Raw genomic sequence first — 57671 nt, forward strand, 5'->3', positions numbered from 1 at the left:
TCAACTACCCGACCGTGCCGCGCGGCACCGAGCGGCTGCGCATCACGCCGACGCCCTTCCATTCCGATGCGCTGATCGCCGAACTTCAGGACGCGCTGGTCGAGACCTGGGACGCGCTCGGCATCCCCTACGGTTCGGCGGGACGGCCGGCCGTCGCGAAAAGCGACCGGATCATTCCGCTGCTGGTGCAAAAATCCGGCGGCTGAAACCCGCCGCTTGCGCAAACGGTGTTCGTCCCCTTTGCCAGCTGGTGCGCGGCCCCCTCGAACTGGTCGAGGCGGCTGTAGAAAACAATCGGGGCGATGCACTTTTGAACGATTTGATCCTGCTCAATGCTCAAAGCCTTTCGATGCCTGAGAATGGAGTTCAAATCTTCGAGGAGCATCCGCCATGGGTCATATTTCCCACACGTCCTTTGCTGACTTCACGCACGCTGGCCAGCAGGCGCAACAATGGGTCAAGGAGCTCGCCAAGGACCTCTGCTGGAGCGAACCGAGCGCGTGCCGTCTCCTGAGATCCGTTCTACACACGGTGCGGGATTGGCTTTCGCCAGCAGAAATGGCCGATCTCTCGGCGCAACTGCCTGTTTTGGTCCGCGGCATCTATTTCGAAGGCTGGAACCCCGCGGTGCCTGCGCATGAGCGCACCAAGCGCGACTTTATTATCAGCGTCAGAAACAGTTTCGGCTACGATGAGGAGATCGATTTCGATGTCGCGATCAGTGCCGTTTTCAAGCTTCTCGACCGTCACATTTCGCATGGCGAGATCGTACAGGTCAGAAACTCGATGAAGAAGTCGCTGCGAAAACTGTGGCCGGTGGATTGACCGATGTTCCGCGACCGGGAAGAGGCTGGAGTCAAGCTTGGCCTGGAACTGAGCAGGCTTCAATTGCATCACCCGATCGTACTGGCATTACCGCGCGGCGGCGTGCCCGTCGCAGTGGAAGTGGCCAAAGCCCTCCACGCTCCTCTTGATCTGCTTATCATCCGCAAGGTGGGCGCCCCGGGCAATCCCGAGCTGGCTGTTGCCGCAATCGTCGATGGCGACCCTGGGGAGGTCGTGCTGAACCGTGAGATTGTCGAGACCTATGCACTCGACGAAAGCGAGCTACGTGTCTTGATTGCAAATGAGCGGCCAGAACTCGAACGCCGGCGCGCTGCCTATCGCTGGAAGACCAGACCGATCTCGATTGCGGGAAAGACCGCGATCATCGTCGATGACGGGGCCGCGACCGGTACGACCATGAAAATCGCGATCCGCGCCCTCAAGCGCCGGTCACCGAGGGAAATCGTCGTGGCAATTCCTGTTTCACCGCAAGAGACGGTCGTTGAACTGGAACAGGAAGCGGACCGTGTGGTTTGCCTTAGTCAGCCAGGACAGTTCCGGGCCTTGGGCCACCACTATCTGCGGTTCCCGCGGCTCTCTGACAACGACGTTGTCTTCGCTATGGACGAGGCTGCCCAACTGTACAAAACTGGCCAGCGGCACGTTTCCGGCCTAGCCGTAAAGAACAGGAGATCGCACTAATGCAGATCCGCACGCTTTCGGCTTTGGAATGTACCAAATTGCTGACGGCCAATCGTGTTGGCCATCTGGCATGCGCTAAGGATGGGCAGCCCTATGTCGTGCCCTTCCACTACGCCCATTCGGACGCTCATCTTTACGCGTTTTCCATGCCGGGCAAAAAGATCGAATGGATGCGGTCCAATCCGCTGGTGTCCGTCCAGGTGGACGAACATGGCCAGGGCCGAGGATGGAGAAGTGTCATTGTCGATGGCCGATATGAAGAGCTGCCCGACCGAATCGGCCACAAGCTTCAAAGGGACCATGCCTGGTCGGTGTTGAGCAAGCACACCGACTGGTGGGAGCCCGGCGCACTCAAGCCGGTCACTCCTCCCGCGGCCGACAATGCACCGCATGTTTTCTTCCGGATTCTGATCGAGCAGGTGTCCGGTCGAGAGGCGAGCGAGTAAGTCCGCAACCCTTCGCTACAGGAACGAGAGCGGGCCGGCGCAAACTGCGCCGGCCCGCTCTTCCCTGTGAATTGCTATCGCGCCATGAAGACCGGCAACGATTGACCTTCAAGCATCGACTTGGTGACCCCACCGAAAATCCGTTCGCGCAACCGGGAATGACCGTAGGCGCCCATGACCATCAGCTCAGCCGCAACGTCGCCGGCATGCTGGCGAAGCACATCGGCAACCGAATGGTTCGCGCTCGGCAGCCGGTCGACCGTAACCTTCACGCCATGCCGGGCAAGATAGGCCGCGGCATCTGCACCCGGCTCCTCGCCATGATGGAACTCATCTTCAATGGGATCGACGATGACAAGGCGCACATCTTCGGCGCCCTTCAGCATATCGAGGGACTGGCGGACGGCGCGCGATGACTCAAGGCGGGCGTCCCATGCAACGAGGACGCGTTTCGGCTTCAGCGTCGGCCGCGTGCCCTCGGGAACGAGCAGAATAGGCTTTCCCGACGAGAACAGCGTGCCCTCGATGACTTTATCCTTCAGCGTATGGCTTGCCAGCAAATCTGGCCCGAGAATGGTCAGATCGGCGTAGCGGGCACGCCTTCCGATGACGTCGTCCGCCCACCCCGTGTCGGGATAGTCGTCGCTCAGATCGGCCGATACGGCGCTCTGGGAGAGAAAGCCGGCGACATCCGAAATTCTCTTCTCGAGCCTTTTCAGCTCGGCCTGGCGTTCCTCCAGCCAGGCAGGCGAAACGACAGCGGCATACTCGCCGCCTGAGGGCGGCGCGGCAAGCTCGAGAACGAGCACGGAGAGATGGGCGCCGACCTGTTCGCACAGCGAGGCGGCTAGCTTTAGATCACCTTCACCCTGGTTCGGCCCGGTAACCGTAAGCAATGTCCTGAAAGTCACGGCGACAACTCCTGATTTCGATTGAAGGATCAGTCGTGGTTTCAGTCATTAGCGAGGCTGCCCGATGCGTTCATTGCGCTGAATCAAATACCGTGACCGCGGCGGCATTTGATCCGCATCAACGCACTAGCAAACCAGGGCTGTAGGTTTCAGTCGATCAATCGGGGAAACGCAGATGAAATTCCTGATCGCGGCGATTTTGGGGGGATTGGCCCTCAACGCAGCTGGCGCCCAGGAACTCGGCAACGGCAAGGCGGAATACATGAACTCATGCGCCGTCTGCCATGGCCTTGAAGGCAAGGGGGACGGCCCGTTGGGCGACGAGTTGTTGAAGCGGCCAAGCGACCTGACGCGCCTCTCCAGGCGCAATGGCGGCGAATTCCCTTATTGGCGCGTCTTTGCCGTCATCGACGGCCGCGGCATGGTGCCGGCGCATGGCAATCGCGACATGCCGGTCTGGGGTCGGCAATTCCTTCCGGGTGACGTGAAGAAATATGGCCCGAATGCCGGGGAAATCGTCACCAGGGAACGGATCCATGATCTGGCCGGTTATGTCGAGACGTTGCAGCAATGAAAACAGAGGGCGCAAACAGTCTCCGCACGACACAGGCATCGATGAGGCCGGACATGGTCGTTGACGAGCAGCAATCCGCTACGGCGTTCCTGCTTGATCCCGCCTCCTATGGCATGGCCGGACAGGTCGAAGCGATCGAGACTCATATCTCGCGAATTTTCTTGATCGATGGACGTGCCTTTAAGATGAAACGGGCGGTCAAGCTGCCCTATGTCGATTTCTCGACGCCAGCACTAAGGCTGGCCGCTTGCGAAAAAGAGGTGGAACTCAACGCCAGGACCGCACCCGGCCTCTATCTGGGCGTGCGGCGCATTACCCGCGAAGTCGACGGCAAACTCGTTTTCGATGGCGCTGGCCAAATGGTCGATGCGGTGATCGAGATGGTCCGGTTTGATCAGTCGAGGCTCCTTGATCGGATGGCGACCGCGGGAGAACTGACGCCAGCGCTGATGACGGCGGTCGCACGCATGATCGTGGGACATCACCGTGCGGCGCCGAAGATCCACAACGGAACCGGCTCATTCAATTTGATGGGCGTGCTCGACATCAACGAGGCCGGCTTTGGCACCAGTCACGTTTTTACAAAACGGGAGATCGAGACGTTTGCCCGGGCTTTCCGCACCGCACTCGCGCGCCATTCCGGATTGCTGGATCGCCGGGAGGCCGCGGGCAAGATCCGCCAGTGTCATGGCGATCTGCACCTGCGCAACATCTGCCTTTTCGATGGCGAGCCTCGCCTCTTCGATTGCATCGAATTCAATGACCAGATCGCCAGCATCGATGTTCTGTACGACCTTGCCTTCTTGCTGATGGACCTTTGGCATCGCCGTTTCCCAGAGCTCGCCAATCTCGTGATGAACCGCTACCTCGACGAGGCCGATGACGAGGATGGCTTTGTCCTGCTGCCTTTCTTCATGGCGGTGCGGGCGGCTGTGCGCGCGCATGTCACCGCCACCCAAGTCGAGGAAGGCAGCGCCGATTCCGGCAAATTGACTGCCGAGGCCCGATCCTATTTCGAACTGGCCCGAACATTTCTGCAGCAAACGCCGCCCAGGCTCGTTGCCATCGGCGGTCTCAGTGGTTCAGGCAAGACGACCATTGCCGAGGCGCTCGCCGCCCATATCGGGGCGCCGCCCGGTGCGCGCATAATCGAAAGCGACCGCATCCGCAAAGCGATGCACGGCGTGCCCGCCGAGGCCAGGCTGCCGGACAAGGCCTATCGTCCTGATGTGTCCGATCGCGTCTACAACGAAATGGCATGGCGCGCCGGCTTGATTCTCTCCGAGGGTGGCTCGGTTGTAGCTGATGCGGTTTTCGACAGACCGGCCGATCGTGAGCGGATCGAGAAGGCGGCGCGAGACCGGGGTATTCCATTCTTCGGTTTCTGGCTGGAGGCGGATCCACTCGTCCTTTGGCGACGGGTCAGCGAACGCAAGGGCGGTCCCTCGGATGCAACGGTCGATATCCTTTCGCGTCAACTGCAGCGAAAAGCCGGCCAGGCCAGCTGGCGCAGGACCGATTCCGATCGAAAGCCCGTCGACATTGCCGCGGAACTGAGGAGATGTTGGCAGCGCGATGCTTCCGAAACCCTGTGCACGGCCTCCTGACTGTTGCGGATGATTGACCTCAACCGAGTTCGAGCTTGGCCTCGACAAGCCCTGGCTCGTTCGGAAGATGCATCAAGGAGAAGCCGAATTCACGGCACATTGCCAGCATCTTGCTGTTTTCACTGAGCACGATACCTCCGATGCGGCGGATCCCATCGGCCTTTGCATAATCGATGATCTGGCTGAGCAACTCCCAACCTAGGCCATGACCCTGCAAGTCCGTCCGCACCAGCAATGCGTATTCGGCGCTGACGTGGTCGGGATCGCAGGACAACCGGCTGATGCCAGCCAGCGCGCCAGTGCTCTTGTCCAATGCTACGAAAGCCATATTGCGGTCGTAGTCGAGCTGGGTGAGCCGCTTCAACACCTGATCGGAGAAGCTTTTTCGCGGCGAAAGGAAACGCAGGCGCAAATCGTCAGACGAAATTTTGGCCAGGAATTCGGGATAGAGCGCGATGTCGGTCGGCTTGATCGGCCGGACGTGATAATGCGCGCCACCTGCCGACGTTTCCTTCTCCCAACCTGACGGGTAGGGCCGGATGCACAGTGCAGGATTCGGCCCAGGTTCCTCCACCCGCTTCGGTTCGATCTCGATGCGTGCATCGAGCGCGATCACGCCGGCGGTGTCCGCGAGCAACGGATTGATGTCCATTGATACGAGGCACGGAAAGTCGACAACCATCTGCGATAGGCCGTTGAGCGCCGCAACGATCGCCTGCTGATCCGCGGGTTTGCGATCGCGGAATCCGTCGAGCAGCCGACCGATCCGCGTTTGCCCGATCAGGTCACCGGCAAGAACGTCGTCAAGCGGAGGCAACGCGATCGCGGTATCGTCCATCACCTCAACGGCGACGCCACCCGCCCCGAACAGGAGAACCGGACCGAAAATCGAATCATGGCTGACACCAAGGATCAGTTCCTGAGCCTGTTTTCGCACCACCATCGGCTGTACGGCATAACCCTCGATATCGGCCTGAGGATCGTGCTTATGCAACCGGGCCTCGATTGCGCGTGCTGCCTCCTCGGCTGCCGCCGCGGCTGCAATGCCGAGCACCACCCCGCCAACGTCCGACTTGTGCGAGATCGCCTTTGACAGCAGCTTGACGACGACCTGCTCGGATGTCTTGAGAAGTCGGCCGGCCGCCTGCCCCACTTTGGCAGGGGATCTGGCGATGATCGTTTCGGGCACCGGGATGCCGTAGGCGGAAATCGCCGCCTTGGCCTCGGGCTCGGTCAGCATGCGCCGGCCTTCCCTGGCGACCTGCCTGAATAGGGCAAGCACCGCTTCTCGACCGCTCGTGGCGGCCTCGCCGTGGCTCGACGGCGTACGTAGCAGGGCCCGCTGGGCTCGCGACCAGTCGGCGAGGTAGGATACGGCCGTCGCGGCATCGGCGGGTGTCTCGAGGCTGGCAATCCCCGCGTCCTGAAGGATACGTCGCCCTTCGCGCGCCGTGTGTTCGCCAAGCCAGCAGGTCAGGACCGGTTTGCCGCCGATCTTGCCGTCCTGCGCGAGCGTTGCCACCGCGCTTGCCGCGCCGAGCGGCGAGCCGAGCCCGGTCGGGCAGTTCATGACCAGGACAACGTCGGTCCCGGCATCGGCCGCGATGGCCTCGACCGCGACCCGGTAGCGCTCAGGCGGAGCGTCGCCGATGATGTCGACCGGATTGGCATGCGACCATGTGGCCGGCAGGACGGCATCCAGGCGGGCAATCGTTCCCGGCGCGAGTTCGGCCAACTCCCCGTTGCAGTCGATAAGTTGGTCGACGGCAAGCACGCCGGCGCCACCGCCATTGGTGACGATGCCGACGCGGGCTCGCTCCAGCGGAGCAAAGCGGGCGGTCGTTTCAACCGCGTCGAACAACTCGGCCAGGCCTTCGACGCGCAGGATGCCCGCGCGCCGCAATGCGGCATCGACGACACGATCCGCGCCCGACAGCGCGCCGGTATGGGTCGCGGCCGCTTTGGCCGCCTGCTCGTGCCGGCCCGACTTGATGACGATCACCGGCTTGAGGCGCGCGGCGGCGCGCGCCGCCGACATGAACTTGCGCGGATTGGGAATGGTTTCGAGATACATCACGATGGCGTGGGTGTGCATGTCGCCCGCCAGCATGTCGAGGCAGTCCCCCACATCGACATCGGCCATGTCGCCAAGGGAGACGATCTGCGAGAAGCCGACATTGTTGTCGGCCGCCCAGTCGATCAGCGATGTGGCAATGGCGCCGGATTGCGACAGCAGTGCGATGTTGCCGGACTTCGCGGCCATATGCGCAAATCCGGCATTTAGCTTCATCGGCGGGATCATCAGCCCGACCGTGTTCGGCCCGATGATGCGGAAGAGCGTGGGCTTGGCAGCGTCCAGCATCGCCTGACGCAGGCCATTCTCGCGCGTAAGCCCGGCAGTGATCACGACCGCCGTCCGCGTGCCCTTTTCAGCAAGGTCGCGCACGATGCCGGGAACTGTCTCAGGCGGCGTAACGATGACACCAAGGTCTGGGACGTCAGGCAGATCCGCCGCTTCAGCATAGCATTGCCGATCGGCGATCTGCGAATATTTCGGGTTGACCGGCCAGATGTCGCCCTCGAAGCCACCGCTGACGATGTTGTCGAAAACGACATGGCCGACGGAGCCTTCGCGCACCGACGCACCGAAGACAGCAACGGACTTCGGGGCGAACGCATGTTCGAGATTTCGGATCGTCACCCCTTGTGTCTCCTGTTAGCGGCGATAATCGCCGGTCGATCTTGCCCGTTCGTTGCGTTGGATCAAAGCGTTCTGTGGTTCTCGCGACTAGCTGTTGCCCGAGTTCGACGCGCTCGTCAGCGCTGACGAAAATTGGCGAGCATCGATCAGATCGGAAGGCATCGCATGAACGAGTCCATCCTGCGACGCGCATTGCTGGTGATTGCCATCCTGGGTCTCGCCGTTGGGATCGGAGCGTGGCGAACCGGGCTCGGGCCCCTTGAGGCCGACACGATCTGGACGGTGGCGACGTTGCCCGTGGTAGCGGCTCTCGCCATCTCCATCCTGCGCGATTTCTGGATCGGCCGCTTCGGTGTCGATGCTATTGCGCTGGTGTCGATGTCCGCCGCGCTGTTTCTTGGCCAACCCTTGGCGGCAGTGGTGGTCGCGATTATGTATGCCGGCGGCACGGTGCTTGAGGATTTCGCTCGCGGCCGCGCGGAACGGAACCTCAAGGCATTGACCGACCGATCGCCGCGTATCGCCCACCGAACGTCAACGCTGGGGACAGAAACCATCTCCGTCGAGGACGTTGATGTCGGCGACGAGATTCTGGTCCGGGCCGGCGAACTGCTCCCCGTCGATGGCATCCTGCTTGATGCTTCGGCCTCTCTCGACGAGTCCGCAGTGAGCGGAGAACCCCTGCCGGAACGGCGCCGCGCGGGGGATGTGCTGCGCAGCGGCACCGTCAATGCGGGCGAGACCTTCAGCATGCGGGCTTCTGCCCTTGCGGAGCAGAGCACTTATGCCGCGATCGTACGCATGGTCGCTGCAGCGCAGACCGCGAAATCTCCATTCATTCGCATGGCCGACCGGTTTGCCCTGTTCCTTCTGCCAGCCACTCTGCTGGTTTCCGGCGCCGCCTGGTATGTTTCCGGCGACCCAATCAGAGCGCTTGCGGTGCTGGTCGTCGCAACGCCTTGCCCGCTCATCCTTGCTGCCCCCGTTGCATTCATCGGCGGCGTCTCGCGTGCCGCGCGTGCCGGCATCCTTATGAAAGGCAGCACGGCGCTGGAGGCTCTAGCGCAAGTCCGAACCGCGATCTTCGACAAGACGGGGACCTTGACCATCGGTGGCGCCGAGCTCATCGAAATCGAAGCCGCACCCGGCCGTGACGCGAACCATCTGCTGCAGCTGTTGGCATCCCTGGAACAGGCCTCACACCATGTGCTCGCCGACTCGATCATCCGGGAGGCGCGCGGCAGACAGCTGATGCTTTCGCATCCGCGTGATGTCCGCGAGCATCGCGGCGCAGGCCTGAAGGGCCGGGTCGAGAACATTGCGATCGCCTCCGGATCGCGGGCTCTTGTGCTCGCCGACAGTCCCCTGCCCAACTGGGCGAAAGGGGGCGAAGAAAAATACCGGGACGAGGCGGTGCTCAGGGTCTTTGTAGCACTCGGCGGGCAGCTTGCCGGTGTTTTCACGTTCGGCGACGCCCTGCGTGTTGATGCGCATGACGCACTCGGCAAGCTGCGCTCCGCTGGCATTGATCGCATGATCATGCTCACAGGCGACGACGGCGTGGCGGCCAAGCGCATCTCCGCCCGGCTCGACCTCGACGCCCTGGTCGCCGATGCGACCCCTGCCGAAAAAGTCGCGACGGTCACAGCCGAGAAAGCCTTGGCGCCGACGATGATGGTCGGCGACGGCATCAACGATGCACCCGCTCTTGCCGCCGCGACGGTCGGCGTCGCCATGGGCGCGCGTGGGGCGACGGCCTCTTCCGAGGCGGCGGACGTCATCGTGCTGACCGACAGGCTGCTGCCTGTCGCCGATGCCGTCCGGATTGCACGGCGAACGCGATCGATCGCGTTGCAAAGCATCATTGCCGGACTGGCGCTGTCGGGGCTGGCAATGATCGCAGCGGCCATGGGGCAGATCACGCCGGTTGCCGGAGCGCTACTTCAGGAAGGGATTGACGTGGCGGTTATCCTGAACGCTTTGCGGACCCTTGGCGATGGACATCTGTGGCGCGCATAGTGGTCGAGAACAAGTTCGGTGAATGGCCATGGCACAGCAAAATCTGGTGGTTTGCAGCAAATGCGGCGGAGTCAATCGCCTGCCGCCGTCACGAAATGCCAGTGAGGCAAAATGTGGAAAGTGCGGGACCAGACTGTTTTCAGGTCACCCCCCGGACGTCGACGCCAAGACGTTCGATCACCAGATTACGCGAAGCAGTATTCCCGTTGTCGTCGACATCTGGGCACCTTGGTGCGGCCCCTGCAAGATGATGGCGCCGGCCTATGAAGCGGCGGCAATCGAACTGGAGCCACATGTTCGCCTGATCAAACTCAATTCCGAAAATGAGCAATCTGTCGCGGCAAGGCTCGGCATTCGCGGCATCCCGACCATGATTCTGTTCCATGGCGGACGCGAACTCGCGCGCACATCTGGCGCAATGACGGCAGGCCAGATCGTCAGGTGGGTTCGCGACCGCCTGCCGACGGTGACCGCCTGAAGTCGTCGCGCCAATGGATCCGCTCATCGCCCGGCTTGGACTGGCCCTCGCAATAGGTCTCCTTGTAGGCTTGGAGCGTGGTTGGCAAGAGCGGGATGCGCCCGACCGCAGTCGCACAGCTGGCATCCGGACATTCGGCATATCCGGGCTGCTTGGTGGCGTGCTCGCGGCGCTGGCCAGTGCACTAGGCTCCGTATCGGTGCTCGTCGGAGGCTTCATCGCCTTTGCGGCAATCTTTGCCTGGTACAAGGCGCGTGAGGCTGCCCATGACGAGGATTTCAGCGTCACGAGCGTGATCGCAGGCCTGGGCGTTTTCGCCCTTGGCGCGCTTTCCGTAGCCGGCGATTATCGGGCTGCTGCTGCGGGCGGGGCGGCACTGGCGGCAATCCTGGCCAGCCGAGAAGTCCTGCACGGTCTTTTGAAGCGACTGACCTGGGTCGAACTGCGTTCGGCGCTGATCCTGGCAGTGATGACGGCGATCGTCTTACCCCTGTTGCCAAACCGGACGATGGACCCGTGGGGCGGTTTCAATCCTTGGGAAGTTTGGTTCCTGACGGTGCTGATGGCCTCGATATCGTTCGCCGGCTACGTGGCTGTTCGCATTCTGGGAAATACGCGTGGGCTGCTGGTCAGTTCGCTCGTCGGTGCGATCGTCTCTTCCACAGCGGTGACCTTGGCGCTTGCCCGCAATGCCGCGTCGGGCGGCAATCCACTGCCGCTCGCCGGGGCGGCATCCCTGGCTGCAATGGTTTCGGTGCTCCGCGTCTGCGCCGTGATTCTGATCATAGAGCCAGGCGTGTTCGCTTCGGTCGCTATAGCGGCGATGGCAGCCGCGCTCGCCTTCGCTGTCTGCGGCGCATTGCTGATGACTCGCGACAGCGGGAATGAGGAACGCAGCGCTATTGCGCGCAATCCATTCGAGCTGGGTCCGCTGTTGCTGTTCGCGCTGCTCTTCGCGCTTGTCGCGACCGCAAGCGCTGGATTGGCAGCTCAATTCGGCAGCCGCGGCTTGCTGGTTACCTCAGCGCTGGCAGGCACGTTCGATGTCGACGTCTCGGTGCTCAGTGCCTTGCGGCTGGTCAAGTATTCGGTCCCCGTCGAGACTGTCGGTCAGGCTGTGCTGGCGGCACTGGCGGCAAATGCGATCGGCCGCCTGTCACTGGCGGTATTTGCCGGTCCGATCAGGTTCTGGGTGCCGCTGGCCGGCGCAACCCTGACCGCTGCGACCGCCGGCTATGGCGCCATGTTGTCGCCTGGCCCGGGATAGAAGCGCGGTTCTTGAGCCATCTTTGATGCGGATCAAGGGGCAGGCCCAGCTACGGCTCTATGGGACTCCTTAAAAGGAGTTCGCCATGACCAGTTTGAAGGACCTTACCCCGAAATTCCGCCATGTCCGGCTGCTGCTAGCCCGCGAGAAGGATCACCCGGGAGGAGATCGTGAAGAGGGTTACGACGTGCTGGCTCCGCTGAACGGCGAAGGGCGTATCGATGCCGAAGAATGGAAATCGCACAGGGCCTCATGTCGAGTTCGCCGCTTTCGGACTGGCGAGGAGGATCTGATCGGCCGGCTGAGACGCAAGCCCGGCGGGCAGTGGTATTTCGACTACGCCGAAGGCGACCGCGATGACGAAATCGGCTTTCATCTCGGCGACGAACGGTTCGTGACCGGTGAATATGTGTCGATCGAGCGCAACGGCACCATGCACACCTACCAGGTGGCAAGGGTCGAGCGGCCATGACGCGGCAACGCCTGGCTCCCTGGGAGTAGACCATGTCGCGACGCATCCTGATAGTGGTCGGCCATCCAGACCCGTCCCCGGATCGGCTCTGCCGCGGTCTTGCCGACGCCTATGGCGAGGGCGCGGGAAAGGCAGGGCATGGTGTCCGCCGGGTCGATCTGGGGGCAATCGATTTTCCGATGCTTCGGACGATGCAGGAGTTCGAGCATGGTGCGGTTCCCGATGAGTTGAAAGAAGCAGCCGAGGCGATCGTGTGGGCTGAGCATATCGTCTTTGTCTTTCCGCTGTGGCTTGGAACCATGCCGGCCATACTCAAGGCATTTCTGGAACAGGTCATGCGGCCGGGAACGGCCTTTGCCTATCCGGACAAGGGCGGCGGCTTCACCAAGACATTGCTTCGTGGCCGCTCGGCGCGCGTCGTGGTGACGATGGGCATGCCTTCCGTAGTGTATCGGCTATGGTTCCTCGGACACGGCATCGCCGGCCTGAAGCGAAGCATTCTGCAATTTGTCGGCATCAGTCCGGTACGCGAGACCTTGTTCGGCATGGTCGCTGGAGCCAGCGATGCGACCCGTGCGAAGTGGATCCGGCATATGCGCGAACTGGGTGGACGGGCCAGATAACGCTCCCACATAACGCTCGTTGAATGCCGATCACGGCACCAGGACGGCGGCGCCGCTCAATCTGCCTTGCCTCACATCGTCCAATGCCTGATTGGCCTGTTCCAGCGGGTAGACCTTGGTGTACGTGTGCACCCGAGCGCGCCTGGCAATGGGAAAGAACTCTTCGGCGTCGCGGCGCGTCAGGTTTGCAACCGACACCAGTTCACGCTCTTCCCAGAGCAACTCGTAGGCCATCGCCGGAATGTCGCTCATGTGGATGCCGCCGCAAACCACCCGGCCGCCCTTGCGCACGGCACCAAGTGCGATCGGCACCAGGTCACCCACAGGAGCGAAGATGATCGCGGCATCGAGCTGCCTGGGCGGAAGCTCCTCCGACCCGCCCGCCCACGTCGCGCCGAGCGAGCGGGCGAATTCCCGTGCTTCACTGTCGCCGGGCCGGGTGAAAGCGAAGATGTCACGACCCTGCCAGATTGCGATCTGCGCAACGATATGTGCAGCGGCACCGAAGCCGTAGATCCCGAGCCGCTTGCCGTCACCGGCCTTCTTCAGGCATCGCCAGCCGATCAGGCCAGCGCAAAGCAACGGCGCCTGCGATACGGGGTCGGCATCCGTGTCCAGATCGAAGGCGAATTGCGCGTCGGCAATGACATGGCTGGCGAAGCCGCCATCGCGTGTATAACCCGTGAAATCTGGCTGATCGCAGAGATTTTCATTCTCCGCGACACAGTAGGGACAATGCCCGCAAGTGTGCCCAAGCCAAGGCACGCCAACCCTGCGCCCGATCCTGGAACGCGCCACGCCTTTGCCGACGGAATCGATAGTGCCGACGATTTCGTGACCCGGAATGAGCGGCAGTTTTGGATGACGCAGATCGCCATCAATGACATGCAGATCGGTCCGGCAGACAGCGCATGCCTCGATCCTCAACCTGATCTCACCGGGTCTCGCTATGGGATCAGGCCTGTCGACCAGCTTCAATGGCACGCCGATGTTTTCGAGCACCATCGCTCTCATGACGTGCTCCATGTTGCCCCGGAAAAACAAATGCCGTGACTGCCCAGCCTCCGCCGTGGCGCGGCCAAACCGACAAGGCCGGCGATCCCGGCAGGCTTTCGAAAACTGCGGCAGTCACAGGTTCCGGCCAGGCGGCTGCCTGCTTCATTATCTATGGCTCGACGGTGAATTCGGCCCACATGCCGGCTCCATAGTGACCTGGCACGTTGCAGATAAGCAGGTATTTTCCAGCCTTCAGCTCGACGGTCAACGTGCCTGATTTTCCCGGATCAAGCTCCGAAACTTCGCCCTTGTCGCCAGCCTTGTCTTCGTCGACGCGGTTCTCGGCTTCAAGGTAAGGAAGCGGCTTGCCGGGATCGGCAAGGTGCATCACGATCATTTCGTGGACGGTGTCCTTGGAGTCATTCTTCACATTGAATGTGACCTCTCCGGCCTTTGCCACACTTGGCAAAGCCTTGATGCCCATGGTCGCCTTGGCGAGATCGAGGCCCGGCGCTGCATACGCAAGACCCATCGGCATCTCCGTGCTCGCGCCCTTGTCCCAGAGCGAAACCTGGACGAGCGCGTCAGCCTGGGCGGCGCCGGCATGGCTAGCCATGAGCATTGCAGCAGCAAGCCCAAATGTTGCTTTCCTCAATACGGTTTTCATGGCGATCCTCTTTCCGGGTGGGCAGCAGAAGTGCTCTACATCCGGCCGTCATCCTGCTCGCGACGTCACCCGCCGTCCTTGCGCCAGATCAAATTGATCGGCGCGGCCCCGATCGGTGCCGATGATACAATTGTCAGCCAGTTGTCAGCTTGAATTGATTATTTCGCTCCAATGGCGGTGAGAATCGCCGTCTGGACGATCGAAGATCCACCTGCGGGCGCAACATCGGCGCCCAACCTTCCGAATGGAGTCATCATGTATCGCACACTCGTTTTCGCCGCTTTGGCTGGCATGATCGCGGGACCGGCGCTCGCCGCCGGCGGCAGCTGCAGCACCGCCCCAAAATCGCAATTCAAGCCCAAGGCAACACTGGAAGCACAATTGACTGGCGAAGGCCTCACCGTGCGGCAGATCAAGGTCGAGAAGGGCTGCTATGAGGTCTACGCGGTCGACAAGGCGGGCAAAAAGGTCAATCTGGCCTACAATGCCGAGACCCTTGAAAAGCTCGACAATGCCGAAGCCGGCGAAAATTGATCAGAACGTTCCGGCAGCAGCAGGCGCGCACCCATCGCCGCCGATGGTGCGCGTCTGGGATCGGGCCGTGCGGAGTTTCCATTGGGCATTGGTGCTCAGCTTCGTCACGGCCTGGCTCACCTCCCATTCCTCGGAGGGTATCCACCACTGGGCCGGATACGCCGCCGCCGCCCTCATCGGCATAAGGCTTCTGTGGGGTGTTCTTGGTACCCGCTATGCGCGGTTCTCCCAATTCGTGCGTGATCCGGCGACTGTCGCGCGTTATCTCTCGGCAATACTGAGCGGCCGCGAGGCCCGATATATCGGCCACAATCCGGCTGGCGGCGCGATGGTGATCGTCTTGATCGCGGCGATGGCTTCAACCGCTCTTACCGGCTGGCTGATGACGACCGACGCCTATTTCGGTGTGCCCTGGGTCGAAGCCGCACATAGCCTGGCGGCGCACGGCCTGTTGCTCCTCGTCTTGCTTCATATTGGCGGTGTCGCCCTGGCAAGCTTTCGCCACCGCGAAAACCTGGTCCGAGCCATGATCACCGGACGAAAACGCAGCGCCGAACCGGCGGACATCGCTTGACGATCGGCCAATCATCAACCCGGCGCCGTATCGGGCGCAAGCGGTAGCGGTCTCGATCGGGGAAGCAATGAACAGCAACCCGCCGCGCCTTTTGGCGGGCGGGTTGCAGCGTTGGATCACCGTCTACTTGACCAGGATCGTTGCCCACATTCCATTCATGAAATGACCGGGGATATTGCAAAAAACGGCATAGCTGCCCGGCTTGAGGTCCAGGGTCAGCGATCCGGTTTTGCCTGGATCGAGTTCGGAAACCTCGCCGAGATGGCCGGCCGCATCCTCGTTGACGCGATTTTCATTTTTCACATACGGCAATGCGGTCTTTTTCGCATCCGCGGCCGGCACGACGATCATTTCGTGAACCGTGTCCTTGGACGTATTGCTGACTTTGAAGGTAACCTCGCCCGCGGGTACGACGGTCTTGTCCAGCTTGATGGCCATCGTCGCCATGCTCATGTTTGCCGGCATGCCCATCCCCATCTTGGCGTCCGGGTTCACGGCACCGTCCTTGTCCCAAAGCTTTACGTTGACGGTCGTGTTGGCGAAGGCTGGCACCGACGCCGTCAAGAGGACCAAGACCAGTCCGGACTTGAAAAACTGCATGTTAGAATTGCTCCTGATCGCGTGCGGCGACCCCGCAGCCGATGGTTTTGAAGAATCATTTCCGGTCGCAGCGCCGGGCTAGCGCGGCCAAGCTGACAACAGGCTGACAGTGGAGACAGGGCCGGAAGAGGCGACACCCTCCGGCCAAGCCGGCGCATCGAATCTGCTCTGGACATGAGCGGGCCGGCGCGTGCCTAGGTAGTTTCCCGTAGGGACAAAACCGAATTTCGCGACCCGCGGATTCGCGCGATTGCTGTGTCGCGAAACAACCTGGACAACAGCCATGCACGCTTACACCGCCTCCAGAATTTCATTGCCGTCGCATTCTGCTCAGCCAAGCCTGCCAGTGGCCCTCGACTCGGAAACGCAACAGCCGGTCAGCTTCTTTCCCGCCGGTTCGGAGATTTATGCTCAAGGCGAGAAGGCTGGCGCTTTCTACCAGGTCGAATTCGGCGCCGTACGCATCTATCGCCTGCTCGCGGACGGCCGCCGGCAGATTAGCGCCTTCCACCTCGCCGGAGAGACGTTCGGCTTCGAAGGCGACACGACGCATCATTTCTTCGCCGAAGCGATCAATGCCACCGGGGTACGCGCCTTCCGCTTCAGCGCTGGAGCGGACATGTCCCATCAGTTGCTTCCCCTGGCACTCAAGGGCCTGACGAGGGCACAGGAGCACCTCCTTGTCCTCGGTCGTCAGAACGCCATCGAACGTGTCGCCGCCTTCCTGGTCGACATGATGGAGCGGCAAGGTGGATTGCGGCAGGTGGAGCTGCCGATGTCGCGCATGGACATCGGCGACTATCTCGGACTCACTATCGAGACCGTGTCGCGGGTTTTCACCCGGCTGAAGGATAAGGGCGTGATCCGCCTGCTCAACCTGCGCAGCGTCGAAATCCTCAAGCAGGATGTGTTGCAGACCATGGGCGTATGAGCCCTCCCAAGCAGACAGCGTAACGTCAGCCTCAGATCAGGACCCTGTTGTCATGCACCATACACTTACCACCCACACCGGATTTCGCTTCGAAGTGCGCCGCGCGTACCCTGAGGATGAGCCAACGCTGGCCGAGTTCTTCACCCATGTGACCCCGGACGACCTGCGCTTTCGCTTTCTCGGCGCTGTGAAGGAGGTCTCGCATGAACGGCTGGTCGCGATGACGCGTTCAGACGACGCCCACATCCATAATTTTCTAGCCTTCTCCACCGACGGAATGCTGATCGCGGTTGCAACGCTGGCAAGCGATGCCGCCGATCGAAACGGTGAGGTCGCGATCTGCATTCGTGCGGATCGCAAGCATCTGGGCGTTGGTTGGGAGTTGCTCGCTTATATCGCGAACTATGCCGAAGACCTCGGCCTGGAAGCGATCGAGTCGATCGAGAGCCGCGAGAACCGTGCCGCGATCGAGGTCGAGCGCGACATGGGCTTCACCGTCACGACCGATCCCGACGATGCGACGCTGGTCCTGGTTCGACGGGAGCTGGGGGCGCGATCAGCCGCTTAGCTGCCTTGGCCCCTTCCGGGCCGTTGTGGGCGCGGCAGGTCAAAAGACGAGCATCTCCGCGGCCACAGCGCATTCTTCATCCGCAGGAATGACAAGGACATCGACGCGGGAAGTCGCGTTGCTGGCCAGTTCCTCGCCCTCTCGGTTTCGCTTCTCGTCGAGATCGACTCCAAGCCAGGCAGCGGCACCGCAAATCCTCTCCCGGACCAACGGCGCGTTTTCGCCGATGCCAGCCGTGAACACCAGCGTGTCCAGTCCTCCCATGGCAGCGGCCAACGATCCAATCTCACGTCCGATCCGATAAACGAAGAGCGCGACAGCCTCGGCGGCGGCGGGATCGTCCGAGGCGATCAACGTCCGCATATCACCCGATATTCCAGACACTCCGAGCAGGCCCGATTGCTCGTAGAGAAGCGTGACCATTTCGTCTCCAGACAGTCGCCGTTCCTGCAGCAAGTGAAGGATAATCCCCGGGTCGAGCGCGCCACAGCGCGTGCTCATCACCAGGCCGTCGAGCGTCGAAAACCCCATCGTCGTGGCGATGCTTCGTCCGGCGGCCATCGCGCACAGGCTGGCGCCACTGCCGAGATGGGCAACGATCGCCCGACCGCCGGCGTGCGCGCCGTATCGGTCACGCAGCTTCGCAGCGATGTGACTGTAGGACAGCCCATGAAAGCCGTAGGAAACGATGCCCGCGTCAGTCATCGCGCACGGCAGCCCGTAGATTTTGGCGAGCTCCGGTCTGGTCGAATGAAACGCCGTGTCAAAGCAACCGACCTGGAGGGCCTGCGGCAAGATTTCAGCGGCCAGCGCGACAATCTCGAGATTGATCCGCTGGTGGATGGGCGCCAGCGGCTCCAGCAGGCGCAGTGCTTTGAGCGTGCGTTCGTCGAGCAGCGTCGCTTCGGTGAAGTCACGCCCACCGTGAACGATCCTGTGTCCTACCCTGTCGATGCGGCGCAGGAGATCGTTTTCGGCGAGCACGGATGCAACCGCCGCGAACGCCTTGCCCATACCGATCGGTGCTTCGCCCAAGCTCTTGTCGAACTTTGACCTGCCGGCCGCAGCCTCGACTCGCAGCCGCGGTTGTTGACCGAGAGAGGAGACATTGCCGCGCAGCAGCAGCGGGAGCTCACCGCGTCGCTCGAAAACGGCGAACTTCAGGCTCGAAGAACCGCCGTTCAGGACAAGGATCGCATCGGTCATGAAGCCATCCTATATGTTGCCGTTTCCTTGCGCTTGCGAACGGGCATCCGCTCAATCTGGACGCCTCGGCCCCGCATCGGCATCCTGTTCCCACTTCCACTCAAGGATTTCCGGCATATCCTGCCCTTGGGCGCGAATATAGGCTCGATGTTCAAGCAGCTTGCTGTCCATCGCCTGCTTAACCCCGACCCGCATCCTCTTCAGTCGTGGAACCCAATCTACGACGCTTTGGACGATATGAAAGCGGTCAAGGCCGTTCAGCACCGTCATGTCGAAGGGCGTCGTGGTCGTGCCCTCCTCATTGTAGCCGCGCACATGGATGTTGTCGTGGTTGGTGCGTCGATAGGTCAGGCGATGGATGGTCCAGGGATAGCCGTGATAGGCGAAGATCACCGGCTTGTCGGAGGTGAACAGCGAATCGAACTCGCGGTCCGACAGGCCGTGCGGATGATATTCCTTAGGCTGAAGGGTCATCAGGTCGACAACATTGACCACCCTGATCCTGAGATCAGGAGCCTGTTGCCTAAGGATCTGCACTGCGGCCAGCGTTTCGAGGGTCGGGACGTCGCCAGCGCAAGCCATCACGACGTCGGGCTCAGCTCCATCGTCCGTTGACGCCCAGTCCCAGACGCCGATCCCCGCCCTGCAGTGAACGATTGCCTTGTCCATCGACAGCCACTGCCAAGATGGCGGCTTGCCGGCGACGATGATGTTGATGCGGTTCCAGGTCTGCAGCACATGGTCGGTCACGCACAGCAAAGTGTTGGCGTCCGGTGGCAGGTAGACTCGCACGATGTCCGCCTTCTTGTTGAGGGCGACGTCGATGAATCCGGGATCCTGATGGCTGAAACCGTTGTGTTCCTGATGCCAGACATGGCTCGACAGCAGATAGTTCAGTGATGCGACCGGCCGCCGCCATGGGATGTCACGGCAGGCGTCAAGCCATTTCGCATGCTGGTTGAACATGGAATCGACGATGTGGATAAACGCCTCGTAGCAGGAAAACAGGCCATGGCGCCCGGTAAGCAGGTAGCCTTCCAGCCAACCTTGGCAGGTGTGCTCAGAGAGGATTTCGAGAACCCGGCCATCGCGTCCCAGATGAACGTCTTCGCGCAGGATCTTTTCCATCCAGCCACGTTCGGTCACCTCAAACACGTCCTGAAGGCGGTTCGAGGCAGTCTCGTCAGGGCCGACGATCCGGAAGTTCTTCGAAGCCTCGTTCAACTGCATGACATCTCGCAAGAAACTGCCCATGGCCCGCGTCGACTCGGCCTTGATGGCGCCGGGGCGCTCGAGCGCAATGGCGTGGTCATGCAACCCGGGCAGTTCGAGAGACCTGCGCAGCAGGCCGCCATTGGCGTGCGGGTTTGCACTCATTCGTTTCGTTGCCTGGGGTGCCGTGGCACGGATCGCGGCGACAGGAGCGCCGGCAGCGTCGAACAGCTCCTCGGGCCGGTAGCTTTTCAGCCATTCCTCGAGCAGCTTGAGATGCGCGGGGTTTTCCGCAAGGCCTGATAAGGGAACCTGATGCGAGCGCCAGAAGCCCTCGGTCTTCAGGCCGTCGACCTCTTTCGGGCCGGTCCAGCCCTTGGGGCTGCGCAACACGATCATCGGCCATTTTGGTCGTGACGCGGTCGCCGCAGGTCCGTTGCGTGCGGCATGCTGGATAGCCTGGATCTGATCAAACGCATCGTCGAGAACGCTCGCCATCCGCTCATGCATCAGAGCCGGCTCGTCGCCTTCCACGAACAGCGGCTCATAGCCGTAGCCAGCAAACAGCGCGCGCAATTCGTCTTCGGGAATGCGAGCCAGAATGGTTGGATTGGCGATCTTGTAGCCGTTCAGATGCAGGATCGGCAGCACCGCCCCGTCGCGCGCAGGGTTGAGGAATTTGTTGGAATGCCACGCGGCTGCCAGTGGTCCCGTTTCAGCCTCGCCGTCACCGACGATACAGGCGACTACGAGATCCGGATTGTCAAAGGCGGCGCCATAGGCGTGCGACAGCGAATAGCCCAACTCACCACCCTCATGGATCGAGCCGGGCACATCTGGTGCTGCATGGCTCGGGATACCGCCGGGAAACGAAAACTGCCGGAACAGCTTGCGCATCCCCTGCTCGTCCATTGCGATGTCGGGATTGAGCTCGCTGTAGGTGCCCTCCAGATAGGTATTCGCCACCATTGCCGGGCCGCCATGGCCGGGGCCGCAGACATAGATCACATTCGCGTCCCTGAGCCGGATCGCGCGATTGAGGTGCGCATAGATGAAGCTTAAGCCGGGCGACGTTCCCCAGTGGCCGAGGAGACGCGGCTTGACGTGCTCCAGCCGCAACGGCTCGCGCAGCAGCGGATTGTCGAGCAGGTAGATCTGGCCAATCGTCAGATAGTTGGCAGCGCGCCAATAGGCATCGATGTCCTGCAATTCATGCTCGGAAGGCTGGCTCGATTGGGCAAGTAGAGAGGTGTGTTGGGTCATGTCTGGCTCCATTGCCTCTTGGTGCATCTCGCCGTACCGCGACATGCGCCTGTGCCATCGATCTGCAGTGAATGGACACAAACGCTTCCCGCGCTGTTTGGTTCACGGTCAACCGGCCACCGGCACCTAAGGACTTGCGATAACTGCTGTTCGTGACATCAGTAGTAGCGCTGGATCGCGCACGCTTTGATCCACCGCAAAAAAGGCGAGAGAGCGGGGTCGGCCCGGTTCGACGCAACCCACAGCCAAAATCTGCGCTGTCACGACATCTGCCTAAGATTGTCCAGGTGTCTGTTGGCGGCCCAGGATCGAACGACGTCCAGCCCCGCGGCGCGATGCCGCCAATCTTCATTCTGCGGCCTGAATCGGCGGCTCTCGGCCGGGTTATGCCAGAACGATTGATCGCGTCGCCCGCTCGGCTGTGGACGAGACCCGCGACCTTTACGACAATGCCTGCGTGCTATTAGCGCTCGCCGCCCTTTTCGCAGCCACGGACCGCATCGCCTATCGCAAGCAGATCGAAATTTTGCTCACGGCCATCGACACGACTCTCGCCGATCCGGCGGGCGGCTGGGCCGAGGACGAGCATGGGACGTTGCCCCGGCGGCAAAATCCACATATGCATCTGTTCGAAGCCTGCCTGGTGCTTGCAACGAAAACGCGGGACGCTTCGCATCGCCGCCGCCTGGACGGGCTCTATACGCTGTTCCTCGAACAGTTTTACAATCGGGGCGCGGGTCCCTTGTGTGAATTCTTCGGGCCGGCTTGGGAAAGAGGCCCAAAACTCCAATCCGAAAGGCTGGATCCCGGCCATATGTGCGAGTGGACCTGGCTATTGCATCGATATTCCGACGCTTTCGATCCAGGCACAGATCACCGCGCTGCTGAAACGCATCTGCCGCGACAGGGGAACCGCCGTGATGCTGGTTACCCACGACATGGGCGTGATCGCGGAAACCGCCGACCGCGTGGCGGTAATGTATGCCGGGCGCATCGTCGAAATCGGGCCGGTCGATGACATCATCCGCCGGCCGCAACATCCCTACACGCGCGGATTGATCGGCTCGATCCCGAGCCTGGTGACGCGTCACGAGCGTCTCGTCCAGATTGACGGCGCGATGCCGCGTTTGAATTCCATGCCGCCCGGCTGTGCTTTCCATCCGCGCTGCGTTCTGGCGGATACGCGCTGCCGTACCGCTCTGCCGCCCTTGCAGAAAAACGTTTCCGGTATGGCTGCGTGTTGGACCCTTGCCGCCGGCAATGCCGTGGAGGCGGCATGACAAACGCGCTCACCAAGCCGACGCTGCGGGTCGACGACGTCGCTTGCTTCTTCAATGTCTCGCCCTCCTGGTTCGACCGCACGGTGATGCGCAAGCCGCAACGCACGCTCAAGGCGGTCGACGGCCTGAGTTTTGTGATCCCGCGCGGCACCACGTTTTCGATCGTCGGCGAATCCGGCTGTGGGAAATCGACATTGGCGCGCCTGGTGGTCGGACTGTATCAGCCGACGCGCGGCAGGCTTTCGTTTGCGAACGGCAGCGGTCGCGATGGTTTGGTGCGCACCCAGATGATCTTCCAGGACCCCTTCGCCAGCCTCAATCCGCGTTGGCGCGTCGGCGCCATCATCGCCGAGCCAATCAAACAAATGGGTTTGCGCCCCTCGGGCGCGGAGACGCAGACACGCGTCAGACAATTGCTGGAGACGGTCGGCCTTTCCGGTCAGGATTCCAACCGCTATCCGCACGAATTCTCCGGTGGCCAGCGCCAGCGCATCTCTATCGCCCGGGCATTGGCTGCCGAACCGGAGTTTCTGGTCTGTGACGAGCCGACCTCGGCTCTCGATGTGTCGGTGCAGGCGCAGATCCTCAATCTGCTCAAAGACCTGCAGCGTGAACTCGGCCTCACCTATTTGTTCATCAGCCACAATCTGGCGGCCGTGAGGCACGTGTCGGATCGTGTCGCCGTCATGTATCTCGGCCGGATCGTGGAGGAAGCCGCAACCGATGAAATCTTCGAACGGCCGCAACATCCCTATACGCGCTTCCTGCTCGATACCGTGCCCAATCTAGATCGCCCAAACCGCGATCGCGTGCCGGCGACAGTCGACCTGCCGAGCCCGATCGATCCGCCGCCTGGCTGCGCCTACAATCCGCGCTGTCCGCTGGCCACCGATACCTGCCGGACTGACGCACCCGAATCCCGCCCTGTCGGCGGCACGTTGGTGCGCTGCCATCATGCGACCCTCTAGCGCGATGCGCGTTGAGCAGGATCAAAGCAGTCGGGATCATCGCCGCATGGAAGTGAGGTAACGCCTTGCGTATTCTCATCGTCAATCCCAACACAACCGCCAGCATGACCGCGACGATCGCCAGGGCTGCATCCGCGGTCGCGGCGAGCTCGACTGAGATACTCGCCGCCACATCCGGCATGGGCCCAGCTTCGATCGAAGGTTATTACGACGAGGCACTGGCGGTACCGGGTCTGCTTGATGAAATCGCAGGCGGCGAGCGCAATGGGGCTGACGCTGCGGTGATCGCCTGTTTCGACGATACCGGCCTTGATGCTGCACGAGCACTCGCCACCATTCCCGTTATCGGCATCTGCGAAGCCGCCTTGGTGACCGCAGCTTTCATCGCCCAGCGTTTTACCGTGGTGACAACCATGGATCGCTCCCGGGTACCGCTAGAAGCGCTGGTGCAGCGCTACGGGATGCAAAGCAAGGCGAAGGTGCGCGCGGCCGACATTCCGGTACTGTCGCTTGAGAATCCAGCATCGGACGCAAAATCAAAACTCAGGAGCGAGATCGCCCGCGCACTCTCTGAGGATCGCGCTGAGGCGATCGTACTCGGCTGCGCCGGCATGGCCGACCTTATGGATGAGCTGCGCCGCGAATACGGCGTGCCCGTGATCGACGGCGTGGCGGCTGCGGTGAAACAGGCCGAGGCGCTAGTGGCGCAAGGGTTAAGCACGTCAAAACGGGGGGCATATGCCTATCCCTTGGCGAAACCCTATGCTGGCGCGCTTGCATCCTTTGCTCCGGCAGTTTTGGCACCTGCGAACACTGGCCACGTCCTCAACAGTGTGACGGGCTTTTACCCCAAGGGAAACGCTTCCGGTTGATACAGAATCGGTTTGCCGTCGACCAACCGTGCAACCATTCGGTGGCATAAAGCAGGCGATACATTGCCTCCTCGATACTCTTGACCGGCCCTGGACATATCGTGCGATACGGACTGCCAGCGCTCCCATGTTACCTGGCATCATCCCGTCGAATGCGGCCTCGCCGAGCTCAAGCGGTTCCACGGGTGACGACCCGCTTCGAGAAATAGGTCAAGCCGCGTCGATAGACGCGGGATGCCTGAACGTCCGTTTCTGACATTCCGAGCCTCGAAGCCGCAAGTCTGCTTACGTGAAGAGTTTCGGGCGCCGGCAGGCGTACGAAAGTCCCCGAGGAAGGAACCCGCGGGCCACAAGTCGATGGCTATGGGGATTTCGATCTGCGGCTGATGTCGGCGATGGCGCGACCGCCGCTGGGAAGCGCAGGGGTGGATGCGGACAGGCCGCTTCGTTGCGCCTCCGCGCGGTATTGCCGACCCGGCATGCGGTTGGGTGTGGCCCTGTCGACATCGATAGTCACCATGGGCGCGCGCGGGGGCCATTGCCGGAGGCGAAGCGCCTGCGGCTGAAGGCTCGACCATTCCATGCCGGGTCATGGCGTGCTGCTCCCGGTCGACCGGGAACCGTGTCAATTTTTTGAAGTGTCCGTGATAATTTCCAGCTTGAGATCAAGCAAATGAAGGACGCTCGCCGTTGCCAGTCTGAATGGTCGTTCTCGCTTGGAAGGACCGCGCTGCATTACAGTCACAGACACGAACCAATGAAGGGCGCACGGCGAACGCCCGCTGACTGAAACCGCCAGAAATACGTCAGTCGAAGTAGCCATCCGCGTGATCATTTGCAAGAAGGACGAGCGTGCGAAATCCGGAGGCGGATCGGGCCACATAATGCTGATGCAACAGGATCATGGCCAAGCGTAGAGGGTGACGATTTTGGTCAGCCTAACCAAGTGCCCAGGGACTAAGCTGCCCTTGAACGACGGTCTCTGAGCGCAAAGGAACCCGCCTATTTGCACGCCGTTGCACGCCGCAACTCTCCGACGCGCCGACTGCACTTACAACCGTTCCCAACTTCGTTCAGATCAATCCTGTTTTTTGCCAGGAGATCGAAAGAGGTCTATCTAAACCAAACAGCGAAAGAGGCGATCGCGCCGGAAATGGTTCGGCAAACCACGCTATTGCCGCCTAACCCCTATTCCCACTCGATTGTTTTCAACCCAGCTATGCCATTGTTCTAGCTGGGTTTTTTCTTGCTTGCGAAGCAAGAAACCCGACGCATGGCCCGTCAAAAAGTTACGCTTTTGATTTTAAAAGGAAAATTGCCGCAAAAAATATTTGGAAGTTTCACCAACTATCGGGACCAATCGGGCGATTTTTCTCACCCTACGGCACTCGACTGCGTACCAAAGCCATCCCGAAAAGTACCGTCACCGCCCTAAGTAGCGCATTTTCAGATCGCAAGCGCAATACTTTTGGTAGGCTCGGAGGATGTCTTGCACGATTCGACAATTGGAACCTGGGTCAGCGAGGGGCGGAGCGCCGATTGACGAGTTTAATCGCCCCCCTGTCAGTGATAGTAAATATCCAGGCGATTGCAGTCTCTGACCGACATAGCGATATCCCAGGCGACTTTCGCTCGCGTTCCCGCAGAGCGTCGCGCCACCGCCTGGGCACGCGCCTGAGCCTTCGCAGAACCCCATTTGTCTACCAAGCGCGTCGCTATCGCCTGCACTTTGGTCTCATACAAAAGACGTTGCTGTAGGTCGCGTAGCTTGATGCGAGGCCTCACACGGGCTCCAGTTCAGTGATGGTTTTCAGGCTCCGTGCCTGGCTTTGATAAAACAGTCAGGGAAACACCGGCTGCTGGTCCTTCCTAGAAATCTCCCCGTTGGTGTTGTTCCCCAAAGAAGGAATTGATCTGCGGGCCACGAATAGCAGCGCCGACCAGTCCCTTCGTTATCCCTTGATCGAACCGGCCATCAGACCTCGCAGGAAATACCTGCCAGCGAACACATATATCGCCAGAGTGGGCAGCGCGGTCATGATCACCGAAGCCATATCGACATTGTAGGCTTTGACGCCCGTCGTCGTGTTCACGACATTGTTTAGCGCCACGGTGACCGGAACATTTTCGCCCGACGTAAAGGTCGTGCCGAAGATGAAATCGTTCCAGATGTTGGTGAACTGCCAGATGATCGACACGACGAAACAGGGAACCGAAATCGGCAGGATGATGCGCCAAAGAGTCTGGTAGAAACCGGCGCCGTCAACCCGAGCCGCCTTAACCAGATCCGACGGCAGCGACAGGAAAAAATTCCGGAAGAACAACGTGGTGAACGGAATGCCGTAAACCACATGGACCATTATGAGTCCGGCCATGGTGTTGGCGACGCCGATAGCGCCCAGGGTCCGCGCCATTGGAATCAGGATGATCTGGAATGGAATGAACACGCCGAACAGCAGGATCGCGAAAATCAGATCCGCACCGCGGAATTTCCACTGTGTCAGTGCGTAGCCATTGATCGCCCCAACCGCCGTGGAAATCGCGACGGAGGGCACGATCATCACCACGGAGTTGATGAAGAAATCCCTGAGGCCGGCGCAGCGCAATCCTATGCAAGCCTCGGACCACGCCTGGCGCCAAGGCTCAAAGGTAACACGCCGCGGAAGCGAAAGGATCGATCCGTTGCGGATATCGTCAAGGTCCTTCACGGAAGTCAGGACCACGACCAGCAGCGGCATAAGATACACGGCTGCGAAGAGGATAAGGCAAACATAGATAAAGATGCGGGCGACTTGATGCGACGCGCCTCGCTGCAGGATGATGGCATCAGCGCTCATTGCGGTTGTTCCTGATGTCGATATAAAGATAGGGAACGACGATCGCAGCCACCGTCATGAGGATCATGATGGCGCTGGCCGCACCCACCGCCATCTGATCGCGCCCGAAGGTCTGGGTGTACATGAAGGTTGCTGGCAGATTGGTGCTGTTTCCGGGGCCGCCTGACGTCAGGGCGACGACGAGGTCGAAGCTCTTTACGGCCTGTTGCATCAGGATGACGCCGACGGTCATGAAGGTCGGCCCAAGCTGAGGTATGATGATGCGCCGATAGATTTGCCTCGCCCCTGCCCCGTCGAGCCTTGCAGCTTTGACGAGATCCTCATCGATGCCCCGCAACGCCGCCAGGAACAGGGCCATTACAAAGCCCGAAGACTGCCACACGCCGGCGATGACCAAGGTGTAAATCGCGTATTCGGTGTTGACCAGCCAGTCGAACCTGAAGCTTTCCCAGCCCCATAAATGGAGCATACGCTCCAATCCGAGACCCGGATTGAGGATCCACTTCCACGCCGTCCCGGTGACGATGAAGGACAGCGCCATCGGGTAGAGATAGACGGTCCTGAGGAAGCCTTCCGCGCGGATCTTCTGGTCGATCAGGATCGCCAGAGCGAGACCGATTGCCGTCGAGAAACCAATGAACAGAAAGCCAAATATAAAGATGTTGGACACGGCGATCTGCCATATCGGATTTGACCAGAGACGACCGTACTGGGCTAATCCGACAAAGCTGTAGTTCGGCAGCATTTTGGAAGCAGTAAGCGAGATCACGCCGGTCCAGACCATGAAGCCGTAGATGACAACCAGCACGATGACCACCGACGGAGCGAGCGCCAGTTGAGAGGCGTTCTTGGCCAGCCACAGCCGAAGATCGGACTTTGGCGCGCTACGGTCGGCGAAAGCGCCTGCATCGGGAAAACTCATCGCCACAGTATGGCCTTTCTGCATGCTCCGGATAACGGCCCCTGCCATGCGGCGAGGGGCGGTTGCGGGCCGATATGCGAAGTAGTTGAGGCAACGCCTCCGAAACTCCGGTTCGGGGGCGTTGCTTCGGCTCGATTGCTGCTACTCGGCCGACTTCAACCCGGCCACGAGTTGATCGATGGCCTGCTGAGAGGTCATCGTGGGCGTTTCGAAGAAGGTCGAGACCACGTCGAGGAAGACGCCGGTCTTGGTAGCTCCTGTCGCAGCATTGTGCGTAAGCGACGGAAGCGACGTGTTGGTCTTCTGCGCTTCGGCGCGATCGGCATAAGCCGCCTTGCCGCAGAAATCGAACTTGTCCATCGAAACGTCCACACGCGACGGGATCGACCCTTTCTTGATGTTGAAGGCCTCCTGGAAATCCTTGTCGAGAATGGCGGACGCCATCTCCATCTGGCCCTTGACGCGGTTTTCGTCCTTCGTCGTGAAGAAACCGAAATTGTCGGTAAGCCAGACGTAATTGCCCTTGGTGCCGGGCGCCGGCGAACAGCCATAGTCGACATTCGGCTCCATCTTGGCGAGCGACAATTCGCCCTTTGCCCAGTCGCCCATAATCTGCATGCCGGCTTCGCCCTTGATCACCATCTGGGTCGCCAGGTTCCAGTCGCGGCCGGGGTAGTTCTTGTCGACGAATTTGTTCATGACGCGAAGCTGGTCGAACACCTTGACCATCGTTTCGCTCTTGATCGCGTCCTGATCCTGCTCGATCAGCGCCTTGCGGTAGAAGTCAGGACCGCCCAGGCCAAGCACAACGTTCTCGAACAGATCAGCTTCCTGCCAGGGCTGACCGCCAAGGGCCAGTGGCGTCACACCCGCGGCCAGCAGCTTTTCGGAGACCTGATTGAATTCGTCCCAGGTGGTCGGCGGCTGGACGCCGGCCTTGTCGAACACCTTCTTGTTGTACCAGAGCCAGTTCGACCGATGGACATTGACCGGCACGGCGACGGTCTTGCCGTTGTACGATATAAGCGGCACCAGTTCCGGAGCGATAATCTTGGCCCAGTCCTCTTTTTTGGCCAGATCGCTGAGATCGGTGAGCACGCCCTCGGCAGCCCAGGCCTGAACCTGCTGTGCGTGCATCTGCGCAGCCGAAGGCGCGGTATCGGATGCGATGCGCGCACGAAGGACCTGTACCATGTTCATTCCGGTGCCCCCGGCAACCGGAGAATCCGCCCATGTGACGCCACGCTTTTCGAGCAGCTGTTTCAATACGTCCAGACCTGCGGCCTCGCTGCCGCTGGTCCAGTAATGCATGACTTCAACGTTCTCTCCCCCGGCAAACGACATCGTTGAGGATGCCGACAACATGATGGAAGCAATGACAAGACTACGTGTGATCATCTGAATTCCCCTGTTTAGTTTTCTGACAATTTTCGATCTCGATCATCGATTCAAAGCCTGCAGCCGACGACATTTGTTTCGTCGAAACAGGCATGGCTCGTTCGCGATGTTTCCAGTTCTGTCCTGATTTTCTATCGGCTCGGTCAATGTGCTCGCATTGCACCAGCGAGCCGCACCCTCCAGTTGGCAACAAATGTCTGACCATCATGTTTATATATTACATATCTGTCAACAATCACGGCTCACTAAAATCGCCTCAGGCGCAATTTTTTGGTGGCTTCCAGCGCCTAAAGCCCATTAACAATCTGAAATTTATGAGATAACGCCGCAAATTTTGATTTCATTGGTCCGCCTGCCTTTATGTAAGGCTTATTGACAAATGCATCTGTTGTCAGACAATTGCGCGGTCAAGCCGCGACACGGGCTGAGCGTCCGCGGAAACCAACAGGGAAGGAAACAGGATGGTCGATACCGTTGTCTGGGGTCTGATCGGCGCAAGCACGATCGCACGCGAGTGGATGGTGGATTCCATCCGCAAACATCCGTCCGGAAAGGTAAAGGCGATCGTCAGTTCGGATTTGGACAGAGCCAAGGCCTTCGCCAGCGACAAGGCTATTGCCGCCAGCTATGCGTCAGTCGAATCCATGCTTGCGGACACTGAAATTACCGCCGTCTATATAAGCACGACCAACGACCGGCACGTGCCGGACGCCTTGGCCGCAATCGAGGCCGGCAAGCACGTGCTGTGCGAGAAACCATTGGCACTGGAGATCGCGGACGCCCAGAAGATCGTCAATGCGGCCCGAAACAAGGGCGTCGTTCTGGCGACCAACCACCATCTTCGGAACATGGAGAGCCACCGTGCCATCAAGAGCCTGATCGACCAGGGCGCGATCGGAAAGGTGAATTCGATCCGCGTCTTCCACGCCGGGGAACTTCCAGACAGCCTGAAGACCTGGCGGCTGCACGACAAGGCTGCCGGCGGCGGCGTGATCTATGACATTACCGTTCACAATGGCGACCTTCTTCGTTTTTACCTTAACGCCAACCCGATCAGGATATCGGCCATCGCCGCGACTTCCGGAACAGGCTCGAAACGCATCGAGGACAGCGTGATGTCGGTCTGGGAATTTCCGGGCGACATCTTGGTTCAATGCCATGACAGCTTTGTTGTCGGTCACGGACCGCGTGGCGTCGAAGTGCATGGCTGCGGGGGCAGCATCCTGGGTATCGACGTCATGTCCCAAGCACCCGGCGGCCGCGTGATCCTGCGCACGAAGGACGGCGACCGCGAAATTCCGCTGGAACTGAAAGTGACCTATGACAGGGGCATCTCCGATTTCATCGCGGCTATCCAAAACAGGGGTAAGCCCTCCTCGTCTGGCGACGATGGCGTCTGGAGCCTGAAGCTGGCAAAGGCGGTTGCCGAATCGGCAGAGACGGGGCGAACGATTTCGATAGAACAGACCTGAATCTGGGTGACCGCATCATGCTGACCATTCCTACACTTGGCCACGCCGACGCGGAGCGCGCGATCAGGGTTATCGCTGATTCAATCCTAGCCGATGGAAAATGCGCCGTCATCGCCGTGGTGGATCAACAGGGCGAATTGATCGCCCTGTCTCGCCTCGATGGCGCACCCTATCCATCCATCCTGATCGCAGCCAATAAGGCATGGACGGCCGCACGCGAGCGCCGGCCCTCGATGGATGTAGGGCAGGCAGCAAGAGCGCCAGGCGCGGGCTTTGACATGGGCTCCTATGGCGACAGCCGCTACACCGGCTTTGGCGGCGGGCTTCCTGTCATTGTCGATGGAAAGGTGGTCGGGGCCGTCGCGGTCAGCGGCCTTTCCACGCAGTAAGACATCGATCTGGCAAAAAAGGGGGTGGACGCGATCTTGCAGGGCTGACTTAGCCGCGAGCTGCAGCCATCGTGTCCCTACGGCTTTCCAAAGACCGTCCCCAGTTCCTCGACCTGGGCGTCGGTAAGATAGCGCAACTTCATCGATCGCAGCACGATGAGCAGTTTGGCAGTCTCTTCGAGTTCCTCGGCGGCGAACACCGCGGATTCCAGATCCCAGCCCGCGACGACAGGTCCATGATTGGCGAGCAGGACCGCGGCAAATCTCCCGCCCAGATCATCGATCAACTTGCCCGCCTTTTGGTCTCCAGGCCTGACATAGGGAAGAATCGGAACCTGCCCGACCCTCATGATGACGTAGGGCGTCAGCGGAGGAATGCAATCGTCAGGGTCGACGTCGGCCAGGCATGAGAGCGCGGTGCAGTAGGTCGAATGGAGATGGACGACTGCGCCAGTCGACGGCCGGCTTTCGTAAAAGGCGCGATGCAGGAAGACCTCCTTTGACGGTTTGTCACCGGATATGTGGCGCCCATCCCGGCCGATCTTGGAAATCCTGCCCGGGTTGAGCGATCCTAGGGAGGAATTGGTAGGAGTGATGAGAATGCCGTCTTCCACCGCACAGGAAATGTTCCCCGCCGACCCGACGGAAAAACCGCGGTCGAAAAGCGACTTTGCCAGCCTGACAATGCTGGCCCGAACCTGTTCTTCGCTAGTCATCGTCCCGCCATTCGTTGAAGTGCCTTGGAAAAGAAGTCGAGCGATCCGAAGTTGCCCGATTTCAACGCGAGCGCCATGGTAACCGGCCCTGTAACGGAAAGCACAGGCACGCCTGGATCGATTTCCATGCCAATCGCGACGCTATCGACCGCCAGCGCGCTGACAACCGCGCCGGAGGTTTCACCGCCAGCGACGACCAGCCGCCGAACCCCGGCATCGACGAGGTCGCGGGCAGCATCGGCAAACAATCGATCCAGTCTATCGGCGACTGCCTGCCGGCTGTACCGGGCTTGCGCCGCTTCCACGTCGGCCGGCGTGGCGGATGAGTAGGCAATGGGCTCGCGCCCTATGTTTGCCAAGGCGAATGCCACGATGTCACGCTTGGTCATCGTCCCGGCCATCACGTCGTCGACCGCCACCGCGAGGCCGGGATGTGACTGAAGGTGGAAGTCGATCTGCCCGCGCGTCGCACTGGAGCAACTGCCGGCAAGGATCGCCTCGGGACCGTCGACGTTCGATTTCTCGGGCAGCGCGCCCGAAGCCTTTTCCTGCGCTATGAAATTGGCGGGCAGGCCGAGAGCGATACCCGATCCGCCGGTTACAAACAGGCTGTCCCGGACGGCGGCGCCTATCGCAAGCAAATCCGCATCGTCGATGGCGTCGACAATCGCCAGCACCTCGCCGCTTGCAGCCGACGCCCTGAGCGCATTCGCGATCGCGTCGCTGCCCGCCTTGACCTTAGGCCAGGCGATATGACCGACCGGAGTTGCGCACTGCTGCTGGAGCCAACGCCTCAGGTCCGGGTCGGTCATCGGGTTCAGGGGATGATGCTGCATGCCCGATTCATGAAGAAGCCGACGTCCGACAAACAGATGGCCCTGATAGACGGTTCTGCCCGCTGTCGGGAACGCAGGACAGGCGACGACGCCCCTGACCGAAAGCGCCTCTGCGATCGCCTCTGCGACCGGCCCTATATTGCCCTCCGGCGTGGAATCGAAGGTCGAGCAGTATTTGAACACGAACTGCTCACATCCCTGTTTCCGCAACCATGCAAGGGCTGCCAACGACTGGTCGATTGCCTCCTCGGCCGGCACAGACCTGGTCTTCAGCGAAATGACGCCGGCCTCGATGTCGGGCTTGGCATCTCGCACCGGAACGCCGAGAAACTGGGACGTCTTGAGCCCGCCCTGGCCGGGAAGGCCCTTGGCGATCGTGTTGGCGATATCGCTCGCGCCGGTAAAATCGTCGGCGATGACACCCAGAAGCATGAGGTACTCCGCGAGACCAAAATTCGTGAAATGAAGGCAGCGACGCCCGCTTCTAGTAAATCGCGTCGACGCCGGCCTTGTTCACGTCAGACGGCTGTCGACCTCGCGCCGCGGCGCAAGACTTTGCGATGAGGTCAGAGGCCAATAGAGCCTCGCGTTGCGTAACCTCCCGGTGGGTCAGGAGGCGCAAGCGCCCTGCCTTCACCGGCGAGATGCGCACGCCGCTTTCGAGCAATTCGGAATGCAGGTAGTCCACGTCGAAGTCAGCTTGGGGCAGATTGACAAACACGATGTTGGTATCGACGGTGGATGGGTCGACATCCAGGCCGGCGTCTCTCAATCGTGTGGCCAGAAGTTTTGCGTTCTGGTGATCTTCCGCGAGGCGATCGACCATAGTGCGTAGCGCGACCCGCCCGGCCGCGGCTATCACCCCGGCCTGACGCATGCCACCACCAAGAATCTGCCGCCACCGCCGGGTCTGCTCGATGATCTCGGAACTCGCAGCAACGACCGCACCGAGCGGGCAACTCAAGCCCTTGCACAGGCAGAACGTGGTCGTGTCCACAGGCTGAACGAAATCGCTGACCGATCTGCCAAGGGATATGGCGGCATTGAAGATGCGCGCGCCATCGAGATGGACATTGAGGCCGCTTTCATGGGCGATGCCAGCCAGAACGGAGAGATCCTCCGGGCTCATGACCCTGCCGCCGGCCGCATTGTGGGTGTTTTCAAGGCAGAGCAAGCTTGCAGGTGCGCTCAGCCGCGACTGCCCCACGGCGATGGCGTCCGCGAGCGCCGTCGGGGAGATCATGCCGCCTATTCCCTGGACAGGGCGTGGTGTCAGACCGGCGATCGTCGACGGCCAGCCGCTTTCCTTGATGTGGATATGCGCGGCCGCTTCGAGGATGATCGAGGTGCCGCGCGGCGCCAGCGCCATGGCTGATACGACATTTCCCATCGTGCCGCTGATCACCAGCATCGCACTTTCGACGCCAAGCAGATCCGCGACCTCCGCCTCGAAGTCGAGCACGGTCGGATCGTCGCGGAAGAAATCATCCCCGAGCTCGGCGCGCGACATCGCCTCGATCATTTCAGGGGTCGGAGTGGTGACCGTGTCGCTGCGCAAGTCGATCATTTTATTGGAAGCCTTCATGTTGTCTAAGCTCCCCATGCGCCGCCGGGCTGGAGATCCCGAAGCGCAGCGATGAACCCGATGCGGGGACTGGTCAGGATCGGAACCTCGGTCTTGCCGACGAGGGGCAATGCGGCAGCCATCGAGGCCTGTGCCAGCACAACCACGTCGGCGTCGAGAGTGGCTGCGGTGATGCCCTCCGCCACCGCTTGGAGATAAGCATCGATGTTGCCGCTCAGAAAAAGCTGTCTCGCTCTGTCGAGCACGACGGAATCGATATCGGGCTTGCGTCCTGCGGCCCTGGCTTCCGTCTCGATCAGCGCAGCGGTGGGGGCAATCGTGGTGCCGAGCGTAGCCAGGACCAGAATGCGGCTCGCAGTCCTGACGCTTTCGCGAGCCATGGGCCGGTCGATGCGCAACACAGGCCTGTCCGATGTCGAGTTGGCGACGTCGGCGGCTGCCCCGATCGTGGAGCAGGTGCAGATCACGGCATCCGTCCCCAGCCGGAACTCCGCCAGCATGGCTTCGGCGGCCGCGGCTATGATCTCGGGCGTGGCACTGCCGCACTCGATCGCCGACTTCAGCAGATCTTCCCGCACCGTGTGCTTCAGCGCTATGCCGGCACCGAGCTCCTTCGCAAGTCCGTCGAACACAGCAACCAACGCAGGCGCCGTATGAAACATATGAAGGATCAAGGGGCGGGCTTGGCTCACAGTCACCCTCTCAATCCATGCTGACGGAGTACCTGGGCAGCGTGTCCGATTTCGATCGGCGGCTGTGTCGTCTGTTCCCGCCTTCCAAGGATGGCATCCGCGCCGCGCTCTCCGATCATGATGGAGGGGGCGTTGGTATTGCCGCTGACAAGCGTCGGCATGATCGATGCGTCGATGACCCGCAGGGCGTCGACGCCACGCACCTTCAGGTCCTTATCGACGACTGCCATATCGTCGCTTCCCATCTTGCAGGTACCTGCCGGATGGAAATCGGTCTTGGACCATTGCCTTATGTACTCGGTGATTTGCTGGTCCGAGCGCACATCTTTGCCGGGCAGATGCTCCGCCTTGTAAAGTCTGCTGAAACTTGGCTGCGACAAGATTTCACGCGCCAGCTTGAAGCCTTCGATGCTGTGTCGAAGATCATTCGGATTGGACAGGAAATCCGGGTCAATAAGAGGATCGTCCATGGGATCTGTCGATGCCAGCGTCACCTGGCCGCGGCTTTCCGGGCGAAGATAGGCGGTGTTCAATGTCATGCCATGCCCGGCAACGCGCACGCGGCCGTGATCGATTACATAGGCCGGCAGGAAATGCATCTGGATGTCGGGCCAGTCATGGTCGCCGGTTGTACTGACAAATGCGCCGCCCTCACACACATTGCTGGTGAGCGGACCGGTTCCAAACATCAGGAACTGCAGGCCGTGCCAGGCGGCCATCGGGCCCCGGTCATGGCCGTTGTAAGACGCGCGCTCCTTCAGGCTGACGCAGCAATATACATCCATGTGGTCCTGGAGGTTCTTGCCAACGCCTGGCAGGTCGACGACCGTATCCACGCCTGTTTGGCGCAGTTCCGAAGCTGGTCCGATTCCCGAAAGAAGCAGCAACTTCGGCGAATTGATCGCGCCGGCGGAAACGATGATCTCACTGCCCGCCCGAACAATCGCGGCGCGATTGGAACCTGGTGCGAGATAGGTGACCGACCGTGCCCGGCCATGTTCCATGCCAATCCTGGTGACCCGCGTTTCCGTCACCACGGTCAGGTTTGGCCGTGACAAGTTTGGGTAAATGAAGGCGGCAGCCGTGCTGCTGCGGCGAACGGCTCGCTGCGTCACCTGATAGTAGCCGACGCCATACTGCTCACGCCCATTGAAATCCGGGTTGTGATCGAACCCTGCCTCCTGGGCCGCGCGGACGAATTTCCGGGTCAGATCTATCGGCAGGCGCTGGTCCGAAACTCCCATCGGCCCATCGGTGCCGTGGAAAGCGTCGGCAAAGCGCTCATTGTCTTCCGAGCGGCGGAAATAGGGCAGCAGATCGTCATAGCCCCAGCCGTCGTTACCCTGCTCACGCCAGGAATCGTAGTCTTTCCGGTTGCCTCTGATGTACACCATCGAGTTGACCGAACTGCCGCCGCCGAGAAGCTTGCCTTGCGGGAACAGAAGCTTCCGGTTGTTGAGGTGCTTCTGCGGAACCGTCGACCATTCCCAGCGTACCTTGTTGCCTTGCAAGCGGGAATAGCCGGCCGGCCAGCGCACCAGCGGTGTATCGTTCCTGGCGCCGGCTTCCAACAGCAGCACCGTCACGTGAGGGTTCTCGCTCAGGCGGGAGGCGACCACACAGCCGGCTGAACCGCCGCCGACAACGATGTAGTCATATTCGGGCTTGATCGTCGTGTCAGGCATTGGGGGCCTCAATCGCCTGTCCAATCCAGCGACGGCCATAACCGCCGCTGCGTATCTGGACTGTTTTAATGTCTGTGAATTCCTCGACGCCAAGCCTGCCGACTTCACGACCGATGCCGCTTTCGCCCACGCCGCCGAAAGGAAGCTCGGCCGGGCCATCGAGATAGGTGTTGACCCATACAGTGCCAGCGTTGAGCGATTGCACCGCCTTCATCGCGTGCGACACATTTCCGGTCCAGATGCCAGCGGACAGGCCGTAGACGGACTCGTTTGCCAAAGCGATCGCGTCCTCCAGCGTCTCGAATTCGAGGATCGATACGACCGGACCAAAAATCTCTTCCCGCGCTATGCGCATATGCGGTCGCACGCCGGTGAAGACCGTAGGGTGGATGAAATACCCACCATTCTCTTCCCGGTGTGTGCCGCCCAGCGCCAGTGTCGCGCCCTCCGCCTTGCCGACGGCGATGTAATCGACGATCTTGTCGTACTGATCCTTGTTGATGATCGGTCCGAGCAGCATACCGTCAGCTTGGGTATCTCCCACCGTCACCCGCGCGGCGCAATCGACGAATTTCCGGATGAATTCCGCCGCGATGGAGGACTGGAGCAGAAGTCTGCTGCCCTGGTTGCAGGATTGACCTGCATTGAGAAATGCTCCGTGCAGAGCAGCGTCCAGCGCATTGTCCAGATCGGCATCCGCCATGACGATGTGCGCGTTCTTTCCACCCAATTCCAACGACACCTTCTTCATGCCGTCAGCGCCGACCCGCATGGCATGCTTGCCCACTCTGGTGGAGCCGGTAAACGAGATCATGTCGATGTCGAGATGACGCAGTAGCAGATCCCCACAGGTCGCCCCCGACCCGGCGACGATGTTGAGGACGCCGTCCGGCAGGCCCGCCTCTTGAAGGATTTCGCCGAGCAGCAAAGTCGTCGCGCTGGTCAGTTCGCTTGGCTTGACCACCGCAGCGCAGCCGGCGGCAAGCGCGAATGGCAATTTCTGGCTGATGATGAGAAACGGGAAGTTCCAAGGCGTGATGATGGCAGCGACACCGAGCGGCGCACGCACCGTCGCCGCGAAATAACAGTCGCCGAGTTGGCCAAAACTATCGCCAGTGATGGAGCGCGCTTGCGTTGCCGCATAGTCCCAAAGCATTGAAGAGCGTTCTATTTCGACGCGGGCCTGCTTTGCGGGCTTGCCGCTTTCGGCCATTTCGAAAAAAGCGAGTTCATCCGCACGACGTCGGATGATATCGGCCGCTCTCGCGAGAACCGCCGAACGCTCTGCTCCTGTCGCACCGGCCCATTTCGTCCTGAACGCTGTTTTTGCGGACAAAACAGCCATGTCGACGTCGGCTACCGTAGAATCGCGAAATCGCGAGACCAAGGCGCCATTGCTTGGATTGCGACGCTCGATTTCGCGCCCTGACGCCTGACGCCAGCTGCCATCTATCCAGTTGTCGAAATTTCTTGTCGTCGTAAATGTCATGTCAATTTCCGAAACAATTCTGAATTCCTTCCGGCCCTGCTGTCCCACGGCCTGAACTCCATAGGACCCGCGGCCAGGCCGAGCGCGACGGGAACGAACGCGCTATCCGCCGGCTCCCAGCACGTCGACAATGCTGCCCATTGCAAAGCCGCATCTCCGGCGCCTTATCCCGCCCGCCCCAGCCACTGCGTCAAGAGCCGGTCACATCAACAGTCATTTGAATTTACATATTTGTCAATTGTGATTCTGTTTGTCATGCGAAATTCACCGAAAAATCGCCCGTCGAAATCAAAAAAATCTGACTGAAAACGTCGCCGCTTTCAAATAAACTCAATGTTTTCAATGCAATATTATAAAAATTCCAGAGCGATCGCTTTTTCACGGCGGCTTCCTCGCGAGCGGAGATACCGGATTGACATAGCTATATTAGTCAGACAATGTACCTTCAACTCCATTCCCAAGGTAGGCTATGAACGCGCAAATCAACCGTGTGTCCGTCGACATCGGCGGTACCTTCACAGATGTCGTGCTGGAAATAGCCGGCGAACGCTCTTCCACGAAAGTGCTGACGACGAAACGGGCACCCGAGGAAGCGGTGCTGGAAGGAGTCGAAAATCTCCTGGAGCAGAAAGGGCTGTCATTCGCCGACCTCGATCTGTTCCTGCACGGAACGACGCTGGCGACGAACGCCATCATCGAACGGCGCGGGGCGATCACAGCCCTTGTGACCACCGACGGTTTTCGCGACACGATCGAGATCGGCTCTGAAAGTCGTCACGACCAATACGATATTTTCATCAAGAAGCCTCTACCCCTTGTAGGCAGGAAACACCGGTTCGTCATAGCAGAGCGTATCGCCGCCGATGGTTCGGTGCTGAAACCGTTGCCTGAGGACGAGGTGGCAGAACTCGGCAAAACGCTCAAAACGGGCGGCATCGAAAGTGTTGCCATCTCGTTCATCCACGCCTACGCGAACCCGGCACATGAGCTCAAGGTCCGGGAAGTCCTGTCGGCCTCCTTACCGGACGTGACGTTCTCACTGTCCTGCGAAGTCTGCCCGGAAGTTCGGGAGTATGAGCGTACGTCAACCACCGTGGCCAATGCCTATATCCGCCCGATCATGGCCGGCTATCTCGGCCGCCTGAAGACGGAACTTGCCCGTCGTGGGCTGCGCGCTCCCCTGCTTCTGATGACGTCGGGTGGTGGGCTGACGACCGTCGACCAAGCGGCAGCATTCCCGATACGACTTGTGGAATCAGGCCCGGCCGGCGGCGCCATTCTTGCTTCCAAGATCGCCGGCGACTGCGGTCTGAAGGAGATCGTGTCCTTCGACATGGGCGGCACCACTGCCAAGCTTTGCCTGATCGACAACGGCACGCCCCTGAAGTCCCGCAGCTTCGAGGTCGACCGCACCGAACGGTTCCTGAGAGGCAGCGGCCTTCCGGTTCGCATTCCGGTCATCGAAATGGTCGAGATCGGCGCCGGCGGCGGTTCCATTGCCCAAGTCGACAGCCTTGGTCGGCTGACCGTCGGGCCGGAAAGTGCGTCGTCGGAACCAGGTCCGGCGTGCTACAATCGCAGCGGCCATCGCCCCACGGTCACGGACGCCGATCTGGTTCTTGGCCGCATCGACGCCACGAACTTCGCCGGCGGCAAGGTCGGACTGCGCCGCGACCTTGCTGAAAAGGCGTTGGGCGATCATGTCGGTTCCCCGTTATCCCTAAAATCGGTGGTCGCTGCCTCGGCCGTGGCGGCCATCGTCGAAGAAAACATGTCGAACGCCAGCCGCGTCCATGCCGCGGAACACGGCAAGGACCTGCGCAAACGCGCCATGATCGCGTTCGGCGGCGCTGCGCCGATGCATGCGGCCCAGCTTGCCCGTAAACTCGGCCTGGAAAAGGTCATCGTGCCGATAGGCGCGGGCGTTGGCTCAGCCATCGGTTTCCTGGAAGCGCCGCTGGCCTACGAGATCGTGCGTAGCCGCCACAGCCGTCTTGCCGACGTGAACGACGGTGTCATCCACGACCTCATCTTGCAAATGCACGCCGAAGCCATTTCCGTGGTCGAGCCGGCGGCAAACGGGCGCCCGGTCGAAATGCGCACGTCGGCATTTCTGCGCTATGTCGGTCAGGGCCACGAGCTCGAAGTCGACCTGCCGCTTGATAGATCGGCCAACATCGATCCCACCACGCTGCGCCAGCGTTTTGAAGAACACTACAGCGCAGTGTTTGGACGCTTCCTGGAGAACCACGCAATCGAGATCCTGACCTGGGCGGTCACCGCGACGGCGCACCAGCCCTTGCGCGAGACGCTGAAGGAAGTTCGACCACCGAGCGCCAAGCCAAAGCCGAGCGGCTGGACGGATTTTGTCGATTTCGACGGCAAATCCGTCAAGGCGCCGGTCTATCTGCGTGCCGATCTTGGCAGCGGCCATTCGATCGCCGGCCCCGCTGTCATTACCGAATCCGAGACCAACACGGTGGTGCCTGCGCATTTTGAAGTGGCGGTCGACCGGCTGGGCCATCTTGAACTCACCAATACCGCCATCGGCGTTGCTGCGGCCGCGGAATAATGGAGACTTCCATGCAACAGACTGACCGGCCGATCCCCGCTATCGACGAGATCGAATTCCAGATCATGTGGAATCGCTTGATCGCGGTCGTCGAAGAACAGGCCCAGGCGCTGCGGCGCACAGCCTTCAGCCCAATCGTGCGGGAGTCCGGAGATCTATCCGCCGGCTTCTTTCACCCGGATGGGCGGATGATCGCGCAGGCGGTGACCGGTACGCCAGGCCATGTCAACACCATGGCGGCATCGGTTCGTCACTTCCTGGCGCGGTTTCCCGCGTCGTCCATGAAGGATGGCGACGTCTATATCACCAACGACCCATGGCTTGGCACCGGCCATTTGCATGACTTCGTCGCCGTCACGCCAGCTTTCTTTGCAGGGTCGATGGTGGGGCTATTCGCTTCCACCTGCCATTTCATGGATGTGGGCGGCATCGGCTTCGGACCTGACGGCCGTGACGTCTTCGAGGAGGGTTTTTATGTTCCTCCCATGAAGATGATCGCCGAAGGCAAGCTCGACGAAACATTAATAACGCTTGCGCGAGGCAATTCGCGCTATCCCGCCGAAATGGAGGGCGACCTCATGTCGCTTGCCGCCTGCAATGCGATCGGGGTGGGCCGTTTGCGCGAGATGTTGCGCGAATTTCCGCTGGGCAATCTCACGCCGCTCTGCGACCAGATCGTCAGCCGCTCGCGCGAGGCAGCCATTGCGGCGATTGCGGGCCTGCCGGCCGGAACGACCACCGCGGAAATGGTGATAGACGGTTACGACAAGCCGGTTGCCCTGGTTGCGACGACGACCATTTCAAGCGATTTGATCCAAGTCGACTTCACAGGCACGTCAGGCCTTTCGGCACGTGGCATAAACGTGCCGTTGAGCTACGCACAGGCCTATTCCACATACGCGATCGCTTGCGCGCTCTTTCCCCAGGTGCCCAACAATTCGGGGTCGCTGTCGGTGGTAGAGGTCACCGCGCCGGAAGACACGATCGTCAACGCGCAGCGCCCTGCCCCGGTCTCGTCACGGCATGTGATCGGCCAGATGCTTCCCGACGTCGTCTACGGCTGCCTGGCTCAGGTCGTACCTGACAAGGTGCTGGCCGAGGGTGCATCCTCGCTCTGGAATCTCATCCTCGAGGACGCGCATGATGCCTGTCTGACCCAAGGTATCGGGCAGACTGCGAGATTCTCGGCACTGTCCGTCCAGACGGGAGGAACCGGCGCCCGCTCCAATGACGACGGGCTCAACGCCACCGCCTTTCCGAGCGGCGTTTCGGGCGTGCCGATCGAGATATTGGAGACCATGACGCCGCTGGTCTTCTGGCGCAAGGAACTGCGCCCGGGAAGCGGCGGACAGGGCCGCTTCCGGGGCGGGCTCGGCCAGATCATCGAGATCGGTCATCGCGACAACCATCCGTTCTATATCTATGCCGCACTTGATCGCATCGAGCATACGGCGCAAGGACGGTTTGGCGGCGCGGAGGGCGGCGCCGGCTATGTTGGGCTGAAATCGGGACCGCGGCTGCGCGGCAAAGGCAAGCAACTCGTCCCAGCTGGCGATACGCTCGTTGTCCAGACGCCTGGCGGTGGTGGATATGGCCCGGTCGGGGAACGCGACGGCACCAGAATTGAGGCTGATCGCATCAACCAGCTCGACAACTGAAAAGCGGGGCAAGCCTTCCGTTTCATATTCCACAGCCGGCAAGTCGTGCTGACCAAACCAGCAAACGGCGATAGCCAGGGCTATCTGCGAGACATTTCTTCTATTCTTTTCTCATTGAATGGGTGATGCGCGCCCGTGCCAAAATTCGACATGTAGGTGTCGTGGCGATAACCGCGCGCCTCAAGGACGACAGCGATCAGTGCGTAGAGCACGGCAAGAAGCGCCAGAACTACCCCTACGCCAGGCACCCAAAATTGTGAAAGCCCAGTGGCGACGGCGCCCAACGCGCAGGCAACCGTCAGCCAGCCGGCCGTCTTGTGATAGGCTTCAAACCAGCGCCGTCGTGCCGTCATCTCATAGTGATCGCCGTGCGGAACAGGAGGCTCATTAGTGGCTGAACCTGCCGGATTACGGACGCCGTGCGAGCCGCGGAACCAGGCGCTGACGATCTGCATTACGCCAAAGACCACTGTCGCGATGCCGAACACCGAATGAAGCGTGGCGCTGAAACCTCCACTGGCGGCAATGGCGATAGTCCCAGCGACAACGCTGGCCATGGCAAGCACCGACAAGCCGACCCGGTGCATGGTGAACCAGAACAGCTTACGACCGAGCTTAGGGCTTCCTTTCGGGATGCCGATCAGCGACGGCGCCGGTTTGCCAAAACGCGTCAGCAGCAGGACGGCCGGCACCAGCACGATCCAGATCGTGAACATCAGCCACGCATGATAAATCCAGTGCGGAGTCGTCCCAAGTACCTCGTCATACAGCGATTGTGGCAGGTTCATCAGGGAAAGTCTTCAGGTTGGCCGTATGCGCCTCGAACAGACGTTGCCGTTGAGGCAGGACGAATTCGCCCGCCGGCCATTGCCTGGTCCCGGCTCAGGATTGCCCGGCATCGTGCACAGCCCGGTGCCCCGCGCCCTGCACAAATGCTGTGCCAAACGCAGATTCTCCAGGCGAGGCCTCTGGCAATGCGTGCCGGCGGGCGGTTTCCTGCAAGCTGGTGCAGAGGGAGGACTCACACCGAGCTCAGCATCGAACAAAATGACAATGTCTGACTTTTAAGCGCAAATCAAGCTTGAAATCTGACAAATGACGTGTAGATTTACAAATATGTAATGAGGCACTGGAATGGCTTACGCCCAAAGGACCAAACTTTCGGAAAAGCTCTACGAGACGATGAGGCAACTCGTCGACAGCGGGCAATGGTCCGAAGGGACGCGTATCCCCACCGAGATGGAGCTTGCCGAGCAGCATGGAGTGTCCCGGCCGGTGGTACGCGAAGCCCTTATCCGGCTGCGCAATGACGGCATCATCAACTCGAAGCGTGGTTCAGGCAGCTACGTCCTCAACGGCTCCGAAGCGCCTGCAAAGGGTTTCCGCCCCATCGAGAACATCGCCGATCTCATCCATGCATTCGAGTTCCGGCTCACCATCGAATGCGACGCGGCGGCCGTGGCCGCCCTGCGCCGCCGTGACGAAGACATGGATGTGATCATCGCGGCACACAATGCTTTCGAGGAAGGCATGAGCGATGAGGCCTTTGGCGATCTCGACCTGGATTTTCATATCGCTGTCGCGCAGGCCTCACAGAACTCCATGTACGCCAGCACAATGTCCATGCTGCACAAGCAGATCGTTTTCGGCATGCGGTTGATTGGTCAGTTCGCGACCACAGCGACCCAGACCCGGCTGGAGGTGGTTCGCGTCGAGCACGCACCGATCGTCGATGCTATCGCAGCCAAGGAGCCGCTTCTGGCTTACGAGGCGATGTTCAACCATTTGACCTTGTCCCGGCGCAGATTGCTGGGCTTCGATGCCGTTCTCGACTGGAAGAGATCCGGACCGACCGTTCTGATCAACAAGATGGGAGGGCCTGACAGCTAATCCCGCTCTCGGCCGCAAGCGTCACCCTCGAATTCTGGTCCAATCGGCTGCCATACCCGAACCGTGCTCCAAGCGGAGCGCGAAGCCTTTGTTTTGTCGTTGCCACCCGTTCACAAGGCCAGTTGCCCTTACACAAGGTACGTCGATGTCATCCCTCGCCCTCAACCAGATCAACAAATTCTACGGCCCGAACCTCGCGGTGCTGAAGGACATCAACCTGGAAATAGATTCCGGCGAGTTTCTCGTCCTGCTTGGCCCTTCCGGCTGTGGCAAGTCCACATTGCTGCATGCGATAGCAGGCCTTCATGGAGTGACCTCGGGCGAGATCAAACTGAATGGTAGGGTGATCAACGATTTGCCATGCCAGCACCGCGACATCGCAATGGTGTTTCAGTCCTATGCGCTCTATCCATCAATGACTGTGCGCCAGAACATCTCGTTCCCGCTGGAAATGCGGAAAGTCTCCAGCGAGAAACGTGCGGATGCCGTGCAGGGTGTCGCCAAGCTTTTGCAAATCGAGCACCTGCTGGACCGCAAACCGTCGCAGTTGTCGGGCGGACAACGTCAGCGCGTTGCCATCGGGCGCGCCCTTGTCCGCGAACCCAGCATCTTCCTGTTCGATGAACCTCTTTCCAATCTCGACGCGCTGCTGCGGGTGGAGATGCGGACGGAATTGAAGAAGCTTCATCAGCGGATGGGCAAGACGACCGTCTACGTCACCCACGACCAGATCGAAGCGATGACGCTGGCAACGCGCATTGCAATTCTGGACAAAGGCGCGCTGCAGCAGGTCGGGACGCCCAACGAGGTCTATGACAGGCCGGCCAACACATTCGTCGCCACCTTTATCGGCGCGCCGCGCATAAACCTGATCGATGGCAGCGTGGTCAAGACCGGCAGCAGCCTGACGGCAAGGTTTGGCGACGCGCCGGATGTGATCCCCCTGCCTGCAGCGTTGGTCACGCATCTTTCGACAGCGGCCCCTGCCTGCACCTTTGGCATCCGCCCCGAGAATTTCTCCAACGTCGCGGGAAGCGCAGGTGAGAACGATCTCGATATCGACGTCGTCATCGAGTTGATCGAGCCCACTGGTTCAGACGACGTCATCATCTTCAAATTCGCCGGCGCCGAGCTGACGGCGCGGCTGCGTGCAGGTTCGATCATTGGACTTGGCCCGACCCGACTACGCCTGAACACAACGAAGCTGATCGCCTTCGACAAGCAAACCGGTAGCCGGATCAGCTGACCGCGACCAGAGTTTTCTCTCCATTCTGCAGTCCGGAGAACGCTCTCCGGTGTCAGCTTGGATAAGATCCCCCCTCTATGACCATGAGTTCCAGCAGGAAGAAATCGATGAGCAAAATTTACAAATGGGGATTGATCGGCGCCAGCCGGATTGCCGAGGAATGGCTGATACCAGCTATCAACGGCGATCCGAACAGCGAGGTCGCCGCCGCCTTCTCCTCCGACACGGCCCGTGGACACGCCTACGCCGAGCGAAACGGCATTCCTCAGGTCTACGATACCATCGAAGCGCTGCTTCGCTCGGATGTCGATGCCGTCTACATAAGCAACACCAATGAAAAGCATGCCCCCGATGCGATTGCGGCAATCCTGGCTGGCAAACATGTGCTCGGGGAAAAGCCGATGGCAATGACAGTCGCCGAGGCCGAAGCCATGATTGCGGCCGCCGAAACGCACAATCGCGTTTTGGGCATCAACCACCACCTGCGGAACATGGCGACCCATATCAGGCTCCACGATCTGGTGAAGAATGGGGAATTGGGTACGCTGGTCGCGGCCCGAATGACGTTCGGTGTGCTGCTTCCGGTCGCCAATCGCGGCTGGAGAACCGATTCCGTGACCGCCGGAGCCGGCGTGTTCTTCGACCTTACCGTGCATGACGCAGACCTTTTGCACTACATCCTGGGTACGGAAGCGCAGGAGGTCGTCGCGATGACCGCCAACAATGGAATAACGTCGAAGGAAGTCGAGGACACGGTCGCGATCGTCGCCCGAATGAAGACCGGGACGATTGTTCAGATCACCGAGAGCTTTGCCATCGATCACGCTAGAACGACGGTTGAGCTCTTTGGCACGAAGGCTTCGGTGTTTGCGGACGACGTTCTGCTCCAGCGTGGTGGTGGACGCGTGTTCGTGCGCAGGAATGGCGAAAAGGTCGAAGAGCAGATCGACCATGTCAACGCCTACGACAAAGTCGTCAGCGACTTCAACGCAGCGATGGCTGGCAATGGGTCGCCAACGGTGACGGGCCGCGACGGCTTGAAATCCTTGAAATTTGCCGTGGCCGCACGCGAAGCGGCCAGGACTGGCCGCTCGGTGCAGGTTTGAGACACGCTATTTTCCGTAGATCGCAGCGACCGAACGCTCAAGCGCAAAGGCGAACCCTGCATCGGGATGCTCTTTGACAAGCGCAGCCTTCAGCTCATCGGCCGATTTGCTCTTGAGCAAGGCCTTCTCCCAGTTGTCGAGATAGGCTCTCGTATAGGCGAATATGGAATTGTCCGAACGGCTTTCCGGCTTCCGATGTCCAGGAATGACGGTTTCTGCGCCGATCGCCTCCAGCCTTTTGGTACTCTCGCGCCACTTGCCGATCTGGTCGGGAGTTATGTTTTCCTCCAACCAGAGATGCGTATCGGTGTACCCGACATCCGCTGCAATGAGGGTGTTCAGGGAAGGTATGTGAACCGGCGTTACGAACTCCGTGTCGCCATGCATCGGGTCCAGAATGTCGATGCGCTCGCCCTCCAGCAGCAGATGGTCGCGGGTCAAGACGTCGGGCACGATGAGCTTGTCGGTGAAGACGCCCTGCGGCGCATGTTCGCTCAACACCTTGAGTGTCGGAGCGGACGCCTTGTTGATCATCTCAAGGACCTTCGGATGGGTCAGGGGCTTCGCTTCCGGGAAACGCTCCAGCAGCACTGACAGGCCGAGCAAATGGTCTGGATGGTAGTGGGTGACCAGGATGGTCTCGACTTTCCTGCCCGTAGCCTGGATGACGTCGGCGAGCGCTTTGGCATTGGCGACCGTAAACTGGGCGTCGATGACGACGGCGGATTTCTCGCCGACAATCACCGTGCTATCGACCATCACGCCGGCTTCATCGGCTGTGAACACCTTGGTATCGGCGGCAGCGGCACGAGAAAGTCTACTTGCCATTGCCGTTGCCGCGCCGGCCGCACCGAGCGCCAGAAGATTTCGTCTGTCGAGAATGAACATGGACATAGCTCCGCGTTTTCTGGCGGCGTTGCTTCGCCCGCCAGTTAGGGTTTCGATAAGTTGGTTGTGTCGAATGAAAGTTCGGACGTTGCCCGTCGGAAGCCAACCGAGGCGCGGCACGGGCGTCAGCCCTGAAAGCGGGCGCTGCAGGCCCGCGAAATCAAGCTGCCATGCTGGCAACCAGCGGGGAAACGGCCTGAAGAGCACTGCTCATGGAGTGGGCGCGGGCATCGTCGCCGCGCGACATGTTCTCCGCCCGGATGAAATCGAGGTCCTTGATGCCCATGAAGGCCAAAGCCGTTCTGAGGTAACTCTCCTGGAAATCCATGGAGGTCAGCGGGCCGGAAAGATAAGAACCTCCGCGCGTCGAAACGATCACCACCTTCTTGCCGCCGGCAAGGCCGATCGGGCCATTTTCGGTATAGCGGAAGGTCTTGCCGGGCTGGATGACGCGATCGAGCCACGCCTTGAGCTGGCTGGCCACGGAGAAATTGTACATCGGAGCGCCGACGACAACGATATCGCTTGCCATCAACTCGCCCACAAGCGCGTCGGACCGCGCGTGTTCACGGCGTGTCGCCTCATCCGATACTTCGAAGGCGAGCGGGCGAAACCCTGCCCCGATCGGCCCATCGAGATGGGGGACCGCCTCTTCCACCAGATCGTGATAGGTCACCGCCGCGCCGGGATGTTGATCGAGCAGGTTCTCTACCACAGCTTTCGTCAGCGTCCGGGAAGCGGACGCCGCGCCCTGGATGCTTGAGTCGAGATGAAGAATTTGCATGGCATTTGGCTCCGTTGAAGTGTTGAGCCATAGCTATCCCGGCGCACCGGTGTTGCACCAGTAAGCTAAATGGCACAGATTGTTCTACTGACGAGACAATCGAGAGCGGAGCTTACCGTGGATGACCTCAACGAACTGACCATGTTTGCAGCCATCGCGCGTCACGGCAGCTTTTCGTCGGCGGCGCTTGCGCTCGGCATTCCCAAGTCGCGCGTCAGCCGACGTATAGCAGCCCTGGAGGCCCGTCTCGGCGTTCGGCTGCTGCAGCGATCGACCCGCTCAGTCAATCTCACTTCCGTGGGGCGGGAATTCCTCAAGCACTGCAATGAAATGATCGATGCCGCCCGCATGGCTTTCGAGATCGCCGAGCAAGCGGGTGAGGCGCCGGCGGGCCGCCTGCGGGTAAGTTGCCCGGTGGGACTCGCTCACGTTTTCGTCGCGCCCGTATTATGGAAATTCATGCGGGATCACCCGGCCGTGAGGCTGGAACTCGATCTGACAAACCGCCGGGTCGATCCTATCGGAGAAGGCTACGACGTCGCATTGCGAGTCCGCTCGGCCATCGAGGATTCCCAGTTGATGATCAGGCGGTTGGGGATCAGCGAGCAGTGGCTCGTGGCGGGTCCTGAATACGTCTCATCCCACGGGCCCTTCGACGCGCCCAAGTCCATGCACCTGCAAAAAGGACTGGGTCCGGCTGGCGTGAGAGGCGAACGGAATCTATGGCACCTTACCACGCCGGACGGCCGGGCAACCGACATCGAATATGTCCCGGCGCTCGCCACCGATGATATCCATATGCTGGGCCAGGCAGCTCTTGCGGGAATGGGCATCGCTCAATTGCCACGTAACCTCTGCGGAGATGCCGTCCGCAAGGGCCGGCTGGTCCGGCTGCTGCCCGACCATGCTTTGCCGGCGCATCAGCTACACGCCATATTCCCCTCAAGGCGCGGCCTTGTGCCGGCCGTCCGCGCCTTTCTCGATTTCCTCGGCCACGAATTGCCTCTGTTGACCGCCAAAATCGAGGACGGCTACGCTACCGGTTCCAGAGATGACGGCTCGCTGACTTTGTAAGCTTGTCTTTCCGAGTAGCAGCTTCGAATTCAGGTTTTTGGCGGGATGTCTTTCATCCTTGCCACGCGCATCTTGGGTCATCTCCACTGCACAGCGGAGGCTGTGCCGGAAGATTATCGTGGGTTCCCCAGTCTTGCTCGGCATGGCGTTGCTCTAATCAGGCGAGCCAGGCCTACGATCTCACAAATCGTGCTTATGGATGTCGCCGTCCTTCAGGATCATCCTGAGCTTGGCCCGATCCTGCAGCAGTGACAGATCGTCGAGGGGGTTGCCGTCGACCACCAGCAGGTCGGCTCGTAGTCCGACAGCAACACGACCGATCTCGGCGGTCATGTTGAACAGTTCGGCCGCGGTGCTGGTTGCCGAGCGGATGACATCTATGGCAGGCAGGACCTCGCTGCGGATCGAGAATTCCAGCGACTGGTGCCGATGCAACGGACCGATCAGATCGGTGCCATAAACCATCTTCACCCCGCGTCGCTGAGCAATTTCGAGCGACCTGGAGCCGACGTCCAGGACGTATTTGATCTTGGCGTGCAGTTCGGCCGGCATGCCGATTTCGAGCCCTTCTTCCCACATGGTGATGTAGGCCGAAAGCGTCGGGACCAGGAAGGCGTCACGCTCGACCATCAGCTTGGCGGTCTCGTCCTCAAGGAAGTTGCCGTGTTCCACCGACCGGACGCCATTCGACACGGCATGATGGATGCAGCGATCGGTATAGGCATGCGCCATCACGTAGCGCTCAGCGTTTTCCGCCTCCTCGACGGCGGCACGAATCTCCTCTCCCGAAAATTGCGCAAACGTCACCGGGTCGGTGTAGGACGCAATACCGCCGCCCACCATCAGCTTGATCTGGTGGGCGCCACGGCGGATCTCGTCGCGCGCTGCCTTGCGGATCTCGCTGACACCGTCGACTATCCGGCCAAGGCTGGGAACATAATAATGGCTGTCGAATTCGGTTTCGCCGGGGCCTCTCATGTCGCCGTGACCGCCGGTCTGGGATAGCGCCTTGCCGCTGTAGAGGATACGCGGTCCGGGGATCAGTTTCTCGGCAACCGCGCGGGCGATGCCGAAATCCGCGCCGCCGGCGTCGCGCACGGTGGTGAAGCCGCGCTGCAGCATGCCCTCGAGGATCGGCATGGCCCGGATCGCCGTGTAGAAGGGTGACCAGCGCGTCAGTTGCGCGAAGCTGTTGATCGGCACGATTGCGTGGACATGGGCATCGCACAGCCCCGGCATCAGCACCTTGCCGCGCAGGTCGATCTCCCGATCGTGGCTTGCTTTGATCGGGTTGTCGCCAATCTCGGCGATGCGGCCGTCCGAGATCAGAACATCGCGCTCGCCAAGCAACGCGCCGGCATCAACGTCGAGAATGGCGCAGTTTTTCAAGAGCAGCGACGGCATGGCAATCCTATGGCTTCGAATGATGAGAGACGGAACCGATCCGGTAGATGCGGACCGCATTGGCGGCAAAGACCTTGATGCGGTCGGCGTGCGAAAGCGCGTGGGTCGCTGCGAGGAAGACATCGAAGCTTCGGGCAAAATCACCGAACAGCTTGTCCACGGGGAAGTTCGAGCCGAACATCACCCGATCGGTGCCGAACACCTCGATGGCCTCTTCGATCAGCGGGCGCACATCGGCCAGGGTCCAGTCGGGGCGCAGCATGCCGAAGCCGGAGATCTTGAACGCGACATTCGGGCTTTGCGCCATCAGGCGAATGCCACGCCGCCAAGGCTCGAAATCGCCGGTGACCAGACCGTCTGGCATGCCCGCCTGATTGATGATCATCTGGATGTCGGGCGTGGACGCGGCAAGTTCAGCCGCATCAGCCATCTGTGACGGATAGATCTGCATATCGCACGACAGTTCGTGCGCCGCGAGGCTGCGGTACCCCGCCACCCATGACGCATCTGCCAAAACATCAGGCCGATCGACATAACTCAGCCGCGGGATTTCGTGCCAGGCAACGATGTGGCGGATGCCGCGAAACAGGTGCGAGGCCTTGAGATGACCGTCAATTGTGTCGGCCAGGTCGGTTGCATCGAGCCGTACGCTCCCGACAATCGCGTTGGGAAAACCGTGCTTTTCGAACGCGGCATGAACCATGCGCGTTTCACCGACCGGGTTCGACGGATCAAACCCGCCATCCAGATGGACTGTCGCAACGACATTGAATGCGCTGGTGTCCGATCGATACGCGACCGGATCATAGCTTTGACGTATGGCCGTCGTGTCCCCAACGATCGAAGGCATGTCGGGATCGAGCCAGGGGTAGCGATGATTGGCCAGATCCCAAATGTGGTGATGGGCGTCGACAATCGGTATGTCATGACTGCTAGTCATCGTAGGGGCGCCGCCGGGGATTGTTCTATAACGATGGAATTCAAAGCCGGCCCACCTCGATCGACTGTCAGCAAAAGCCTTTTCCGCATTCTCTTGGCCGCAGTTTTGCGAAGTGCGGGCGCGATTGACAAGGAGACGGCAGTTGTATCTTCATGACACAAAGTCATGGAGATGATGTCGTGCCCGAGAGCAGCGCCGGCGGACGCAAACCGGCCCATCGCGACGCCGTCGAGCGGGAAAGCAACCTGCCGACGATAGCCGCGCTTCGCGCCTTCGTGCTGTCGGCGCAATATCGCAACTTCTCCCGGGCCGCCGATGAACTAGAGATCACACAAAGTGGCGTCAGTCGCGCCGTCCGGTCGATCGAAGATGCGACGGGCGCCCTGCTCTTCGAACGCACCGGCCATGGCCTGGTGCTTACGGAGCCCGGTGCCCTCTATCTCACCGAGGCCACCGAGATCCTGTCCAATCTGGGCGCTGCCACATTGAGGCTGAGCACTTTCCAGAGTGGTTCGGAGCGGCTGCATATCGCCACCTTGCCCAGCCTTGGAAGTCGGTGGCTCGCCCCGCGCATCGGCAGGTTTCTAAACGCCAATCCCACTATCGAGCTGACCGTCACGGCAAGCATCGGCCAGTTTTCGTTCGAAGCCACCGATGTCGACGCCGCCATCCATTATGGCACCGACGCTTGGCCGGACTCGCAGTCCGAATTCCTGATGGACGAGGTTCTCATTCCCGTGTGCCGCCCCGACCTCATCGTTGGCGGCAAGGCAGATCCGAGCGCGCTCTTGGGTATGCGGCTGATCCAGCATTCGCACCGCCCGACGGCCTGGCGGGAATGGTTTCGAGAGATCGGCATGTCACACCCCAACCCGACCGCCGGCCCTGTCTTCGAGCAATATCAGATGGGAATCGAGGCAGCTCTGGCAGGCCTGGGCACAATCCTGATGCCGCCGTTCATGGTGCTGGAGGAATTGACGTCGGGCCGATTTGTGCCGCTGCACGACGTGCCGGTCCGCTCGCCGTGGAGCTACTTCCTGATTTATCCGCGCACCAAACGCAGCAAAGTCGCCGTTCAGAAAATGCGTTCATGGTTGCGCGCCGAGGCAAAACGCACCGTAGAACAGACGGCGCGCATTTTCGTGAAGTGAGCCAGTCAGCGAAGGTCCATTTCTTCGCTGGCCAAAACGTCGTCTCGTTGCCTTGACGCAATTCCGGGCGGAACCCGTTTCACGATTTTCCGCCCGGATGCTTTATCGGCGCGTCGCGCGCCGACTCAACAGTGCATCGAGAACAACCGCCAGCACCAGAATAGCGCCCTGCACCTCGAGCCGCGTCTGGGTCGTTGCATTGATAAGCAGCATGCCATTCGAAACACTGCCCATCACCAGCGCACCGGTGAGAGCTGCCCAGACGGATCCGCGTCCGCCAAACAGGCTGACGCCACCGATCACGGCAGCGGCAATCGCTTCAAGCAGCAAGGTGGTATCCGCCGAGTCCGGTGACACGCCGAGGACGCGGCCTGCCGCCATCATGCCCGCAAGTGCCGCGAACATGCCCGTCAGCACAAACGCGGTGATCTTGAGCCTGTTCACCGAGATGCCCGAGCGGCGGACGGCCTCTGCATTGGCGCCGACGGCGAATAGATGGAGGCCGAAACGCGTCTGCGTCGTGATATAGGCGAAGACGCCCAGCATGCAGAGCAGGAATGCGACCATGACCGGCACGCCCCGATAGGCGTCGAACACCCGCACGGTTGCCGCGCCAACGACCGCAAGCAGGACGACTGGTACGATGACGCTGGTTCCCAGGTTGGAGACAATCGAACGCGAGACCCGTGTCACGTGGGTCTGAAAGCACAGAATGGCGAAGATGACAACGACGCCGATCAGGATGGCATAGCTCGCCAGCGGCGGCATGTAGAGGGAGAAGATCGTGCCCATCGGCTGGCCGACCAGTGAGATCAGATTCGATCCTGGCGGCAGCAGATCGAGCAACACGCCCTGTAAGATCATGGACACGCCCAATGTCACGATGAATGCCGGTGCCCGAAAGATCGTGACGATCACACCTTGAACGCCTCCGATCAGACCTCCTGTCAGCAGACCGAGGGCGATGGCGAGCGTCGCATCCACACCCGAGTTCACCGCCAGACCCGCGGCGATCGCGGCCGAAACCGCACCAACGGCCGCGACCGACAGATCGATTTCTCCGATCACCAGCACGAACATCAGACCGAGAGCCAGTGTGCCGGTGACGACGATCTGCAGCGACAGGTTCGAGAGATTGCGTGGGCTCAGGAACAGCGGATTGGCCGAGTAGAAGTAGGCCCAGATGACGGCAAGCACGATGAGCACCGGCACCATGCGCCATTTTCCAGCGAGCGCTTCGAGGATGTACTGCGTGTTCATGACGTGCTGCACACTTGTCTTGGGACTGGCGACGATAGGACTATCGGCAGCGCTAGACATGGAGATCCCCCCTGAAATCGCGGGTGGATGCGAGAGTGGCGGCGTCCATCACGCCGGTTATCGCTCCGATAAGATCCTCGCGGGTGTAGCCACCACGAGAGACTTCGGCGACTTTCCTGCCAAGCCGAAGCACGACAACACGGTCGGCGACCTGCTGGACGTCGCCTAGGTCGTGAGACACCACCACGACGGCGCGCCCCTGCCCTCGCAACCGGTCGATCAACGCCAGAACCTGCTTGCGCTGGGCGACGCCCAATGCCGCTGTCGGCTCATCGAGCAAGACGATCCTGGGGTCACTGAGGATGGAGCGGCAGATGGCTACCGACTGGCGCTGACCGCCGGAGAGCGAACTTATGGGGTTGCTGACGTCGCGGATCTTGACGTCGAGGCTGGCCAGAATCTCTCTAGCTCGCGCTTCCATTGCGCCGCGCTGGAGACGCCGGCCGAGGTACCAAGGATTGTGCAGCTCACGCCCGAGGAAGAGGTTCTGAACGGTGTCGAGATTATCGCACAGCGCCAGGTCCTGGTAGACGGTCTGGATGCCGGCATGGCCCGCGTCGTGCGGCGATCGCAGCGCGACGCCGAGGCCGGCACAGAAAATCTCGCCCTCGCTGGGAGACTGGATGCCGGAGATGATCTTGACCAGCGTCGATTTGCCGGCGCCATTGTCGCCCACCAGTGCAACGACTTCGCCTGGCCAAACACTGAATGACACATCTGTCAGCGCGGATATGGCGCCGAAGTGTTTTGAAACATTGCGGATTTCGAGAATGGGTGGATCTGATCTGGTCATCGCATGCCTTCAAGACAAGCCGACAAGGCGCTACCGCGTGGGACGGCAGCGCCTGACGCTCTATTTGGTGCAGAAATCGGACTTGGCCGCAATGCCGGTGCAGAGCTGCTGCTTGGTGTAAAGACCGGCATCGACCACGGTTTTCTGAACGTTGTCGGCGGTGATAAAAACGTTTGGGGCCAGGTGAGCCGGAACACCACCCTTGACGAACTTGTTGTCCCAGGTGCCATTGACCAAACCGGAAGGCGGCTGCTCGCCACGGGCAGCAGCCAGAACCAACGTCACGGCGGCGTCCGCCATCCCCGCATAGGGTGGCGACATGTCGGCCGCCTGCCATCCGGCCAGAACACGCTGGACGCCTTCGAGTGTGGCATCGTAGCCTCCGAACAGCTCGACTTTGCCAACCAGACCTTGGCCGGTCAGGGCGGCGATCACGCCGCCGCCGGTGTCGTCGTTCATCACCACGGCTCCGTCGACCTCGTTGTTGGTTTGGGTCAGGCATTGCTCCATGTTCTTCTGCGCGTTGGCCGCGAGGTAAAGCAGCGCGTCGGCCCGGCAGACAATCTGGATGGTGCCGTCCGCCACAAGCGGAGCGATGTAACGGTCGAAACCTTTCATCTGCTCGGTGTAGAAGGCGAACTTCGGATCGCCGAGCATGTATGCCAGGCGCACCGGCCTGTGTTGCGGCAGATGTTCGACCAGGTACTTGGCCTGCGCCTCGCCGATATCCGCGAACGGCACGGATACGTGATAGGCGACCGGGCCCTCGCCTGGATCGTGTGCATAGGTCACAACCGGGACGCCATCACCTGCCGCCTTGGCAAGAATGCTGGCCGAACGCAGGGGATCGACGGCGATCAGGACGATGCCGGCAGCGCCGCTGGCCAGCGCGGCGTCTGTCTGCGAGACCTGCTGCTGCATGTCGTCGTTCGCATTCAGCACGACCAGCTTGCTACCGGGCGCCTGCTTTTCCAGGGCTTTCGTGATGTTTGGTATATCGAACTGTGCAATGCGCGAAGTCGTGACGTTGTTGACCAGCAAGTAGATGGGGCCACTGAGGTCCTTGGCGAGCGCGCCGCTGCTGGCAAGCGCCGCGACGCCTGAAAGCAGCAGCCCCTTAAGCGATAGTTTCATGTGTTCCAATCCCCTGAAGTTGCGTGGAGCTGATCGGCTGTGCCGCCAAACCCGACAGTATGGATGGCGAGCTTGGCTGCTCCTCTTGCACTGTCTGTCCATGAACTTTGCTCATGGTGGCTATGACGCTATTGAGAGTAATGGCGGCCGCCAATAGGGCTGCACGCATTTCTCCATGACTTCAACTCATGGGCAAGCGATATGCGTCGAGGTTGATGTGCGGCTTGCGGGCTTCCTGGGGAAAGCCGAAAGCCTCCCATCTCGGCGCCAAAGGCGGGAAATGAGAGGCCGGATCGGACCATTGCCGACGAAGTCAGGCAGGAGCGCTAATTTCCGCGCAATAGCATCGAGGCCGCTTTCTCCGCAATCATGATCGTGGCGGCATTGGTGTTGCCGCTCACCATTGTCGGCATGATCGAGGCATCGGCCACCCTGAGGCCGTCGACGCCATGAACCTTCAACTGATCATCGACGACCGCCATCGCGTCGTGCCCCATCTTGGCCGTGCCGCATGTATGATGGCCGATGCCGCACGTTGTGCGAATATAGCTGTCGAGTTCGTCATCCGAACGGATATCCGCGCCGGGCGCCAGTTCCGTACCACGGTAGGGCGCCAAGGCTTCCTGCTGAAGGATCCTGCGGGTGGCGCGTATCGCATCGCGGGTGAGCGCAAGATCGTTTTTCGACGAGAGAAAGTGCGGATCGAAGATGGGAGCCTCCCGGGGATCTGACGACTTCAGCGTCAGCATCCCTCGGCTCTCCGGCCTGTTGGGCCAAACATGCACCACGAAAGAATGTCCGGCCATCCGGTCCGCCCATGGCATCCGCACCTTCAAGCCCTGTCCGGGGTAATAGGGGATGAACACCGCTTGGCATTCCGGCGCCACGGCATCCGTCTTAATGTTGAAAAACCCACCGGCTTCCAACGGGCTGCGCGTGATCTGTCCGCGGCGGAAAACCAGCGCGTTGATCATTTCTGCCGTTAGCGTGTGCCAGCGCAATGTCCTGGCAAGTGAAACCGGTTGTGTGGCCTCATAGGCGACCGATGCATTGACATGATCCTGGAGATTCTTGCCGACGCCCCTGAGGTCGTTGACTACGGCTATCCCGTGCGATTGCAGATCCCTCGCATCGCCGAGGCCCGACAGCATCAGCAATTTCGGTGAATTGAACGAACCAGCCGACAGGACAATCTCGCGCGTGGCGGACGCTCGCCGGATCCCGCCGTTCTCGAAGAACTCGACGCCCGAGGCGCGCGCCTCGTCGATGACAATTCGGGCGACAAGCGCGTTGACAATGACCCGCAGATTGGGCCGCTTCATCGCCTGCCGCAGGAACGCCTTGGCCGTGGTGACACGGCGCCCGCCGCGGATGTTGAAATCATAAATACCAAA

The 57671-nt window shown here is 60.7% G+C and carries 51 protein-coding genes and 2 pseudogenes (1 of these 53 running past the window's edge); 27 read left to right on the top strand and 26 right to left on the bottom strand.

Annotated features, from left to right (window positions below; all coding sequences use genetic code 11):
- From EN804_RS16545 to EN804_RS16560, 4 genes and pseudogenes are all read left to right on the top strand, one after another.
- Positions 1–206: pseudogene (locus EN804_RS16545) on the top strand (5-aminolevulinate synthase); the annotation flags it as partial.
- Between the two features lie 184 nt (positions 207–390).
- Positions 391–825 (top strand): DUF2267 domain-containing protein, encoded by a 435-nt coding sequence (locus EN804_RS16550; protein WP_127280177.1) that lies wholly within the window; start codon positions 391–393, stop codon positions 823–825.
- A 3-nt stretch (positions 826–828) separates the two neighbouring features.
- Positions 829–1527, top strand: a complete 699-nt coding sequence (locus EN804_RS16555; RefSeq protein WP_135920296.1) for a phosphoribosyltransferase — start codon at positions 829–831, stop codon at positions 1525–1527.
- Complete coding sequence (locus tag EN804_RS16560) at positions 1527–1973, top strand: pyridoxamine 5'-phosphate oxidase family protein (RefSeq protein ID WP_135861761.1); 447 nt, start codon at positions 1527–1529, stop codon at positions 1971–1973. Before EN804_RS16555 ends, EN804_RS16560 begins: the two co-directional genes overlap by 1 nt.
- A 74-nt stretch (positions 1974–2047) precedes the next feature.
- On the opposite strand, the gene EN804_RS16565 is transcribed toward EN804_RS16560, so the two are convergent.
- Complete coding sequence (locus EN804_RS16565; protein ID WP_135920298.1) at positions 2048–2884, bottom strand: universal stress protein; 837 nt, start codon at positions 2882–2884, stop codon at positions 2048–2050.
- A 175-nt stretch (positions 2885–3059) separates the two neighbouring features.
- On the opposite strand from EN804_RS16565, the gene EN804_RS16570 reads away from it, so the two are divergent.
- Both EN804_RS16570 and EN804_RS16575 read left to right on the top strand, forming a co-directional pair.
- On the top strand, positions 3060–3458 hold the full coding sequence (locus EN804_RS16570; protein ID WP_135920300.1) for a cytochrome c: 399 nt from the start codon (positions 3060–3062) through the stop codon (positions 3456–3458).
- A gap of 113 nt (positions 3459–3571) precedes the next feature.
- Complete coding sequence (locus EN804_RS16575) at positions 3572–5065, top strand: bifunctional aminoglycoside phosphotransferase/ATP-binding protein (protein ID WP_246693442.1); 1494 nt, start codon at positions 3572–3574, stop codon at positions 5063–5065.
- Positions 5066–5084: 19 nt separating this feature from the next.
- Here the strand turns inward: EN804_RS16575 and EN804_RS16580 are convergent, their stop codons facing one another.
- On the bottom strand, positions 5085–7766 hold the full coding sequence (locus tag EN804_RS16580; protein ID WP_135917205.1) for a bifunctional acetate--CoA ligase family protein/GNAT family N-acetyltransferase: 2682 nt from the start codon (positions 7764–7766) through the stop codon (positions 5085–5087).
- 165 nt (positions 7767–7931) lie between these two features.
- Here EN804_RS16580 and EN804_RS16585 point away from each other — a divergent pair, with 165 nt between their 5' ends.
- The 5 genes from EN804_RS16585 (at position 7932) to EN804_RS16605 (ending at position 12625) form a co-directional block, all read left to right on the top strand.
- The gene (locus EN804_RS16585; RefSeq protein WP_135920304.1) at positions 7932–9785 is read left to right on the top strand and encodes a heavy metal translocating P-type ATPase; all 1854 of its coding nucleotides are present in this window, start codon (positions 7932–7934) and stop codon (positions 9783–9785) included.
- A 28-nt stretch (positions 9786–9813) separates the two neighbouring features.
- Positions 9814–10263 carry a thioredoxin TrxC gene (gene trxC / locus EN804_RS16590; RefSeq protein ID WP_135861773.1) on the top strand — a complete coding sequence of 150 codons (450 nt, stop codon included), beginning with the start codon at positions 9814–9816 and terminating at the stop codon, positions 10261–10263.
- 13 nt (positions 10264–10276) lie between these two features.
- On the top strand, positions 10277–11530 hold the full coding sequence (locus EN804_RS16595) for an MgtC/SapB family protein (RefSeq protein ID WP_127277175.1): 1254 nt from the start codon (positions 10277–10279) through the stop codon (positions 11528–11530).
- An 85-nt stretch (positions 11531–11615) separates the two neighbouring features.
- Complete coding sequence (locus EN804_RS16600) at positions 11616–12002, top strand: hypothetical protein (RefSeq protein ID WP_127277177.1); 387 nt, start codon at positions 11616–11618, stop codon at positions 12000–12002.
- Between the two features lie 32 nt (positions 12003–12034).
- Positions 12035–12625 carry an NAD(P)H-dependent oxidoreductase gene (locus tag EN804_RS16605; RefSeq protein WP_135920306.1) on the top strand — a complete coding sequence of 197 codons (591 nt, stop codon included), beginning with the start codon at positions 12035–12037 and terminating at the stop codon, positions 12623–12625.
- A gap of 30 nt (positions 12626–12655) precedes the next feature.
- Here the strand turns inward: EN804_RS16605 and EN804_RS16610 are convergent, their stop codons facing one another.
- Complete coding sequence (locus EN804_RS16610) at positions 12656–13639, bottom strand: zinc-dependent alcohol dehydrogenase family protein (RefSeq protein WP_127277182.1); 984 nt, start codon at positions 13637–13639, stop codon at positions 12656–12658.
- A gap of 151 nt (positions 13640–13790) precedes the next feature.
- A complete protein-coding gene (locus EN804_RS16615; RefSeq protein ID WP_245464306.1) occupies positions 13791–14237 on the bottom strand; it encodes a sulfocyanin-like copper-binding protein in 447 nt (148 codons plus the stop codon).
- A 306-nt stretch (positions 14238–14543) separates the two neighbouring features.
- Here EN804_RS16615 and EN804_RS16620 point away from each other — a divergent pair, with 306 nt between their 5' ends.
- Both EN804_RS16620 and EN804_RS16625 read left to right on the top strand, forming a co-directional pair.
- Positions 14544–14822: a PepSY domain-containing protein gene (locus EN804_RS16620; RefSeq protein ID WP_189343527.1), complete on the top strand. Its 279-nt coding sequence runs from the start codon at positions 14544–14546 to the stop codon at positions 14820–14822.
- A 43-nt stretch (positions 14823–14865) separates the two neighbouring features.
- Entirely contained in the window at positions 14866–15396 is a 531-nt protein-coding gene (locus EN804_RS16625) for a cytochrome b/b6 domain-containing protein (protein ID WP_127277208.1), read from the top strand.
- Positions 15397–15519: 123 nt separating this feature from the next.
- On the opposite strand, the gene EN804_RS16630 is transcribed toward EN804_RS16625, so the two are convergent.
- Positions 15520–15948, bottom strand: a complete 429-nt coding sequence (locus EN804_RS16630) for a plastocyanin/azurin family copper-binding protein (RefSeq protein WP_245464307.1) — start codon at positions 15946–15948, stop codon at positions 15520–15522.
- A gap of 331 nt (positions 15949–16279) precedes the next feature.
- Between EN804_RS16630 and EN804_RS16635 the strand changes: the two genes are divergently transcribed.
- Both EN804_RS16635 and EN804_RS16640 read left to right on the top strand, forming a co-directional pair.
- Positions 16280–16927, top strand: coding sequence for a helix-turn-helix domain-containing protein (locus EN804_RS16635; RefSeq protein WP_127277193.1), 648 nt, complete (start codon positions 16280–16282; stop codon positions 16925–16927).
- Positions 16928–16979: 52 nt separating this feature from the next.
- Positions 16980–17495, top strand: coding sequence for a GNAT family N-acetyltransferase (locus tag EN804_RS16640; protein ID WP_127277196.1), 516 nt, complete (start codon positions 16980–16982; stop codon positions 17493–17495).
- Positions 17496–17534: 39 nt separating this feature from the next.
- Here the strand turns inward: EN804_RS16640 and EN804_RS16645 are convergent, their stop codons facing one another.
- The 3 genes from EN804_RS16645 to EN804_RS38005 form a co-directional block, all read right to left on the bottom strand.
- Positions 17535–18701 (bottom strand): acetate/propionate family kinase, encoded by a 1167-nt coding sequence (locus tag EN804_RS16645; protein ID WP_135920308.1) that lies wholly within the window; start codon positions 18699–18701, stop codon positions 17535–17537.
- A gap of 51 nt (positions 18702–18752) precedes the next feature.
- Positions 18753–21176 carry a phosphoketolase family protein gene (locus EN804_RS16650; RefSeq protein ID WP_135920310.1) on the bottom strand — a complete coding sequence of 808 codons (2424 nt, stop codon included), beginning with the start codon at positions 21174–21176 and terminating at the stop codon, positions 18753–18755.
- A gap of 463 nt (positions 21177–21639) precedes the next feature.
- Positions 21640–21990 (bottom strand): hypothetical protein, encoded by a 351-nt coding sequence (locus tag EN804_RS38005; protein ID WP_246693445.1) that lies wholly within the window; start codon positions 21988–21990, stop codon positions 21640–21642.
- A gap of 25 nt (positions 21991–22015) precedes the next feature.
- On the opposite strand from EN804_RS38005, the pseudogene EN804_RS38010 reads away from it, so the two are divergent.
- The 3 genes and pseudogenes from EN804_RS38010 to EN804_RS16665 form a co-directional block, all read left to right on the top strand.
- Positions 22016–22369: pseudogene (locus tag EN804_RS38010) on the top strand (oligopeptide/dipeptide ABC transporter ATP-binding protein); the annotation flags it as partial.
- A gap of 83 nt (positions 22370–22452) precedes the next feature.
- On the top strand, positions 22453–23424 hold the full coding sequence (locus tag EN804_RS16660; RefSeq protein ID WP_127871008.1) for an oligopeptide/dipeptide ABC transporter ATP-binding protein: 972 nt from the start codon (positions 22453–22455) through the stop codon (positions 23422–23424).
- A gap of 65 nt (positions 23425–23489) precedes the next feature.
- A complete protein-coding gene (locus tag EN804_RS16665; protein WP_135920313.1) occupies positions 23490–24296 on the top strand; it encodes an aspartate/glutamate racemase family protein in 807 nt (268 codons plus the stop codon).
- A 1952-nt stretch (positions 24297–26248) separates the two neighbouring features.
- On the opposite strand, the gene EN804_RS16675 is transcribed toward EN804_RS16665, so the two are convergent.
- The 3 genes from EN804_RS16675 to EN804_RS16685 form a co-directional block, all read right to left on the bottom strand.
- A complete protein-coding gene (locus EN804_RS16675) occupies positions 26249–27133 on the bottom strand; it encodes a carbohydrate ABC transporter permease (protein WP_135917215.1) in 885 nt (294 codons plus the stop codon).
- Positions 27123–28079 (bottom strand): sugar ABC transporter permease, encoded by a 957-nt coding sequence (locus tag EN804_RS16680; RefSeq protein WP_245525128.1) that lies wholly within the window; start codon positions 28077–28079, stop codon positions 27123–27125. Before EN804_RS16680 ends, EN804_RS16675 begins: the two co-directional genes overlap by 11 nt.
- A gap of 117 nt (positions 28080–28196) precedes the next feature.
- Entirely contained in the window at positions 28197–29453 is a 1257-nt protein-coding gene (locus tag EN804_RS16685) for an ABC transporter substrate-binding protein (RefSeq protein ID WP_210235358.1), read from the bottom strand.
- 461 nt (positions 29454–29914) lie between these two features.
- On the opposite strand from EN804_RS16685, the gene EN804_RS16690 reads away from it, so the two are divergent.
- A complete protein-coding gene (locus EN804_RS16690; RefSeq protein WP_135917216.1) occupies positions 29915–30925 on the top strand; it encodes a Gfo/Idh/MocA family oxidoreductase in 1011 nt (336 codons plus the stop codon).
- A gap of 17 nt (positions 30926–30942) precedes the next feature.
- Positions 30943–31314, top strand: a complete 372-nt coding sequence (locus tag EN804_RS16695; RefSeq protein WP_135920315.1) for a heme-binding protein — start codon at positions 30943–30945, stop codon at positions 31312–31314.
- Between the two features lie 77 nt (positions 31315–31391).
- Here the strand turns inward: EN804_RS16695 and otnC are convergent, their stop codons facing one another.
- From otnC to EN804_RS16725, 6 genes are read right to left on the bottom strand one after another with little or no spacing between them, the layout of a single operon-like run.
- Entirely contained in the window at positions 31392–32030 is a 639-nt protein-coding gene (gene otnC / locus EN804_RS16700) for a 3-oxo-tetronate 4-phosphate decarboxylase (RefSeq protein WP_135920317.1), read from the bottom strand.
- On the bottom strand, positions 32027–33298 hold the full coding sequence (gene otnK / locus EN804_RS16705) for a 3-oxo-tetronate kinase (protein ID WP_135917218.1): 1272 nt from the start codon (positions 33296–33298) through the stop codon (positions 32027–32029). The genes otnC and otnK overlap by 4 nt, the downstream gene beginning before the upstream one ends.
- Before the next feature lie 52 nt (positions 33299–33350).
- A complete protein-coding gene (locus EN804_RS16710; RefSeq protein WP_167531286.1) occupies positions 33351–34451 on the bottom strand; it encodes a GntG family PLP-dependent aldolase in 1101 nt (366 codons plus the stop codon).
- Between the two features lie 5 nt (positions 34452–34456).
- On the bottom strand, positions 34457–35113 hold the full coding sequence (locus tag EN804_RS16715) for an aspartate/glutamate racemase family protein (protein WP_210235457.1): 657 nt from the start codon (positions 35111–35113) through the stop codon (positions 34457–34459).
- 32 nt (positions 35114–35145) lie between these two features.
- Positions 35146–36828 (bottom strand): GMC family oxidoreductase N-terminal domain-containing protein, encoded by a 1683-nt coding sequence (locus tag EN804_RS16720; protein ID WP_135920319.1) that lies wholly within the window; start codon positions 36826–36828, stop codon positions 35146–35148.
- Positions 36821–38317 (bottom strand): aldehyde dehydrogenase family protein, encoded by a 1497-nt coding sequence (locus tag EN804_RS16725; protein ID WP_135917267.1) that lies wholly within the window; start codon positions 38315–38317, stop codon positions 36821–36823. Before EN804_RS16725 ends, EN804_RS16720 begins: the two co-directional genes overlap by 8 nt.
- A 469-nt stretch (positions 38318–38786) precedes the next feature.
- Here EN804_RS16725 and EN804_RS16730 point away from each other — a divergent pair, with 469 nt between their 5' ends.
- Both EN804_RS16730 and EN804_RS16735 read left to right on the top strand, forming a co-directional pair.
- Complete coding sequence (locus tag EN804_RS16730) at positions 38787–40889, top strand: hydantoinase/oxoprolinase family protein (protein ID WP_135920322.1); 2103 nt, start codon at positions 38787–38789, stop codon at positions 40887–40889.
- Positions 40890–40900: 11 nt separating this feature from the next.
- Positions 40901–42547: a hydantoinase B/oxoprolinase family protein gene (locus EN804_RS16735; RefSeq protein ID WP_135920324.1), complete on the top strand. Its 1647-nt coding sequence runs from the start codon at positions 40901–40903 to the stop codon at positions 42545–42547.
- Between the two features lie 80 nt (positions 42548–42627).
- On the opposite strand, the gene EN804_RS16740 is transcribed toward EN804_RS16735, so the two are convergent.
- Positions 42628–43335 (bottom strand): hypothetical protein, encoded by a 708-nt coding sequence (locus EN804_RS16740; RefSeq protein ID WP_135920326.1) that lies wholly within the window; start codon positions 43333–43335, stop codon positions 42628–42630.
- Positions 43336–43681: 346 nt separating this feature from the next.
- Here EN804_RS16740 and EN804_RS16745 point away from each other — a divergent pair, with 346 nt between their 5' ends.
- From EN804_RS16745 to EN804_RS16755, 3 genes are all read left to right on the top strand, one after another.
- Positions 43682–44437, top strand: a complete 756-nt coding sequence (locus EN804_RS16745; RefSeq protein WP_127870995.1) for a FadR/GntR family transcriptional regulator — start codon at positions 43682–43684, stop codon at positions 44435–44437.
- Between the two features lie 145 nt (positions 44438–44582).
- Positions 44583–45683 carry an ABC transporter ATP-binding protein gene (locus EN804_RS16750; protein WP_135920328.1) on the top strand — a complete coding sequence of 367 codons (1101 nt, stop codon included), beginning with the start codon at positions 44583–44585 and terminating at the stop codon, positions 45681–45683.
- A gap of 107 nt (positions 45684–45790) precedes the next feature.
- Complete coding sequence (locus EN804_RS16755; protein WP_189524524.1) at positions 45791–46789, top strand: Gfo/Idh/MocA family oxidoreductase; 999 nt, start codon at positions 45791–45793, stop codon at positions 46787–46789.
- A gap of 6 nt (positions 46790–46795) precedes the next feature.
- Here EN804_RS16755 and EN804_RS16760 read toward each other — a convergent pair whose 3' ends face one another.
- Positions 46796–47797 carry an MBL fold metallo-hydrolase gene (locus tag EN804_RS16760; RefSeq protein WP_245525130.1) on the bottom strand — a complete coding sequence of 334 codons (1002 nt, stop codon included), beginning with the start codon at positions 47795–47797 and terminating at the stop codon, positions 46796–46798.
- 40 nt (positions 47798–47837) lie between these two features.
- Positions 47838–48461: an FMN-dependent NADH-azoreductase gene (locus tag EN804_RS16765; protein ID WP_135917225.1), complete on the bottom strand. Its 624-nt coding sequence runs from the start codon at positions 48459–48461 to the stop codon at positions 47838–47840.
- Positions 48462–48578: 117 nt separating this feature from the next.
- On the opposite strand from EN804_RS16765, the gene EN804_RS16770 reads away from it, so the two are divergent.
- Entirely contained in the window at positions 48579–49535 is a 957-nt protein-coding gene (locus EN804_RS16770; protein ID WP_135917226.1) for a LysR family transcriptional regulator, read from the top strand.
- A gap of 180 nt (positions 49536–49715) precedes the next feature.
- Here EN804_RS16770 and EN804_RS16775 read toward each other — a convergent pair whose 3' ends face one another.
- Both EN804_RS16775 and EN804_RS16780 read right to left on the bottom strand, forming a co-directional pair.
- Positions 49716–50939, bottom strand: a complete 1224-nt coding sequence (locus EN804_RS16775; protein ID WP_127870990.1) for an amidohydrolase family protein — start codon at positions 50937–50939, stop codon at positions 49716–49718.
- Between the two features lie 7 nt (positions 50940–50946).
- Entirely contained in the window at positions 50947–51879 is a 933-nt protein-coding gene (locus tag EN804_RS16780; RefSeq protein WP_135920332.1) for an amidohydrolase family protein, read from the bottom strand.
- A 179-nt stretch (positions 51880–52058) separates the two neighbouring features.
- Here EN804_RS16780 and EN804_RS16785 point away from each other — a divergent pair, with 179 nt between their 5' ends.
- Positions 52059–53030 carry a LysR substrate-binding domain-containing protein gene (locus tag EN804_RS16785; RefSeq protein ID WP_189524525.1) on the top strand — a complete coding sequence of 324 codons (972 nt, stop codon included), beginning with the start codon at positions 52059–52061 and terminating at the stop codon, positions 53028–53030.
- Positions 53031–53132: 102 nt separating this feature from the next.
- Here EN804_RS16785 and EN804_RS16790 read toward each other — a convergent pair whose 3' ends face one another.
- The 4 genes from EN804_RS16790 to EN804_RS16805 form a co-directional block, all read right to left on the bottom strand.
- On the bottom strand, positions 53133–54245 hold the full coding sequence (locus EN804_RS16790; protein ID WP_210237368.1) for an ABC transporter permease: 1113 nt from the start codon (positions 54243–54245) through the stop codon (positions 53133–53135).
- A 97-nt stretch (positions 54246–54342) separates the two neighbouring features.
- Positions 54343–55143 (bottom strand): ATP-binding cassette domain-containing protein, encoded by an 801-nt coding sequence (locus EN804_RS16795; protein WP_127870987.1) that lies wholly within the window; start codon positions 55141–55143, stop codon positions 54343–54345.
- 60 nt (positions 55144–55203) lie between these two features.
- Positions 55204–56277 carry a substrate-binding domain-containing protein gene (locus EN804_RS16800; RefSeq protein WP_135907068.1) on the bottom strand — a complete coding sequence of 358 codons (1074 nt, stop codon included), beginning with the start codon at positions 56275–56277 and terminating at the stop codon, positions 55204–55206.
- A gap of 326 nt (positions 56278–56603) precedes the next feature.
- Positions 56604–57671, bottom strand: partial view of a GMC family oxidoreductase N-terminal domain-containing protein gene (locus EN804_RS16805; protein ID WP_135920338.1) — the 3' portion only. Its footprint extends 552 nt past the window's final position; only the last 1068 of its 1620 coding nucleotides appear in the window; the start codon falls outside the window, past its right edge; it ends in the stop codon at positions 56604–56606.

Source organism: Mesorhizobium sp. M8A.F.Ca.ET.161.01.1.1 (assembly GCF_004792105.1).
Taxonomy (GTDB): domain Bacteria; phylum Pseudomonadota; class Alphaproteobacteria; order Rhizobiales; family Rhizobiaceae; genus Mesorhizobium.

Coding starts and splice junctions, on each gene's coding strand:
- EN804_RS16610 (WP_127277182.1), bottom strand. CDS start 13,639: ATGAGAGCGATGGTGCTCGAAAACATCGGCGTGCCATTGAAGCTGGTC.
- EN804_RS16560 (WP_135861761.1), top strand. CDS start 1,527: ATGCAGATCCGCACGCTTTCGGCTTTGGAATGTACCAAATTGCTGACG.
- EN804_RS16595 (WP_127277175.1), top strand. CDS start 10,277: ATGGATCCGCTCATCGCCCGGCTTGGACTGGCCCTCGCAATAGGTCTC.
- EN804_RS16710 (WP_167531286.1), bottom strand. CDS start 34,451: ATGAAGGCTTCCAATAAAATGATCGACTTGCGCAGCGACACGGTCACC.
- trxC (WP_135861773.1), top strand. CDS start 9,814: ATGGCACAGCAAAATCTGGTGGTTTGCAGCAAATGCGGCGGAGTCAAT.
- EN804_RS16695 (WP_135920315.1), top strand. CDS start 30,943: ATGCTGACCATTCCTACACTTGGCCACGCCGACGCGGAGCGCGCGATC.
- EN804_RS16735 (WP_135920324.1), top strand. CDS start 40,901: ATGCAACAGACTGACCGGCCGATCCCCGCTATCGACGAGATCGAATTC.
- EN804_RS16575 (WP_246693442.1), top strand. CDS start 3,572: ATGGCCGGACAGGTCGAAGCGATCGAGACTCATATCTCGCGAATTTTC.
- EN804_RS16585 (WP_135920304.1), top strand. CDS start 7,932: ATGAACGAGTCCATCCTGCGACGCGCATTGCTGGTGATTGCCATCCTG.
- EN804_RS16775 (WP_127870990.1), bottom strand. CDS start 50,939: ATGCCGTCGCTGCTCTTGAAAAACTGCGCCATTCTCGACGTTGATGCC.
- EN804_RS38005 (WP_246693445.1), bottom strand. CDS start 21,990: ATGGCCGGGATCCAGCCTTTCGGATTGGAGTTTTGGGCCTCTTTCCCA.
- EN804_RS16690 (WP_135917216.1), top strand. CDS start 29,915: ATGGTCGATACCGTTGTCTGGGGTCTGATCGGCGCAAGCACGATCGCA.
- EN804_RS16720 (WP_135920319.1), bottom strand. CDS start 36,828: ATGCCTGACACGACGATCAAGCCCGAATATGACTACATCGTTGTCGGC.
- EN804_RS16600 (WP_127277177.1), top strand. CDS start 11,616: ATGACCAGTTTGAAGGACCTTACCCCGAAATTCCGCCATGTCCGGCTG.
- EN804_RS16550 (WP_127280177.1), top strand. CDS start 391: ATGGGTCATATTTCCCACACGTCCTTTGCTGACTTCACGCACGCTGGC.
- EN804_RS16555 (WP_135920296.1), top strand. CDS start 829: ATGTTCCGCGACCGGGAAGAGGCTGGAGTCAAGCTTGGCCTGGAACTG.
- EN804_RS16680 (WP_245525128.1), bottom strand. CDS start 28,079: ATGCAGAAAGGCCATACTGTGGCGATGAGTTTTCCCGATGCAGGCGCT.
- EN804_RS16725 (WP_135917267.1), bottom strand. CDS start 38,317: ATGACATTTACGACGACAAGAAATTTCGACAACTGGATAGATGGCAGC.
- EN804_RS16660 (WP_127871008.1), top strand. CDS start 22,453: ATGACAAACGCGCTCACCAAGCCGACGCTGCGGGTCGACGACGTCGCT.
- EN804_RS16745 (WP_127870995.1), top strand. CDS start 43,682: ATGGCTTACGCCCAAAGGACCAAACTTTCGGAAAAGCTCTACGAGACG.
- EN804_RS16800 (WP_135907068.1), bottom strand. CDS start 56,277: ATGAAACTATCGCTTAAGGGGCTGCTGCTTTCAGGCGTCGCGGCGCTT.
- EN804_RS16755 (WP_189524524.1), top strand. CDS start 45,791: ATGAGCAAAATTTACAAATGGGGATTGATCGGCGCCAGCCGGATTGCC.
- otnC (WP_135920317.1), bottom strand. CDS start 32,030: ATGACTAGCGAAGAACAGGTTCGGGCCAGCATTGTCAGGCTGGCAAAG.
- EN804_RS16750 (WP_135920328.1), top strand. CDS start 44,583: ATGTCATCCCTCGCCCTCAACCAGATCAACAAATTCTACGGCCCGAAC.
- EN804_RS16685 (WP_210235358.1), bottom strand. CDS start 29,453: ATGATCACACGTAGTCTTGTCATTGCTTCCATCATGTTGTCGGCATCC.
- EN804_RS16790 (WP_210237368.1), bottom strand. CDS start 54,245: ATGGTGCCGGTGCTCATCGTGCTTGCCGTCATCTGGGCCTACTTCTAC.
- EN804_RS16635 (WP_127277193.1), top strand. CDS start 16,280: ATGCACGCTTACACCGCCTCCAGAATTTCATTGCCGTCGCATTCTGCT.
- EN804_RS16615 (WP_245464306.1), bottom strand. CDS start 14,237: ATGGCTAGCCATGCCGGCGCCGCCCAGGCTGACGCGCTCGTCCAGGTT.
- EN804_RS16740 (WP_135920326.1), bottom strand. CDS start 43,335: ATGAACCTGCCACAATCGCTGTATGACGAGGTACTTGGGACGACTCCG.
- EN804_RS16715 (WP_210235457.1), bottom strand. CDS start 35,113: ATGTTTCATACGGCGCCTGCGTTGGTTGCTGTGTTCGACGGACTTGCG.
- EN804_RS16730 (WP_135920322.1), top strand. CDS start 38,787: ATGAACGCGCAAATCAACCGTGTGTCCGTCGACATCGGCGGTACCTTC.
- EN804_RS16625 (WP_127277208.1), top strand. CDS start 14,866: ATGGTGCGCGTCTGGGATCGGGCCGTGCGGAGTTTCCATTGGGCATTG.
- EN804_RS16570 (WP_135920300.1), top strand. CDS start 3,060: ATGAAATTCCTGATCGCGGCGATTTTGGGGGGATTGGCCCTCAACGCA.
- EN804_RS16605 (WP_135920306.1), top strand. CDS start 12,035: ATGTCGCGACGCATCCTGATAGTGGTCGGCCATCCAGACCCGTCCCCG.
- EN804_RS16640 (WP_127277196.1), top strand. CDS start 16,980: ATGCACCATACACTTACCACCCACACCGGATTTCGCTTCGAAGTGCGC.
- EN804_RS16795 (WP_127870987.1), bottom strand. CDS start 55,143: ATGACCAGATCAGATCCACCCATTCTCGAAATCCGCAATGTTTCAAAA.
- EN804_RS16780 (WP_135920332.1), bottom strand. CDS start 51,879: ATGACTAGCAGTCATGACATACCGATTGTCGACGCCCATCACCACATT.
- EN804_RS16765 (WP_135917225.1), bottom strand. CDS start 48,461: ATGCAAATTCTTCATCTCGACTCAAGCATCCAGGGCGCGGCGTCCGCT.
- EN804_RS16645 (WP_135920308.1), bottom strand. CDS start 18,701: ATGACCGATGCGATCCTTGTCCTGAACGGCGGTTCTTCGAGCCTGAAG.
- EN804_RS16650 (WP_135920310.1), bottom strand. CDS start 21,176: ATGACCCAACACACCTCTCTACTTGCCCAATCGAGCCAGCCTTCCGAG.
- EN804_RS16620 (WP_189343527.1), top strand. CDS start 14,544: ATGTATCGCACACTCGTTTTCGCCGCTTTGGCTGGCATGATCGCGGGA.
- EN804_RS16675 (WP_135917215.1), bottom strand. CDS start 27,133: ATGAGCGCTGATGCCATCATCCTGCAGCGAGGCGCGTCGCATCAAGTC.
- otnK (WP_135917218.1), bottom strand. CDS start 33,298: ATGCTTCTGGGTGTCATCGCCGACGATTTTACCGGCGCGAGCGATATC.